The 55,659-nt window shown below is 61.8% G+C and carries 52 protein-coding genes and 3 pseudogenes (2 of these 55 cut by a window edge); 26 read left to right on the top strand and 29 right to left on the bottom strand.

All coding sequences use genetic code 11. The features are described 5' to 3' along the window. Positions 1 to 739, bottom strand: the 5' portion of a protein-coding gene (locus BM110_RS16140; RefSeq protein WP_093513811.1) for an MFS transporter. The gene continues 413 nt to the left of window position 1, outside the view; the window shows 739 of its 1,152 coding nt (coding positions 1-739); the start codon lies at positions 737 to 739; its stop codon lies off the left edge, out of view. Positions 740 to 1,093: 354 nt separating this feature from the next. Between BM110_RS16140 and BM110_RS16135 the strand changes: the two genes are divergently transcribed. From BM110_RS16135 to BM110_RS16115, 5 genes are all read left to right on the top strand, one after another. Further along, positions 1,094 to 2,080, top strand: a complete 987-nt coding sequence (locus tag BM110_RS16135; protein WP_093513810.1) for a diaminopimelate epimerase — start codon at positions 1,094 to 1,096, stop codon at positions 2,078 to 2,080. 306 nt (positions 2,081 to 2,386) lie between these two features. Then, positions 2,387 to 4,402, top strand: coding sequence for a type VI secretion system tip protein TssI/VgrG (gene tssI / locus BM110_RS16130; RefSeq protein ID WP_093513809.1), 2,016 nt, complete (start codon positions 2,387 to 2,389; stop codon positions 4,400 to 4,402). Then, on the top strand, positions 4,402 to 5,238 hold the full coding sequence (locus tag BM110_RS16125) for a DUF4123 domain-containing protein (RefSeq protein ID WP_093513808.1): 837 nt from the start codon (positions 4,402 to 4,404) through the stop codon (positions 5,236 to 5,238). Before tssI ends, BM110_RS16125 begins: the two co-directional genes overlap by 1 nt. Beyond that, positions 5,231 to 5,995 carry a hypothetical protein gene (locus BM110_RS16120; protein WP_175538850.1) on the top strand — a complete coding sequence of 255 codons (765 nt, stop codon included), beginning with the start codon at positions 5,231 to 5,233 and terminating at the stop codon, positions 5,993 to 5,995. The genes BM110_RS16125 and BM110_RS16120 overlap by 8 nt, the downstream gene beginning before the upstream one ends. Positions 5,996 to 6,009: 14 nt before the next feature. Continuing rightward, entirely contained in the window at positions 6,010 to 8,160 is a 2,151-nt protein-coding gene (locus tag BM110_RS16115; RefSeq protein WP_093127142.1) for a lipase family protein, read from the top strand. Between the two features lie 9 nt (positions 8,161 to 8,169). Here the strand turns inward: BM110_RS16115 and codA are convergent, their stop codons facing one another. The 6 genes from codA to BM110_RS29600 form a co-directional block, all read right to left on the bottom strand. Next, positions 8,170 to 9,405: a cytosine deaminase gene (gene codA / locus BM110_RS16110; protein ID WP_093513806.1), complete on the bottom strand. Its 1,236-nt coding sequence runs from the start codon at positions 9,403 to 9,405 to the stop codon at positions 8,170 to 8,172. 26 nt (positions 9,406 to 9,431) lie between these two features. Next, positions 9,432 to 10,637 (bottom strand): PucR family transcriptional regulator, encoded by a 1,206-nt coding sequence (locus BM110_RS16105; RefSeq protein ID WP_093127145.1) that lies wholly within the window; start codon positions 10,635 to 10,637, stop codon positions 9,432 to 9,434. Beyond that, the gene (codB, locus tag BM110_RS16100; RefSeq protein WP_093513805.1) at positions 10,634 to 11,902 is read right to left on the bottom strand and encodes a cytosine permease; all 1,269 of its coding nucleotides are present in this window, start codon (positions 11,900 to 11,902) and stop codon (positions 10,634 to 10,636) included. The genes BM110_RS16105 and codB overlap by 4 nt, the downstream gene beginning before the upstream one ends. 191 nt (positions 11,903 to 12,093) lie before the next feature. Next, positions 12,094 to 12,717 carry an NUDIX hydrolase gene (locus BM110_RS16095; RefSeq protein ID WP_092249634.1) on the bottom strand — a complete coding sequence of 208 codons (624 nt, stop codon included), beginning with the start codon at positions 12,715 to 12,717 and terminating at the stop codon, positions 12,094 to 12,096. 96 nt (positions 12,718 to 12,813) lie between these two features. Next, a complete protein-coding gene (gene queD / locus BM110_RS16090) occupies positions 12,814 to 13,170 on the bottom strand; it encodes a 6-carboxytetrahydropterin synthase QueD (protein WP_003190259.1) in 357 nt (118 codons plus the stop codon). A 310-nt stretch (positions 13,171 to 13,480) separates the two neighbouring features. Further along, the gene (locus tag BM110_RS29600) at positions 13,481 to 14,560 is read right to left on the bottom strand and encodes a patatin-like phospholipase domain-containing protein (protein ID WP_093513804.1); all 1,080 of its coding nucleotides are present in this window, start codon (positions 14,558 to 14,560) and stop codon (positions 13,481 to 13,483) included. Positions 14,561 to 14,718: 158 nt separating this feature from the next. On the opposite strand from BM110_RS29600, the gene BM110_RS16080 reads away from it, so the two are divergent. From BM110_RS16080 to BM110_RS16065, 4 genes are read left to right on the top strand one after another with little or no spacing between them, the layout of a single operon-like run. Next, on the top strand, positions 14,719 to 15,021 hold the full coding sequence (locus tag BM110_RS16080) for a PepSY domain-containing protein (RefSeq protein WP_093513803.1): 303 nt from the start codon (positions 14,719 to 14,721) through the stop codon (positions 15,019 to 15,021). Beyond that, the gene (locus tag BM110_RS16075; protein ID WP_071489688.1) at positions 15,021 to 15,332 is read left to right on the top strand and encodes a PepSY domain-containing protein; all 312 of its coding nucleotides are present in this window, start codon (positions 15,021 to 15,023) and stop codon (positions 15,330 to 15,332) included. Before BM110_RS16080 ends, BM110_RS16075 begins: the two co-directional genes overlap by 1 nt. Next, on the top strand, positions 15,332 to 16,000 hold the full coding sequence (locus BM110_RS16070) for a response regulator transcription factor (protein WP_071489687.1): 669 nt from the start codon (positions 15,332 to 15,334) through the stop codon (positions 15,998 to 16,000). The genes BM110_RS16075 and BM110_RS16070 overlap by 1 nt, the downstream gene beginning before the upstream one ends. Further along, a complete protein-coding gene (locus BM110_RS16065) occupies positions 15,997 to 17,358 on the top strand; it encodes a sensor histidine kinase (RefSeq protein WP_093513802.1) in 1,362 nt (453 codons plus the stop codon). The genes BM110_RS16070 and BM110_RS16065 overlap by 4 nt, the downstream gene beginning before the upstream one ends. A gap of 51 nt (positions 17,359 to 17,409) precedes the next feature. On the opposite strand, the pseudogene BM110_RS30180 reads toward BM110_RS16065, so the two are convergent. Beyond that, positions 17,410 to 18,003: pseudogene (locus BM110_RS30180) on the bottom strand (methyl-accepting chemotaxis protein); the annotation flags it as partial. A 264-nt stretch (positions 18,004 to 18,267) separates the two neighbouring features. Beyond that, positions 18,268 to 19,338, bottom strand: a pseudogene (locus BM110_RS30175) (HAMP domain-containing protein); the annotation flags it as partial. A 459-nt stretch (positions 19,339 to 19,797) separates the two neighbouring features. On the opposite strand from BM110_RS30175, the gene BM110_RS16055 reads away from it, so the two are divergent. From BM110_RS16055 to BM110_RS30165, 3 genes and pseudogenes are all read left to right on the top strand, one after another. Continuing rightward, positions 19,798 to 21,117 (top strand): Na+/H+ antiporter family protein, encoded by a 1,320-nt coding sequence (locus BM110_RS16055; RefSeq protein ID WP_170856121.1) that lies wholly within the window; start codon positions 19,798 to 19,800, stop codon positions 21,115 to 21,117. Between the two features lie 76 nt (positions 21,118 to 21,193). Further along, positions 21,194 to 22,015, top strand: a pseudogene (locus BM110_RS30170) (cache domain-containing protein); the annotation flags it as partial. A 36-nt stretch (positions 22,016 to 22,051) separates the two neighbouring features. Further along, positions 22,052 to 22,873, top strand: a complete 822-nt coding sequence (locus tag BM110_RS30165; protein WP_371914412.1) for a methyl-accepting chemotaxis protein — start codon at positions 22,052 to 22,054, stop codon at positions 22,871 to 22,873. 25 nt (positions 22,874 to 22,898) lie between these two features. Here BM110_RS30165 and yegQ read toward each other — a convergent pair whose 3' ends face one another. Then, complete coding sequence (gene yegQ, locus BM110_RS16045) at positions 22,899 to 24,212, bottom strand: prephenate-dependent tRNA uridine(34) hydroxylase TrhP (RefSeq protein ID WP_093513801.1); 1,314 nt, start codon at positions 24,210 to 24,212, stop codon at positions 22,899 to 22,901. Positions 24,213 to 24,413: 201 nt separating this feature from the next. Here yegQ and BM110_RS16040 point away from each other — a divergent pair, with 201 nt between their 5' ends. Next, on the top strand, positions 24,414 to 25,619 hold the full coding sequence (locus BM110_RS16040; protein ID WP_092249653.1) for a cytochrome c biogenesis protein DipZ: 1,206 nt from the start codon (positions 24,414 to 24,416) through the stop codon (positions 25,617 to 25,619). 103 nt (positions 25,620 to 25,722) lie between these two features. Then, positions 25,723 to 26,790: an AI-2E family transporter gene (locus BM110_RS16035; protein WP_093127166.1), complete on the top strand. Its 1,068-nt coding sequence runs from the start codon at positions 25,723 to 25,725 to the stop codon at positions 26,788 to 26,790. A gap of 2 nt (positions 26,791 to 26,792) precedes the next feature. Here the strand turns inward: BM110_RS16035 and BM110_RS16030 are convergent, their stop codons facing one another. The 3 genes from BM110_RS16030 to BM110_RS16020 all read right to left on the bottom strand — a co-directional run bounded on the left by BM110_RS16030 (position 26,793) and on the right by BM110_RS16020 (position 27,860). Beyond that, positions 26,793 to 26,975, bottom strand: coding sequence for a hypothetical protein (locus tag BM110_RS16030; protein ID WP_071489679.1), 183 nt, complete (start codon positions 26,973 to 26,975; stop codon positions 26,793 to 26,795). A gap of 91 nt (positions 26,976 to 27,066) precedes the next feature. Beyond that, positions 27,067 to 27,261 (bottom strand): hypothetical protein, encoded by a 195-nt coding sequence (locus BM110_RS16025; RefSeq protein WP_071489678.1) that lies wholly within the window; start codon positions 27,259 to 27,261, stop codon positions 27,067 to 27,069. A gap of 224 nt (positions 27,262 to 27,485) precedes the next feature. After that, positions 27,486 to 27,860: a hypothetical protein gene (locus tag BM110_RS16020; protein ID WP_016980060.1), complete on the bottom strand. Its 375-nt coding sequence runs from the start codon at positions 27,858 to 27,860 to the stop codon at positions 27,486 to 27,488. A 156-nt stretch (positions 27,861 to 28,016) separates the two neighbouring features. Between BM110_RS16020 and BM110_RS16015 the strand changes: the two genes are divergently transcribed. After that, positions 28,017 to 28,835, top strand: coding sequence for a shikimate 5-dehydrogenase (locus tag BM110_RS16015; RefSeq protein WP_092249658.1), 819 nt, complete (start codon positions 28,017 to 28,019; stop codon positions 28,833 to 28,835). A gap of 118 nt (positions 28,836 to 28,953) precedes the next feature. Here the strand turns inward: BM110_RS16015 and BM110_RS16010 are convergent, their stop codons facing one another. Continuing rightward, the gene (locus BM110_RS16010) at positions 28,954 to 29,607 is read right to left on the bottom strand and encodes a YceH family protein (RefSeq protein ID WP_093513800.1); all 654 of its coding nucleotides are present in this window, start codon (positions 29,605 to 29,607) and stop codon (positions 28,954 to 28,956) included. Positions 29,608 to 29,723: 116 nt separating this feature from the next. Between BM110_RS16010 and BM110_RS16005 the strand changes: the two genes are divergently transcribed. Next, complete coding sequence (locus BM110_RS16005) at positions 29,724 to 30,233, top strand: DUF1993 domain-containing protein (protein ID WP_058425596.1); 510 nt, start codon at positions 29,724 to 29,726, stop codon at positions 30,231 to 30,233. Between the two features lie 63 nt (positions 30,234 to 30,296). Here BM110_RS16005 and sstT read toward each other — a convergent pair whose 3' ends face one another. Next, positions 30,297 to 31,517: a serine/threonine transporter SstT gene (gene sstT / locus BM110_RS16000; RefSeq protein WP_092249665.1), complete on the bottom strand. Its 1,221-nt coding sequence runs from the start codon at positions 31,515 to 31,517 to the stop codon at positions 30,297 to 30,299. Positions 31,518 to 31,757: 240 nt separating this feature from the next. Between sstT and BM110_RS15995 the strand changes: the two genes are divergently transcribed. Then, positions 31,758 to 32,915 (top strand): MFS transporter, encoded by a 1,158-nt coding sequence (locus tag BM110_RS15995; RefSeq protein ID WP_092249667.1) that lies wholly within the window; start codon positions 31,758 to 31,760, stop codon positions 32,913 to 32,915. 4 nt (positions 32,916 to 32,919) lie between these two features. On the opposite strand, the gene nhaR is transcribed toward BM110_RS15995, so the two are convergent. Then, positions 32,920 to 33,822 carry a transcriptional activator NhaR gene (nhaR, locus tag BM110_RS15990; protein WP_092249669.1) on the bottom strand — a complete coding sequence of 301 codons (903 nt, stop codon included), beginning with the start codon at positions 33,820 to 33,822 and terminating at the stop codon, positions 32,920 to 32,922. A gap of 134 nt (positions 33,823 to 33,956) precedes the next feature. On the opposite strand from nhaR, the gene BM110_RS15985 reads away from it, so the two are divergent. The 4 genes from BM110_RS15985 to mnmH all read left to right on the top strand — a co-directional run bounded on the left by BM110_RS15985 (position 33,957) and on the right by mnmH (position 37,219). Then, entirely contained in the window at positions 33,957 to 34,208 is a 252-nt protein-coding gene (locus BM110_RS15985) for a hypothetical protein (RefSeq protein ID WP_071489671.1), read from the top strand. Between the two features lie 26 nt (positions 34,209 to 34,234). Then, on the top strand, positions 34,235 to 34,987 hold the full coding sequence (locus BM110_RS15980) for a TerC family protein (RefSeq protein WP_092249671.1): 753 nt from the start codon (positions 34,235 to 34,237) through the stop codon (positions 34,985 to 34,987). A 94-nt stretch (positions 34,988 to 35,081) separates the two neighbouring features. Continuing rightward, the gene (gene selD / locus BM110_RS15975) at positions 35,082 to 36,116 is read left to right on the top strand and encodes a selenide, water dikinase SelD (protein WP_071489670.1); all 1,035 of its coding nucleotides are present in this window, start codon (positions 35,082 to 35,084) and stop codon (positions 36,114 to 36,116) included. Next, the gene (mnmH, locus tag BM110_RS15970) at positions 36,116 to 37,219 is read left to right on the top strand and encodes a tRNA 2-selenouridine(34) synthase MnmH (protein WP_093513799.1); all 1,104 of its coding nucleotides are present in this window, start codon (positions 36,116 to 36,118) and stop codon (positions 37,217 to 37,219) included. Before selD ends, mnmH begins: the two co-directional genes overlap by 1 nt. Here mnmH and BM110_RS15965 read toward each other — a convergent pair. Together BM110_RS15965 and BM110_RS15960 are read right to left on the bottom strand one after the other, a co-directional pair. Continuing rightward, on the bottom strand, positions 37,209 to 38,264 hold the full coding sequence (locus BM110_RS15965) for a permease (RefSeq protein WP_093513833.1): 1,056 nt from the start codon (positions 38,262 to 38,264) through the stop codon (positions 37,209 to 37,211). The genes mnmH and BM110_RS15965 overlap by 11 nt on opposite strands. Positions 38,265 to 38,308: 44 nt before the next feature. Next, positions 38,309 to 39,010 (bottom strand): histidine phosphatase family protein, encoded by a 702-nt coding sequence (locus tag BM110_RS15960; RefSeq protein WP_071489668.1) that lies wholly within the window; start codon positions 39,008 to 39,010, stop codon positions 38,309 to 38,311. Positions 39,011 to 39,268: 258 nt separating this feature from the next. On the opposite strand from BM110_RS15960, the gene BM110_RS15955 reads away from it, so the two are divergent. The 4 genes from BM110_RS15955 (at position 39,269) to BM110_RS15940 (ending at position 43,074) form a co-directional block, all read left to right on the top strand. Then, positions 39,269 to 39,967, top strand: coding sequence for a glutathione S-transferase N-terminal domain-containing protein (locus tag BM110_RS15955; protein WP_093513832.1), 699 nt, complete (start codon positions 39,269 to 39,271; stop codon positions 39,965 to 39,967). 3 nt (positions 39,968 to 39,970) lie between these two features. After that, positions 39,971 to 40,813 (top strand): PhzF family phenazine biosynthesis protein, encoded by an 843-nt coding sequence (locus BM110_RS15950; protein WP_092249677.1) that lies wholly within the window; start codon positions 39,971 to 39,973, stop codon positions 40,811 to 40,813. A 117-nt stretch (positions 40,814 to 40,930) separates the two neighbouring features. Beyond that, positions 40,931 to 41,905, top strand: a complete 975-nt coding sequence (hemB, locus tag BM110_RS15945) for a porphobilinogen synthase (protein ID WP_092249679.1) — start codon at positions 40,931 to 40,933, stop codon at positions 41,903 to 41,905. Between the two features lie 83 nt (positions 41,906 to 41,988). Next, the gene (locus tag BM110_RS15940; RefSeq protein WP_092249681.1) at positions 41,989 to 43,074 is read left to right on the top strand and encodes a DUF1615 domain-containing protein; all 1,086 of its coding nucleotides are present in this window, start codon (positions 41,989 to 41,991) and stop codon (positions 43,072 to 43,074) included. 44 nt (positions 43,075 to 43,118) lie between these two features. On the opposite strand, the gene BM110_RS29870 is transcribed toward BM110_RS15940, so the two are convergent. The 4 genes from BM110_RS29870 to BM110_RS15925 all read right to left on the bottom strand — a co-directional run bounded on the left by BM110_RS29870 (position 43,119) and on the right by BM110_RS15925 (position 45,962). Continuing rightward, positions 43,119 to 43,250, bottom strand: a complete 132-nt coding sequence (locus BM110_RS29870) for a hypothetical protein (RefSeq protein ID WP_256575431.1) — start codon at positions 43,248 to 43,250, stop codon at positions 43,119 to 43,121. A 126-nt stretch (positions 43,251 to 43,376) separates the two neighbouring features. Continuing rightward, positions 43,377 to 44,558: an acetyl-CoA C-acetyltransferase gene (locus tag BM110_RS15935; protein WP_092249684.1), complete on the bottom strand. Its 1,182-nt coding sequence runs from the start codon at positions 44,556 to 44,558 to the stop codon at positions 43,377 to 43,379. A gap of 11 nt (positions 44,559 to 44,569) precedes the next feature. Continuing rightward, positions 44,570 to 45,229, bottom strand: coding sequence for a CoA transferase subunit B (locus tag BM110_RS15930; RefSeq protein WP_092249687.1), 660 nt, complete (start codon positions 45,227 to 45,229; stop codon positions 44,570 to 44,572). A 34-nt stretch (positions 45,230 to 45,263) separates the two neighbouring features. Next, positions 45,264 to 45,962 carry a CoA transferase subunit A gene (locus BM110_RS15925; protein ID WP_058425579.1) on the bottom strand — a complete coding sequence of 233 codons (699 nt, stop codon included), beginning with the start codon at positions 45,960 to 45,962 and terminating at the stop codon, positions 45,264 to 45,266. A gap of 133 nt (positions 45,963 to 46,095) precedes the next feature. On the opposite strand from BM110_RS15925, the gene BM110_RS15920 reads away from it, so the two are divergent. Then, on the top strand, positions 46,096 to 47,001 hold the full coding sequence (locus BM110_RS15920; RefSeq protein WP_071489662.1) for a LysR family transcriptional regulator: 906 nt from the start codon (positions 46,096 to 46,098) through the stop codon (positions 46,999 to 47,001). Between the two features lie 61 nt (positions 47,002 to 47,062). Here BM110_RS15920 and BM110_RS15915 read toward each other — a convergent pair whose 3' ends face one another. The 7 genes from BM110_RS15915 to BM110_RS15885 all read right to left on the bottom strand — a co-directional run. Then, entirely contained in the window at positions 47,063 to 47,392 is a 330-nt protein-coding gene (locus BM110_RS15915; protein ID WP_025854475.1) for a hypothetical protein, read from the bottom strand. 478 nt (positions 47,393 to 47,870) lie between these two features. Continuing rightward, positions 47,871 to 48,413 (bottom strand): isopentenyl-diphosphate Delta-isomerase, encoded by a 543-nt coding sequence (gene idi / locus BM110_RS15910; RefSeq protein ID WP_092249690.1) that lies wholly within the window; start codon positions 48,411 to 48,413, stop codon positions 47,871 to 47,873. A gap of 40 nt (positions 48,414 to 48,453) precedes the next feature. Further along, entirely contained in the window at positions 48,454 to 49,248 is a 795-nt protein-coding gene (locus tag BM110_RS15905) for a class I SAM-dependent methyltransferase (protein ID WP_093127207.1), read from the bottom strand. After that, positions 49,245 to 51,470: a cytochrome P450 gene (locus BM110_RS15900; protein ID WP_093513798.1), complete on the bottom strand. Its 2,226-nt coding sequence runs from the start codon at positions 51,468 to 51,470 to the stop codon at positions 49,245 to 49,247. The genes BM110_RS15905 and BM110_RS15900 overlap by 4 nt, the downstream gene beginning before the upstream one ends. Positions 51,471 to 51,894: 424 nt before the next feature. After that, positions 51,895 to 52,335, bottom strand: coding sequence for a CBS domain-containing protein (locus BM110_RS15895; RefSeq protein WP_071489660.1), 441 nt, complete (start codon positions 52,333 to 52,335; stop codon positions 51,895 to 51,897). Positions 52,336 to 52,466: 131 nt separating this feature from the next. Then, positions 52,467 to 54,416: a DNA topoisomerase III gene (locus tag BM110_RS15890; protein WP_093513797.1), complete on the bottom strand. Its 1,950-nt coding sequence runs from the start codon at positions 54,414 to 54,416 to the stop codon at positions 52,467 to 52,469. Between the two features lie 168 nt (positions 54,417 to 54,584). Continuing rightward, positions 54,585 to 55,659: the 3' portion of an MFS transporter gene (locus BM110_RS15885; RefSeq protein ID WP_093513796.1), read on the bottom strand. The gene runs 548 nt beyond the window's last position; the window shows 1,075 of its 1,623 coding nt (coding positions 549-1,623); its start codon lies off the right edge, out of view — the gene reads right to left on this strand; its stop codon occupies positions 54,585 to 54,587.

Below are 55,659 nucleotides of genomic sequence, written 5' to 3'. Positions count from 1 at the left end.
GACCTGCATAGGCTTCATCGAGGCCGCGCTCGGCACTGAGAAACACCGCGCTCCAGTCAAGTACCGCACCTTCTGCCAGGAACACGATAAAGCACAGGCAACCGATGAACAGCACCACACCGTGAGGTACGGCAAACGCCGGGCCCGAACTCTCACTGCCGTAAGGCAGCAGATGCGGCGCGGCCTTGAGCAGTGCTGCCAATGTGATGACAATCACCACCAGGGTCGCCTGCAACGGCGACAGGCCCAGCCCGAGCAGACCCGAGACACCCGCCGCACCGACGATCCCTCCCAGGCTGAACAGCCCATGAAAGCCCGACATCATGGCTTTGCCGCTGGCGCGTTCAACGATCACCGCCTGCAGGTTGACCGTGGAATCCACCGTGCCCAGGCCCGCACCGAACAGGAACAACCCAGCCATCAGCAGCGGAATCGAACTGACCGTCGCCAGCAGCGGCAATGCCAGGCAGATCATGATCGTCCCGGCGCTCAGTACGCGTCGGCAGCCGAAACGTGAGGCCAATGCACCCGCGGCGGGCATGGCGATGATCGAACCGACCCCCAGGCACAGCAGCAACAGCCCCAGCGTGCCCTCGCTCAGACCGGCGCGAGCCTTGGCATACGGTACCAGCGGCGCCCAGGCCGCGATGCCGAAGCCGGCAATGAAGAAGGCGATACGGGTCGACATTTGCTCCTGCCGCCCGGGAACCACGGGCGCTGAGGTGGGGATGGCAGTCATGAAAAATCCTTGGTTTTGCGTTCAACGAACGATGTCCGGCGCGACATCCTTGCACATCAGGCCTTGGTGTGCGAGCCGGGTTCCGTTGGGATTCGGGCTGCCTTGAATTTTATTTTTACAAGCTGGAACGCCAGGGCGGGTTGCAGCCACATACGTCGTATCGAGTTTGTAGGAGGCGGTCTGGAAGGTGTGTAATCCCTGCGGGAACGATTGAACCCCAGGGTTCTCGTGGTGGATTACCACCTTCCAGGCCGCTTCTGAAACTGCGTCAGGCGGGTGGTGTGCAACGGCGGGATCCCACACAATCGAGCAACTCCTTTTTTGCGCTCAACCCATGCCTCGGTGGATGACCTCATGACTCTGTTCTACGACGCTCGCGGCAATATCTATGGTGTGGTCAGCCCGGCTTCATTGAGCAGCAAGGGCATTGATGTACCCGAGAGCGCTGAGCGTGCCGCGGTTGTGCGTACCGCCTGGGCAGCGTCGGCTATCGCCTCGGAATGCAGCTGGGGCTCGGTGCCGCGCCCGGCTGGTGGCAAGGCCCACCGTTGTGATGGCCTGCTGGTGGGGCCGTTCCAGGACACGCCGCCGTTCGATCTGCTGATCGTAAACACCGACGGTTCTTTGGCCGAGCGCAGCGGTAATGGCTTGACGATTTTCGCCCAGGCCCTCACCGACCAGGGCCTGATGACCGAGGCTTGTGAGCTGCGGGTCCATCACGACAAATCGGATGCGCAATCACCGGTCGCCACTCGGGTGGAACCTGCCGTTCGTGACGATATTGCAGGGTTCTGGGTGGAGCTGGGGGTACCTGCCTTCGGGCCGGCGGCGGTGGGCGCGCAGGGGGTTGGGCAGGTGTTTTTGGAGGGTACTGAACTGAGCCAGGTCAGCGAGCTGGCGGCGATCAGTCCACAGTGGGCTGCCAGTCAATTCGTGCGGGTGGGCAACCCCCATTGTGTGACGCTGGTCCAGCAGCTCTCGACGTTGCCGGACAACGCACAGATGCTGCTGCCAAACCTGTTCCAGCCCTTGAAGGCCATCGCCTTCGCGCCCCCTGCGGGCGGTGGCCGGCCTTGTGAGGCGGGGGTCAACTTGCAATGGGCGGCGCGCCAGCCTGGCAACCAGGTCATAGCGCGGGTGTTCGAGCGCGGTGAGGGGCCGACCGCGTCTTCCGGCACCAGTGCCAGCGCCGTCGCCTGCGCGGCATGGCGTGCGGGCTGGGTCGAGAACGGTGACGTCGCGGTGGTGATGCCGGGTGGCGTTGCGCCGGTACGCTTGCACACCCAGGGCGAGACGCTGCTCGGCGTCAGTCTGTTCGGGACCGCACGGCTGCAGGCCTGAGGTTTTTTAACGGCTGACGCTGTGATTCAGTGTCGGCTGTTTCTGTGTCAGTTAGTTGTTATTAAGAAGTTTAGTGTAGGGCATTTCTTATTGTTAAGAAGTGGCACATTGACTCGTTTTATTGTTTTGTAAAAGACACTTCCAACTTCTTTGTACGAATCTTCTTTTTTATTTTAAAACAGCCGATTTTTTCCCGTAATCGCTAAGCTTTGAGGCGTTCAGGGGCTTTTTCTCGGCAGTTTATTCGCACACTTAACGAGGCAAAGCATTCCTGCGTGCTCATTCATTTATGGCGGGTAACAACGGATGGTTAACGCGTTTGTTTCGTCACGTTTCAAACTGATTCTTCCCTGCATGGATACCGACTTTCAGGTGCTGGCATTCAATGGCGGCGAGCGCCTTGACCAGCCTTTTTTCATCCAGGTGCAGGTGGTGAGTGAAAATCCTTCCCTTGACCTTGAGAGGTTGCTCCATCAACCCGCCTACCTGGATTTCGGAATGGGCGAAGGGCTGCATGGCCAGGTTTACGCAATCGGCCGGGACGACCCTGGCCGGCGCATCACGCTCTACCACCTGACCCTGGCACCGCGCCTGGCCTACCTTGCACACCGGCGCGACCAGCGGATCTTCCAGCAACGCAGCGTGCCGCAGATTATCGCGGCGGTGCTTGAGCGGCATGGCATCCTGGCGGACGCCTATGCATTCGAGCTTGGTCCCGTGGTGTATCCGCCACGCACGTTCTGTGTGCAGTATGCGGAGAGCGACCTGCACTTCATCCAGCGGCTGTGTGAAGAGGAGGGCATTCATTACCATTTTCGTCACAGCGCGGATGCCCATCTGCTGGTGTTCGGTGATGACCAGACGGTGTTTCGCCGTTTGCCCCAGCAACGCTACTGCCCTGCTGGCGGGCCGCAAGCCGCTACGCAGGTCGTCCAGCGTTTTGATGTGCGCCTGGCCACACGCACCCAGAAGACGGTGCGTCGCGATCATGACTTCGAACACCCTTCATTGCTGCTGCAGGACTGCGCGGGCTCGGCGCCGGCGCAACCTCTCGAGGATTATCGTTACCCAGCGGGATTCACGGGTCATGCCCGGGGCAAGCGCTTGGCGCGGCGGGGCTTGGAGCGTCACCAGCGCGACCGTCTTCGCGCATTGGGCCGCAGTGATCAACCGGCGCTGCGCAGCGGGCATTTCCTTGACTTGCGCGATCACCCCGATCCGTCCTGCAATGACTTGTGGCTGATCACCTCGGTGCGTCACGAAGGTCATCAGCCGCAGGTGCTGGAGGAGGCGACGCCCACGACTGATGGCTTCCAGGGGTATCGCAATCGCTTCACCGCGACGCCTTGGCAAGCGGTGCATCGGCCGCCCCTCAAACATCCCAAGCCGACCATCCATGGCAGCCAGACCGCAACGGTGACCGGGCCGCCGGGGGAAGACGTGCATTGTGACGCCTATGGCCGGGTGAAGGTGCGCTTCCACTGGGACCGCCTGGACAAGGCGGATGATAAAAGCAGTTGCTGGGTTCGGGTTGCATCCGGATGGGCCGGTGACGGGTTCGGTACAACGATGATCCCGCGTGTGGGCATGGAAGTGCTGGTGACCTTCCTTGAAGGGGACCCGGACCAGCCGTTGATCAACGGTTGCCTGCCCAACGCGTCGCACCGGCCGGCCTACCCCTTGCCGCAGCACAAGACCCGCAGCGTCTTGCGCACCCGCAGTACGCAGGAGGGCGAGGGCGCCAACGAGTTGTACCTGGAGGATCGTCGTGGCGAGGAGCTCATTTACCTTCGTGCACAGCGGGACCTGGAGCAGCAGGTCGGCCATGACAGTCGGTTGGAAGTGGCGGGGGAGCGACGGGAAGTCATTCATGGATTGAGTACGGCTCACCTGGCCAGCGAGGAGCATCGTCACATCACCGGCGATCGCAGGATCGTGCTCAAGGCGAGCGACTACCTCGATGTACTAGGTGACAGCCGTACCCATGTGGGGCAGACCCTTATCCTGGAGGCCGGGCAGCAGTTTCATCTCAAGTCCGGTGCCAGCCTGGTGATCGACGCCGGGGCGCAACTGAGCCTCAAGGCGGGGGGCGAGCATCTGGTCATCCAGGCCGGCGGCATCTTCAGCAGTCGCCCCATTACCCTGGGTGGGGCGCCGTCCGTCACCCTGGCGGCGAATGCCTCGGCAGCGATCGACACACCCAGGATCTCCCTGGTGCAAGGCAGACTCATGAACCTGGCCAGGCAATTGGGCGCCGATTACTGCCCGGTGTGCGAGCGCTGCCGCGAAGGACGGTGTGAACTGCCAGGGAGGGCCGCTTGATGCCAAGGATGCCAGGCCAGTGGATGGACCAACAGCAACAGCGGGGACGACGACTGTGCTTGATCCTTGAGGGGCAGAGCGACGCGCGCGCACCGCTGCTGGAGGTACGCGACTTGCCGGCGTACCGCAGTGTTTACGCCGAGACTGCCGTAGCGGAGTTGGCGGCAGAAGGCCCACTGATTGTGCTGCTGGGCCCGCTGAACGAGCACGCTTTGCTTGGCCTATTGCGGCAACCCGAGACGAACTGGGGCTGGCTGGGCAGTTTACCCGGCGAAGACCTGACGGCAGTGACTCGACACTGGCGTGACAGGCTGCTGGTGGGCCCTGAAGGCGCGCAATCGCTGTACCGCTTCCACGACAACCGTACCCTGGCGCGTGCCCTGGCCCATCTGGGCCAGGATCGCTGGCCGGTATTTTTCGGGCCATTGATCAGCGTGTGCTATTGGCACGAAAACCGCTGGCACACGGCTGACAACCGGGCCCCCGGTGAGTACCCGGTGCCGGATCCCGCGCCCTGGCTGGATGCACCCAACCCAAACGCAGCGGCCATCCTGCACGCCAATATCCTGCGTTACCTGTTGACTGAGCACAGTGAAGATCTGGCGACATTGGTGGAATTTCAAGACCCGCGAATCTGGCTGGCACAGGTACTGGAGCAGGCGCGTGCCTGGCAGTGGCAGGGGCCGGAGCAGCTGGAGTTTCTGGTGGTGCGAAGACTGGAGGAGGCGACTCGGAGCAGTGTTTTGCAGTGGCAGCCCAGGGTCGGTGAAGCGCCTGGGGAGCACTTTGAGCGAGTAGTGGCACAGTGGCGATTGATGGGGGGAAAGCATGAGTAGGCGAAGGTGGGGGGGGGTAATGGTGCTGGGGGTACTCGGGCTGACGGGGTGTGGGGGCAAGCCTGTGGATCGATTTACGTTGGAGGTGGATTTGCCGGCGGAGTTTGAACTCAAGACTGCCGCGAATTATCTGCCCGCTACCGGTGAGACCTGCGCTTTGCCGCGACGCCGAGGTAAGCGACCGGAGCGCAAAGTCTTTTTTACTGATTTCAAAGATGCTGCAAGCCGGGTGAGCTATGAACTGCCGCTGAGTGAAAAAATCGAGGGCTGCCCTTCGGTGCTGAGAAGCCTGGAGTTTGAGTTTTATGCGAAGTGGGGCAAACGGGATACGGACGTGGGTGGGAGTTTTGCCGCTATCTCCATTCGAGACCCCTCGGACGCCGACATACGCGGCATGCCAGTAACGGGAGTTCAGGAGCTGCATAAGCAATGTCGGTGGTTGTTCCGTACTGCGGGGCCGCAGCACGTGATCGTCAAGGTTCTTACATGCAGTTCATCCGGTGCAACAGTCCCGTTATCCAGACCTGTGCAACGAGATCAACTACCAGGGAAAACGCTCAGGATGGTGCTGACGATGACCGATGAGGAAGAACCCTATTTTGATAACAACTGGGTCGTTGTTCCCGGTGGATGGAAGCGTTGTAGAGGCAAAAATTTTGAAGATCTGGATGCGTTTTGCAACGGCAATACCACTGACTTCAAACCAATAAAAATGCCGGACGGTCGCATTTGTGATGTCTACCCATCCTGCAAGTAAGCAAGGAGAAGTTCATGAAGATGAATGCACGGAAGCAGGCTTTTTTCAGTGACAGCAAGCCGGCTTGCTCATGGCGAGGGCATTGGGTGAGTTTTTGTCTGGTCGATGAACTCGGCGTTGGGACGGCGTACGGTGGATTGCCTTACACAGTCCATGACAGTGCAGGGCAACAGTACAAGGGCAGGCTGAATGGAGAGGGCTTCGCCCAGTTAGCCAATATTTACTGCGGTCCTGTAATCCTCGTTTTTGACGATCCGTATTCAGGAACAGAACTGTTGTATCAGAGGCTGATGTCGCGCCAGACTTATAAACTTCCAATCACCGAGCTTCAGATTCGTGCTGAGCAAACCCGATTTTCTGCCTCGGATGGTCGGCGGACTGAAAGCAACCCCGCCCAGTTGAAAGCTGACCGTTTTTATCAGGTTGAAGTCCGTGATCTGGTTCGCCATGTCGCCCACTTGCCTCCGATTGCCCAGCGCACTCATCAACCTCGACGACACGCATTGAAAATGCTCGCCGACCTAGGTTTTGGGCCGCCCCAATCGATGCTGGTGGGGATCGTGTTGTTTCCCAACCACCATACCGCGCTGGAGGTTCGGCCGCTGCGAGCCTTGCGCCCGTTGTTTTCCAGCGAAGACAGCTTTTGTGCCTTGAACCTCTATCAATTGGCATTGATGGCAACCTTGAGCTACTGCAATTTCGGGCAAGAACCCGCTCAAGCACCGACTGAGGAGGTTCGATTTCCTTTCGATCCGAGTGTCGGCCATCTATTCGCTGAAAAACTCTCGGGTTTCCACGAGGCATGGCGGGTTGATTCCGAGCAGCAGCAACGCTTCTATCCCGTCTATGAAGACGTCCCTTACTCCCGGCGATTCGAGATCCTGCCCTTCGATCCTGAGTTGTACCCTCAGAACCATCCTGAGCGGGCAGAAGAACAAGAACATCCTGCGCGGTTGCATTTTTTCGACGACGAAAAATTTGGCACTGATACCCAGGCGTTCATCACTCATCACGAAGAGGTGATTCTGATTGCGGTGCGCGGAACAGCCAGCGCTGCTGACGGGCTACGGGACGCTAATGCTCATCAAGTGGCTTTTTTGGAGGGCGTTGGCAAGGCGCACGAAGGTTTCTATCAAGCCTATCAGGCAATGCGCAACTTCATACTCAGTTACCTCAGACAATTTCACACCAACCAAAGAATAATCATCTGCGGCCATAGCCTGGGCGGTGCAATTGCCTTGCTCTTGGCAGAAAGCCTGCGTCGGGCGCCGGGGACCAACTACAACATCCTCCTCTACACCTACGGCGCCCCCCGCGCCGCCGATTCCGAATTCACCGCAGGTGCCTCAACCCTGGTCCACCACCGCATCGTCAACCACAACGACCCCGTCCCCAGCGTCCCGGCCCCATGGATGAACACCACCGCCAAGCTCTGGGTCCCAGGTGCCGTCACGCTGTTCAGCGCCCCCGCGCCGGGTGGGTTGCTGTTCGCCGCCGGCCTGGTACGTTTCGGTGGCAACCCCTACGAGCACCATGGCGAACAATACCATTTCATGCCGATCACGCTCGCGGACGGCACGCATTCTTCGGTGTTGTGGCAACCCGGTTGTGAGTCCATCCAGGAGGCCGGCTGCAACCGGGCGCTGCAACTCAGCGGTGACATGCCTGAACGTGACAACCTGCTCAAGCAGCTGTTCCAGGCCAGCCAGCACTTCATGACCGCCAGCTACATTCCGGCCGCCTGGGCAACACTCCGGCGCTGGCAGCAAACCCAGGAAAGCAATGGGCCCTTGGTAACGCCGAGGGAATTCGAATTGCTTGACCGTGCGCTCGAGACCATGCGCGAGCAATTGCGCAACAAGCGTCGGGAATTGACCCGTCTAAGGGCGGCCAACGACCGGGGTTATGAGCATAACGAAGCCTTGAACGCCGAAATCGACCGTTTGCACACCAGTCGCGAGCGCCTTGCGACCCTGCGCTGGCGCCGTCTGGAAGCCCGTGATGTCTATGGTAGTCATGCCCATGGTGCCCACTTGGCAACCAGCCTCAAGCGCTGGTTCAGTCACCGTGAAAATCGCGAGCTGTCGCAGGTCGCCCGTATCCCTCCCGCTCTGGATAACGACAGGGGGAGGGCACATACGCTGGATATCGACTCGATTGTCTGACCGAGGTGTTTACGCAAACTCTACCTGGGCTGGCCGGCGTGTCATCAACACCTTACCGTTGCGGATCGAGTACAGCGGCAGGCCCTGACTGCGGATCACCTCGTAGTCGCTGTACGCCGAGAGGATCAACAGGTTGGCCGGGCGTCCCTGCTCCAGACCGTAGCGGTCACCCAGGGCCATGGCTTTGGCGCTGTTGTCGGTGACCAGGTCGAGGGCGCTTTGCAGGTTGCGATAGCCGAGCATGTGGCAGATGTGCAAACCGGCTTCGAGTACCCGCAGGATGTTGCCGTTGCCCAGTGGGTACCAGGGATCGACGATGGAGTCTTGGCCGAAGCACACATTCATGCCGGCCTCGAGCAGTTCGTTGACCCGGGTGACGCCACGGCGTTTTGGGAAGCTGTCGAAGCGACCTTGGAGGTGAATGCTCTCGGTGGGGCAGGAAACGAAGCTGATACCGGAATGTCCCAGCAGGCGAAAGAGCTTGGCGCAGTAGGCGTTGTCGTAGGAACCCATGGCGGTGGTGTGGCTGGCAGTGACGCGGGCGCCCATGTCGCGGCTGCGGGCCTCTTCGGCCAGTACTTCGAGAAAGCGCGAATGTGGGTCGTCGGTTTCGTCGCAGTGCACATCCACCAGGCAGCCGGTGCGTTCGGCCAGGTCCATCAGGAACTTCACCGAGCTCACGCCCTGGTCGCGGGTGTATTCAAAGTGCGGGATGCCGCCGATCACATCGGCGCCCAGGCGGATGGCCTCTTCCATCAGTTCGCGGCCATTGCGGTACGACTCGATGCCTTCCTGGGGGAACGCGACGATCTGCAGGTCTATCAGGTGTGTGCTTTCCTCGCGTACTTCCAGCATGGCCTTGAGCGCGGTGAGGTCCGGGTCAGTGACGTCGACGTGGGTACGTACATGCTGGATACCGTGGGCGGCCAGGGCCTGGATAGTCTTTTTGGCGCGGGTCTTGGTATCTTCCTGGGTGATGGTGGCCTTGCGTTCGCCCCAGCACTCGATGCCTTCGAACAGGGTGCCGCTCATGTTCCAGCGTGGTTCGCCGGCGGTCAGCGTGGCGTCGAGGTGGATATGCGGTTCGACAAAGGGCGGGATCACCAGGTTGCCGGCGGCGTCCAGGTCCCCCGCGCCCAGGTGCGGTACTGTCGATTGCGCGGTGATACTGGCGATCCGGCCATGTTCCAGGTGCAGATCATGCAGGCCTTCACGGTTGCGCAGGCGGGCGTTGATGATGTGCATGGGCAAGTTCCTCTTGGCTAAAACAATCAGGCAGACAGTCGCCAGATCATCAGCGCAATGCCGATGTCCAGGCGATCATATGAATTATCCAGCGTCAGCCCGCACAAGGCTTCGATGCGCTGGACACGGTGTGTCAGGGTGTTGCGGTGCACGGCGAGCCGCTGGGCGGCGGCCACCAGGTTACCATTCTCGTGAAACCAGGCTTCCAGGGTCGGCATCAGGTTGGGGCCATGCTGCGCGTCGTGGCGCAGCAAGGGGCCGAGGCGTTCATGGAGGAATTGATCGAGCAGGGCGCGATCACGCACGCCACTGAGTAACTTGAGTACGCCCAATTCGTCGTACACACACAGCCCGGCGCGCTCGCTGAAACGCCGCGCAGCCGCCAGTGCCTGGCGTGCTTCATCCTGCGCCTGGGCCAGGCGTGCCGGTGGATGCGCGGCGGCGCTGAGGCCGATAAACAATTTGAGCGGCGCCAGTCGCAGATTCAGCGGGTTGAGCCAGCTGGCCAGGTGCTGGCGGTTGACCAAGGCGGCGACGGCATCCGAGGCCGGCAGCAGCAGCGTCCATTGGCCGGCCCGCCCAAGTACCGGCAACCCCGCCGACACCTGGCGCAAGCGCCGGTTGATGGCGTCATGTTGCCGCGCCAGTTGTACCTCGACCGCCGCCGCGTCGCCTTGGGCAAACAGCAACTCACTGCCTTCCAGCTGCAGTTGCACCACCTGCCAATGCCCGGCCAACGACAGGCCTAACTGTCCGCCACGGTGCAGCAGCAAATCCAGGGACTGATAATCGCCCGTCAGCAAACGCTCCAGCACATCGTGCCGCGAGCGACCCAACTGCTCGGACTGGATCAGCGCCGAACCAATAGCCTGGGTCACCAGCACCATTTTCAGCGAGTAGGGCTGTTCGATCAGCGGCATGCCGGCGGCTTCGGCAGCCTCCAGCAAACGCTGGGGGATCGCCTGGATGTACGCAGGCCCCGTGAGGATCACCAACCCGGCCACCTGACGCTCGCAGGCTTCCTCCAGCAGTTGCATCAAGTTGCCTTCGTCGCGCGGGTGGTTGATCCCGGTGACGAATACCAGCTCGCCGCCCAATACCCACTCGGCAATCCCGCTGTTTTCCGCCACATAGGGCCAGCGTACGCCGTTCTCCAGGCCAGCGGTGCCGGCGCGCAGGCGCATGGATTCCAGGCCCGGCAGGGCCAGCACATCGGCGATGGTCAGGCTCATGCCTGGGCGTCAACCAAGGGTGCCCGCACGCGCAGCACGGCGGTGAGCGCGATGTAGGTCAGCGACGCGGCCACGATACCCACCAACGGCGCGACCCAGGGCGAGTTGAACGCCAGCACCGTGCCCACCGCGTAGGCCACCAGCCCTGGCCAGTTGAACGCTGGCAGGCGTGCGTCGGCCAGGCGTGGATAGTGGCCGCGATAGCGGTAGAAGAAGTCCGCCATGATCACCCCGCCAATCGGTGGGATCACCGTGCCCAGCAGAATCAGGTACGGCACCAGCATGTCGTACATGCCCAGCAACGCCAGCAGGGTGCCGATCACCGCACCGGCCAGGGTTACGGTCTTGCGGCGTTTGGTGCGCAGCAGATTGCAGCCGGCCACGGCGAAGTTGTAGATGGTGTTGTCCTGGGTGCTCCAGATATTGAGCAGCAACATGGCCATTGCCGCCATGGCAAAGCCTTGCAGCAGCAACACTTCGACCACGTCCGGTTGCTGATAGACGATGGCGCCGTAGGCACCGATCAGCACCATCAAGCCGTTGCCGATAAAAAAACCGATCAGGCTGGCCAGCACCGCCACCTTGGCCGAGCGCGAAAAGCGTGTCCAGTTGGTGGCCTGGGTCGCACCGCTGACAAAGGTGCCGAACACCAGGGTGATTGCCGTGGACAAGTCCAACTCACCGGTAGGCACCACCGCGAGCAGCCCATCCAGCCCGCCGACCTTTACCGTGGCTACCCACATCGACAGAAACAGCAGGATGCCCATGGCCGGCACCGCGACGTAGGACAGAATCTCCAGCCCGCGATAACCAATGTAGGCCGTGGCACAGAACACCAGGCCAAATACCACCATCAACGCCAGCACGCTGCCCTGGCTGAGTTCGAAATACTTGCCCAGCACCACTGCGGCGGTGGCCGTGCCCCAGGCGTACCAGCCGATCTGGGTGAAGCCGAGGATCAAATCGCTGAGCTTGCTGCCCACTTCGCCAAAGCAGAAACGCCCCATCAACACCGAGTTCAGCCCGCTCTTGAACGCGATGTAACCCAGGCCTGCGGCGTAGATGCCCAACAGCAGGTTACCCAGGGCCACGACGCCGAGCATGTCGGTGAAACTGAACGCCACTCCTAGCTTGCCGCCGGCAAACATGGTCGCGGTAAAAAACGTAAAGCCCAACAGCACCATGGCGGTCGACGCCAGGCCTTTGCGCGCATGCATCGGGACTTCGCTAAGGGGGTAATCGTTGCCCGGTTCTTGCTGCGTCATGTGCCTTGCTCCCTGAATGAGTGACGCAGGCCTATTGCACCGTGCGTGCCAAGGCGGCAGCAGTGGCGAGCGCACGATGGGCGCTGTGCACCGTGCACAGTATTTATAGCCAAACAGGGGGCAAATGCCTTGAGGAAAGGTCGCAGTGCCCAATCGGGCACGAAAGCGGTGCAGCAGTGATACAAATTGGATCAGTCGAACAGCGTGTGGGTGGTCTCGCCACGATGGAAGGCGAACGCTGCCTGCAAATCACTTTCGATGGTGCGCCCGCGGGACAGCGGCGGCAGCTCGTCCAGGCGGAAAAAACCCACCTCGGTGGTCTCGAAGCCTGCCATCGGTGCCGACTGATCCACGGGTTCGCACAGGAAATACAGCTTGTAGAAATCCCGTACGTCCGGCCGATACAAGCCCTTGGCCTTGTGCGTGACGCTGTACAACGCCCGGGCCGTCACCGTCAGCCCGGCTTCCTCGCGAATTTCCTTGACGATGTTTTCCGCCGCCGACAAGCCGATATCGGCGTAACCGCCTGGTAACGCCCAGCAGCCATCGGTCAATTCGCGCACCAGCAGAATCCGGTCACCCTCAATCACCGCGCCGCGCACGTCGATCATCGGCGTCGAGTAACGCTGGGCGAAGTCGCTGACCAACCCGGTGATACGCTCCAGGGGCACATTGCCCAGCTGCGCAAGCATGCTGTGGGCAATCTCGGCAATTTCCTCCAGGCGTTCACGCTCGAAATCATCGGTGCAGAAGTGCAGGCCCGTGGAGGCCAATGCCTGCAAGCGTTTGGCCTGGGCCAGCCAGGTGTTTTCCATACATTGCTCATCGGTGTGCGAAGGGCGGGCAGATCGAAGGGTGCAATACCAGGCATAAAAAAACCACCGCGAGGGTGGCTTTTTCCTACCGGAGGCTTATTCGCCGCGATAGATGCAACCGCTGGTGCAGGTCTCGTGGATACGAATCGCACTGAGCTCAGGCAGCAGGGGTTTCAACTCATTCCAGATCCACTTGGCCAGCACTTCGCTGGTGGGATTTTCCAGGCCGGGGATGTCATTGAGGTAGTTGTGGTCGAGGCGTTCGTAGAGCGGCTTGAAAATCGCCTTGATCTCCGAGAAGTCGCGAATCCAGCCGGTATGGGGATCCAGGTCGCCGCTCAGGTGGATCGCCACCTTGAACGAATGCCCATGCAGGCGCCCGCATTTGTGGCCTTCCGGTACGTGGGGCAGGCGGTGGGCGGATTCGAATGTAAATTCCTTGAAGATTTCCACAGTGTTTTCAGCTCGGTCGGTGTCTGGCAGCCGGCGAGTTTAACAGCTTGATCCCTCGCCGCGCATACCGTCCCTCTGTACACGCCGGCTTGCCGGCGAATAAAGATTGCCTGTGGCGAGCGGGCTTGCCCCGCGTTGGGCCGCGAAGCAGCCCCAAGACCAGCAGCCGAAGAGTGCCCGACTCACCGCATTCCTCCTTCCAGGGTCGCTTCGCAACCCAACGCGGGACAAGCCCGCTCGCCACAGTCGCAGTGTTCACACGTAATCGGGTGGTCACCCCCCCAAACCCCTGCCGGATTCCGGCCCGCGCCTACAGGACCTGCAGTCGCTCGCCCAATCCGCCGTTATCCGCCAGCTCCAGAAACTCATCGCCCAGCCTTCGGCTTTCACTCATCGCGGTCTGCCAGTACTGGTTGCGGCTCGCGTCGTCGCCCATGAAGCGCTTGAAGTCGCTGCGGTCCGGCAATTTGCCGTGGGGCAGGCGGGCCAGGTAGTCCCTGGAGGGAGCCAGCAGCAACACGTCCTGCAAGCCTTGCGGGTTACTGCGTCGCCACGGCAGGCCCTTGTCGAACCAGCCGGGGATGACCCGGTCGGTGAAGTGTGGGTACAGCACGATGTCATCGCCGTGGTAGGGCAGGTCGAGGTGGTAGTCCAGCAGGCCGCCGTCGCGGTAGGTGCCGGCGCCTGCGCCCGGCAGGTCGCGCACGCCTTGCATCACCATGGGGATCGACCCCGACGCCAGCAGTGCCTGGCGCAGGTTGCCCAGTTCCAGGGGCAGGAAGCGCGAGGGGAAGTCCTTCAGCGGATGCACCGGTGGCGCCTGGCGCGGGTCGTGGATGATCAGCCGTTCGAAGTGCCGCGACAGCCGTGCGCGGCCGCGCAGGTTATCGGCAATCACCGATGACAGCCCCAGCCCGAGCCGCCCGCGATGGTCGTCGGCCAGCAGGCCGTGGCTCTTGACCACCATGATGTTCAGGCGGTAATCCGGGTTGTCCAGCACCCGTGCATCGCGGCCGGCGAGCAAGTCGTCGAGCATGCGCTGGCAGCTCTGGGTGACTTCGGCCATGGTCACGCCTTTGGCAAAACGCTGTTCGTTATACAGGCGGCCCAGGTCCAGCAAGCCTTGCACCGGGTCGGGCAGGCAGGCGCTGGCAAACCGCCAGGAGCCAATCGAGGCCCCGATCAGCGCACGTTCCCGTGGTGCGCGGGGCAGCCAGTCGCCGAACAGCGCCAGGTCCAGGCCCTGGATGCCGAGTGCCTTCGGGCCGCCGGCCGCGCCGGGCAGGATGCCCACCTCGGCAGGCGCGAGGCCTTGTTCACGAATGCGCGCAAAGGCGCGTTTGCCGGCCTTGAGGGTCAAGGCGGGAAACTTGATGTGGATGGCTGTCATACCGGTCTCTGTCCGAGCGAGCGGGGCATTATAGAAAATCTCGTGGAATGTGGGGCAAAGGCCTGGGTGAGAATTGCCATGGTGGCAATTCAGTTTCAGTTAAGTTGCAGGGCGTACGGTGGCCGGCGTAGGAAAACATCCTGTAACGGAGACTTATCATGAAGCGCCTTACCGCGCTGTCCGCCGCCGGTATCATCGCCCTCACGGCGACCCAGGCCCGAGCCGTGGACCCCGACAAACCACTGAAAGTGCCGGCCACTGTTACTATTGTCGCTTTCGATCAACTGGAAGCCACGGCCCTGGCCCTGCACCCCGGTTCGACATTGCTGGACACCGACCTGGACGAGGCCTACGGCAAGTACGTGTATGAGGTCGAGTTGGAGGATGCCCACGGCATCGAATGGGACGTTGAATTGGACGCGCTCACCGGGCAGGTCCTCAAGAATCATCAGGATACGTAATGAAGGTAAATTTACGCGTCGGCAGTCGAGTGGCGCTGGTGCTCTTGGCATTCTGCTCCAGCCTGGCGGCCCGCGACCTCAACCAGGATGAAGCCTTGGCGCTGCGCCAGCAGGGGGTGATCCTGCCACTTGAGCAATTGTTGCAGCAGGCCATGGCGCGTTACCCCGGCTCGCGCCTGCTGGAGGCCGAGTTGGAGAAGAAACACGGCCAATATGCCTATGAAGTGGAACTGGTGACCACCGAAGGGGTGGTGCGCGAAATCAAGCTGGACGCACGCACCGGTGTGCTGATCAAAGACGAGGAAGACTGATGCGCCTGCTGCTGGTGGAAGACAACGTACCCTTGGCCGATGAACTGATGGCTGGCCTGCAGCGCCAGGGCTATGCGGTCGATTGGCTGGCCGATGGGCGCGATGCCGTGTATCAGGGCCGCAGCGAGCCCTACGACCTGATCATCCTCGACCTCGGCCTGCCGGGCCTGCCTGGGCTTGAGGTACTGGCCCAATGGCGAGCCGCCGCGTTGGCCGTTCCGGTACTGATTCTCACCGCCCGCGACTCCTGGGCCGAGCGCATCGAAGGGCTCAAGGCCGGCGCCGACGATTACCTGGCCAAACCCTTTCACCCCGAAGAGCTGCACCTGCGCATCCAGGCGCTGTTGCGCCGTTCCCACGGCCAGGCGAACCAACCGACGTTGCAGGCGGCCGGCCTGCATCTGGACGAAGGTCGCCAATGCGTGCTGCGTGATGGCGATGAGATCCAGCTGACCGCCGCCGAATTCCGCCTGTTGCGCTATTTCATGCTGCACCCCGAACAGATCCTGTCGAAAAGCCACCTGGCCGAGCACCTGTACGACGGTGAGACCGAACGCGACTCCAATGTGCTGGAAGTTCACGTCAACCATCTGCGTCGCAAATTGGGCCGCAGCGTGATCGAGACCCGGCGCGGCCAGGGTTACCGGTTTGGCGCCAGCCCTGCATGAGGTCGATCCAGCGGCGCCTGAGCCTGGGGCTGATCAGCGTGATGGTGATCGTCGGCGTGGTGCTGGCCCAGACCAGCCTGTGGTTGTTCGAGGCCGGCTTGCAGCGCTACCTGGAAGCCGGTTTGCGCAACGACGCCGAGAACCTGCTGGTGGCGCTGGTGCGTGGGCCGAACGGCGTGCAGCTGGATGAGCAACGCCTGTCGCCAGCCTATCAACGGCCTTTTTCCGGGCATTACTTCCGCATTGATTTCGCCGACGTCCACTGGCGCTCCCGCTCATTGTGGGACCAGGAACTGCCGCGCCTGCCCGAGGCGGGGCTGAAGGGCAACCTGCAACTCGGCCCGGAAGGCCAGCAACTGCTGGTGCTGCGTGCGGACTACAAGCGGTTTGGCCAATCGATTTCCATCAGCGTGGCCCAGGACTACACCCCGGTGCGCGAAAGCTTCCGGCTGATGCGCCAGATCGGCCTGGTGCTGGGCCTGGCAGCGCTGCTGCTGGTGCTGATCCTGCAACGGGTGACCGTGCGCCGCGCCTTGCGCCCGCTGGAAACCGCGCGCAACCAGATTGCCCAGCTGCAACAGGGGCAACGCTCGCAACTCGATACCCAGGTGCCCCTGGAACTGGAGCCGCTGGTGGCGCAGATCAACCACCTGCTGGCGCACACCGAAGACAGCCTCAAGCGTTCGCGCAATGCCCTGGGCAACCTCGGCCACGCCCTCAAGACGCCCTTGGCGGTGCTGTTGAGCGCGGCATCGAGCGAGACGCTCAAGCAACATCCTGAGCTGAGCAAACTGCTGCGTGATCACTTGGAGCAGGTACAGCAACGCCTCAACCGCGAACTCAATCGCGCCCGCCTGGCCGGGGAAACCTTGCCCGGCGCGTTGTTCGATTGTGATAAAGAACTGCCCGGCCTGCTTGCCACCCTGACCATGATCCACGGCGAACACCTGGACCTGAGCTACCGCGCCGCGCCAGGCCTGCAACTGCCCTGGGACCGCGAAGATCTATTGGAGCTGCTCGGCAACCTGTTGGATAACGCCTGCAAATGGGCGGATGCCGACGTGCGCCTGAGCGTCACCGAGACTGAGCACCATTACCTGCTGGCGGTGGAAGATGACGGCCCCGGCATTCCTGAAAGCCAGCGAGACCAGGTGTTCAGCCGTGGCGCACGCCTGGACGAACAGATCGATGGCCATGGCCTGGGGCTGGGGATCGTGCGGGACATTGTCGAAGTGTGGGGCGGGGTGTTGCAGTTGCAGGCGTCTGAATTGGGCGGCCTGAAAGTGTTGATCGAACTGCCCTGTGGCAGGGGGCTTGCCGCCGATGGCGGTATTCCAGTCAAAAAACAGATTGGCTGATACACCGCAATCGGGGGCAAGCCCCCTCCCACATTGGATAGCCTTGCATTTTCAGACGCGGAACTGATCCATCAACCCCTGCTGCTGATTCGCCAGGCTGTTCAACGCCTGGCTCACCCGCGCCGATTCGTTGGCCTGCTCGGACAGTGACTCGGTCACATCGCGAATGGTCGCCACGTTGCTGTTGATCTCCTCGGCCACCGCGCTTTGCTCTTCGGCGGCGCTGGCGATCTGCAGGTTCATGTCGCTGATCACCGTTACCGCATCGCCGATCTGGCGCAGGGCGGTCACCGCCTGTCCGACCTGTTCGACGCTGCCCTGGGCCTGGCGGTAGCTGTTGCCCATGGCGCCGACCACGTCGGTGGTGCCGCTTTGCAGGTGCTCGATGACCAGGCGGGTTTCTTCCACCGATTCCTGGGTCCGTCGCGCTAGGTTGCGCACTTCATCGGCCACTACCGCAAAGCCACGCCCGGCTTCACCGGCGCGGGCTGCTTCGATGGCGGCGTTGAGCGCCAACAGGTTGGTCTGCTCGGCAATGCCGCGGATCACTTCCAGCACCGAGCCGATTTTTTCACTGTTGGCCGCCAAACCTTCGACCTGGGACATGGCCGTGCTCATGTCCGCCGCCAACTCCCCGATGTTGCGGGTGGTTTGATCGATCACGGTGAGGCCGTCGCGGGTGGCCTGGTCGGCATCGCGTGCGGCCTGGGCCGCTTGCGCCGCACTGCGGGCCACGTCCTGGGCGGTGGCGCTCATTTCGTGGGAGGCGGTGGCCACCTGGTCGACCTGGCGGTACTGCTGCTCCATGCCGGCGCTGGTTTCAGTGGCAATTGCGGCGGACTGGTCGGCGGTGCCACGGGCGTCCTGCACCGAGCGTTTGACCTCGGCGATGATCGGTTGCAGCTTGTCGAGGAAGCGATTGAACCATCCAGCCAATTGGCCCAGCTCGTCCTGTTTGTCGTAGGCCAGGCGCCGGGTCAGGTCGCCTTCGCCGCTGGCGATGTCTTCGAGCATGTGCGCCACGCCGAGGATCGGCCGGGTCACGCTACGTGCCATCAACCACACCAGGATCAAGCCGACCACGGCGGCCAGCAGGCCCAGGCTCAGCTCCAGCAGGGTGCCCTTGGCATTGTCGGCATCCAGTCGGGTTTTCAGCGCTTCGGCGGGGGCCACCAGGACCTTCTCCGGCACATCCAGCAGCACGCCCCACGGCTTGCCGTCCGGGATCGGTGCGAACGGCGCGAGCACCTTGAGCTGGTGATCGGTGCGCAGGCTGCGGATCTGCGAGCTGCCGGCCAGGGCGCTGATCAACTGTGCGCCGCTGGCGGTGTCGACCTGGTCCAGGCGCTGGCTGAGTTTGCTGGCGTCGGGGCTGTAGCCGGCGAGCAAACCGGTCGGGCTGAGGATGCTGACCTGGGTCTGGCCGTCATACAGCTTGTGGCTGGCCTGCTGGCTCACGGCCTGCAGGCTGTTGAGGTTGATGTCCACCGACAGCGAGGCGATGACTTTGCCGTTGGCCATCAACGGGAAGACAATGCTGGTCATCAGCACGTTTTGCCCGTTGATCGTGTAGAAGTACGGTTCGATCACACATGGCTTGAGCGTGGTGCGCGGGCAGGTGAACCAGGCATTGGCCTTTTCGCCGCTGGGGCCGACGCGGGTGTCGGACATGTCGCTTTCCGGCAGTGCCATTGACTCCAGCTTGCCGGGTGTCGGCTGCGACCAGTACAGGGCGAAGCGCCCCTTGTCGTTACTGCCCAACTCTGCCTGGCCGGCGAACAGCTCATCCTTGCCGTCCAGCGCATTGGCTTCGAACACCAGGGACAGACCGAGCAGATCCGGGTTGGCCTGCAACGCGGCCTTGACCTGGCGGGTCAGGTCTTCGCGGGTGTCGAAGGCGTCGAGAAAGCGCTTCTCGGCCTGCTCGCGCAGGAACAGTACCTGGCGGGAAAAACCATGGCCGTACTGATAGGCGTCCATGAACTGGCGACGGATGCCCAGCGCCTGCACCTCACCCTGGGCTTCGATGCGCGCCTGGGCGGCTTCATCCAGCATCTGCATGCTCGAGGCCTTGACCTGCTGCGAGCTCTGCGCCATGCGATACAGCGACAGACCCACCAGCAGGGTCACGATTCCCAGCAGGCACAAGCCAGCGAGCAGGGTGATTTTCCATTGAATGGAGAGCTGCCTGAGCGACATCGGTACATCCTTACCTGAAAACACAGAGAGCCCCTGTATCGGCGGTTTCAGGTTTTTCTTTATTCAAACGATCGATTTAAACCTGAAAGCGGCGCCGTTTTTTGACATGCGCGCCCGCCTGCTGCAAAGTGCGCGCCCTCTAATAAGACCTCCTTCAAGCCTGCACGCCGGTTGCCGCCCAATGGCCGCCCGGGCGCGGGCATGCCTGTTTTTTTATGTTTTTTGCTTGAGGTAACCATGATTAACGCAGTCATTGCCGCGGTCGGTACCATGCTGGTGCTCAGCCTGTCCCGCGTGCATGTGGTCATCGCCATCATCCTCGGCGCCCTGGTGGGCGGCCTGACCGGTGGCCTGGGGATCGAGGCCACGCTCAAGGCCTTCAATGGCGGCTTGGGTGGAGGGGCGACGGTGGCGTTGTCCTACGCCTTGCTCGGCGCTTTCGCCGTGGCGATTGCCAAGTCCGGCCTGGCTCACGCGCTGGCCGACAAGGCCCTGCTGCTGGTAGACCGCCAGGAAGCCAGCGGTGGCAGCCACGTCAAATGGTTGCTGATCGGCCTGCTCTGGGTGGTGGCGATTGCCTCGCAGAACATCCTGCCGATCCACATCGCGTTCATTCCATTGCTGGTGCCGCCGCTGCTGTACGTGCTGACCAAGCTGCAACTGGACCGCCGCCTCATCGCCTGCGTGATGACCTTCGGCCTGATCACGCCGTACATGTTCCTGCCGGTAGGCTTCGGCAATATCTTCCTCAACCAGATCCTGCTGGCCAACGTGGCCAAGAGCGGCGTGGACATCAGCCAGGTCAACGTCACTCACGCCATGAGCCTGCCAGCGCTGGGCATGGTCGTCGGCCTGCTGGTGGCGGTGTTCATCAGCTACCGCAAGAAACGCGTGTACGACCTGGAGAAGATCGAGCGGGTCGAGCAGGTGGCGGTGCAGTACAACCCACTGACCCTGCTGGTAGCCGGACTGGCGATTGCCTCGGCGTTCATCATTCAGCTGTGGCTGGACTCGATGATCATTGGCGCCCTGGCCGGGTTCCTGATCTTCTCGGTGTCGGGCATCGTGCGCTGGCGCGACACCGACGACCTGTTCACCGAAGGCATGAAGATGATGGCGATGATCGGCTTCATCATGATCGCCGCCTCGGGCTTTGCCGAAGTGCTCAAGGCCACCGGCGATGTGCGTTCGCTGGTGGAAACCTCGGCAGCCTTCATCGGCCATAGCCGTGGGGTAGGGGCGTTGTTGATGCTGCTGGTGGGGCTGTTGGTGACGATGGGCATCGGCTCGTCGTTTTCCACCGTGCCGATCCTCGCGGCGATCTTTGTGCCGCTGTGCGTGCAACTGGGCTTCAGCCCCATGGCCATCGTGTGCATCGTCGGCACGGCAGGCGCCTTGGGTGATGCCGGATCGCCGGCCTCGGACTCGACCCTGGGGCCCACCTCCGGCCTGAACATCGACGGCCAGCATCACCACATCTGGGACACCGTGGTGCCGACCTTTCTGCACTACAACCTCCCGTTGCTGGCATTCGGCTGGCTGGCTGCCATGACCCTCTGACCGCAGCGGGCTTACTACAGAAACTTCCTACGCGGCCGTTAACCTCTCAAGTCGCCACTAATAAGAGAGAAAACCCATGCGTCTGAGCCTCAAGGCCAAAGTCCTGTCCCTCGCCGTAGTGCCGGTGCTGTTGTTTGCCGTGGTCATCAGCCTGACCACCGTATGGATCCTGCAGGGTCAGGCGCGCAATGAGGTGGAAGAGACCCGCCAGCGCCTGCTCAACGACGCCAAGGCCACCCTGCAAAGCTACGTCGAAGTGGCCATGACCACCATCAAGCCGCTCTACGACGCGGCAGCCCCCGGTGATACCGCGGCGCGCGCCGAGGTGGTCAAGCTGCTGTCCAACACCAGTTACGGCAAGGACGGCTATTTCTTCGGCTATGACTCCGAGACCATCCGCCTGTTCAAGGGCAACAGCCCCGACGGCGTGGGCAAGAGCTTCAAGGACAACCGCGACCCCAACGGGGTGTACGTCAACCGCGACCTGGTCAAGGTCGGCAAGGACGGCACCCATTACCTGCAATACAGCTCGACCCAACCGGGCCAGACCGAACTGGTGCCAAAGATGGGCTACACCGAATACCTGCCCAAGTGGGACATGGTCATCGGTACCTCGGTGAACCTGGACGGCATCGAAGCCCGGGTGGCGGTGGTCGAGGCCAAGGTCGAGAAACGCATGGAAGGCGTGCTGCTGAGCATCCTCGGCGTGGCCGTGGTGGTGCTGCTGGTGATCGCCGCCGTGGGCATGCTGCTGGCCAATACCATCCTGCGTCCGCTGCACCTGATGAAAGCCAACCTCGACGATATCGCGGCCGGTGAAGGCGACCTGACCCGCCGCCTGGCCATCACCAGCCAGGACGAGCTGGGCGATCTTGCGGGCGCGTTCAACCGGTTTGTCGACAAGATCCACGGCCTGGTGCGCCAGATCACCGAGATGACAGGCCAACTCACCGGCCTGGTCAGCCAGGTGTCAGAGCAGGCCCAGCGCTCCGAACAGGCCATGGAGCGCCAGCGCCATGAGACCGACCAGGTTGCCACGGCGATCAACCAGATGTCCTCGGCCGCCCAGGAAGTGGCGCGCAGTGCCCAGGGCGCGTCGGTCGCGGCCCAGCAGACCGACGCCGAAGGCCAGGCCGCCAAGCGCGTGGTGGATGGCAGCATCGCGCAGATCCATGCGCTGGTGAACGACATCCGCAGCAGCGGCGTGTCCCTCGACAGCCTGCAGCAGGACGTGGCCTCCATCGTCAGTGTGCTCAGCGTGATCCGCTCCATCGCCGAACAGACCAACCTGCTTGCGCTCAACGCCGCGATTGAAGCCGCGCGGGCCGGGGAGGCCGGGCGTGGGTTTGCGGTGGTGGCCGACGAAGTGCGCGCCCTGGCCAGCCGTACCCAGACCAGCACCCAGGAAATCCAGGGCATGATCGACCGCCTGCAAAAAGGCACCGAAGCCGCGGTGGACGCCATGCGCCGCTCCAGCGACGCTGGCGACGGCACCTCGGCCCAGGCCAACCAAGCCGGCGCGTCCCTGGACACCATGGCTCAGTTGATCGGCACCATCAATTCGATGAACGCCCAGATCGCCAGCGCCGCCGAAGAGCAGACTGCCGTCGCCGAAGAGATCAACCGCAGCGTGCATCAGATTGCCGTGGCGGTGGACAGCGTGGCCGACGAGACCCAGCTGGGCGCCCAGACCTCCCGCAGCCTCGCGGACCTGGGCCAGCGCCTGGGGCAGCTGGTCGGCCAGTTCAGGATCTAGCGCTGAGGGGCTGGGCGGCGATGCGCTAGAGGTCGCGCATCAGCAAGCCGAAGCGCAGGTCCATCGCCGCCGGAAGTGGCAGGTACACCGTGTGCCCATCTCCCGGCGCGACCTCGATGGCGTCGCCGTTGGCGTTGTGCAGGGTGGCCAGGTCGAAGTGGAAGTTGCCGGCGGGGGTCATCAATTCCAGGTGATTGCCCACGGCGAAGCGGTTCTTCACCTTGACCTCGGCCAGTTCGCCCCGGCGCTCGCCGGTCAGTTCGCCAACGAACTGCTGGCGCTCCGACACCGAGCTGCCGTTCTGGTAGTTCTGGTACTCATCGTGCACATGCCGGCGCAGGAACCCTTCGGTGTAGCCGCGCTGGGCCAGGGATTCGAGGTTGGTCATCAGGCTGCGGTCGAAGACACGACCGGCCACCGCATCGTCGATGGCCTGGCGATACACCTGGGTGGTGCGCGCGCAATAGAAGTGCGACTTGGTGCGGCCCTCGATCTTCAGCGAGTGCACGCCCATGTGGGTCAGGCGCTCCACGTGCTGCACCGCGCGCAGGTCCTTGGCGTTCATGATGTAGGTGCCGTGTTCGTCTTCGAAGGCCGGCATCTGTTCATCGGGGCGGTTGGCTTCCTGCAACAGAAACACCTGGTCGGTCGGTGCGCCAATGCCCAGGGTCGGCTCGCAGTGCTGGACGATATCGCCGGTGGCGTTTTCCACCGCCGGGGTCGCCTGGTATTTCCAGCGACACGCATTGGTGCAGGTGCCCTGGTTGGCATCACGCTTGTTCATGTAGCCCGAGAGCAAGCAGCGCCCGGAATAGGCCATGCACAGGGCGCCGTGCACAAACACTTCCAGCTCCGTGGCCGGCACCTGTTGGCGGATTTCATCGATTTCTTCCAGGGACAACTCCCGCGACAGGATCACCCGGCAGATCCCTTGCTGCTGCCAGAACTCGACGCTGGCCCAGTTCACCGTATTGGCCTGCACCGACAGGTGGATCGGCATCTGCGGGAAGTGCCGGCGCACCAGCATGATCAGCCCGGGATCAGACATGATCAACGCGTCCGGGCCCATGGCGATCACCGGGGCGAGGTCCTTGAGGAAGGTCTTCAACTTGGCGTTGTGCGGCGCAATGTTTACCACCACGTAGAAACGCTTGCCCAGGGCATGGGCTTCCTGGATGCCGAGGGCCAGGTTGGTGTGGTCGAACTCGTTGTTGCGTACCCGCAGGCTGTAGCGCGGTTGGCCGGCATACACCGCATCGGCGCCATAGGCGAAGGCGTAGCGCATGTTTTTCAGGGTGCCGGCAGGGGCGAGCAGTTCGGGGGCGAGGATGGGAGGCATGGGCACGGGTCGCAAAAGGTCGCGAAGGTAGCCGAGCGGCGAGGGCGGTTCATTGATCCAGATCGTGCTTTGCGCATTTTTGTATCGCTGTGTATCGACGGGGGCTGTGGATACGTATCGATTTATCCGCACGGTTTTCCGACACAGGCGCGATACCTCATCCGGTCTTAATGGGCTTCCCGTATCCATAAGGTGATCACCATGCTCTTCGTCGCATTCCTGGGCGGCATCCTGACCGTCCTCAGCCCTTGCATCCTGCCGGTGGTGCCGTTTCTGTTCGCCGGTGTCGACCGCAGTCGTCGTTCGATCCTGTTGACCCTCGGCGGCATGGTGCTGACCTTCGCGCTGGTTTCCAGCCTGGCGGTGGTCAGCTCGGAGTGGGTGATACAGGCCAATAACACCGGCCGCCATGTGGCGCTGATCGTCATGGGGCTGTTTGCGCTGTCGCTGATCTCGGCGCGGTTCGGTGGCTGGCTGGCGCGGCCGTTCGTGTTGTTGGGCAACCGTATCGATCCTGACAGCCGTGCGCTGTCCGGTCCGCTCAAGTCGCTCATGATCGGTGTCGCCACAGGCCTGCTGTGGGCACCGTGCGCCGGGCCGATCCTGGGTGTGATCCTGACCGGTGCGATGCTGCAAGGCGCCAATGCGCAGACCAGTCTGTTGCTGCTGGCCTACGGGCTGGGTAGTGCGCTGTCCCTGGGCACCCTGATCGTTGCCGGGCGCGGCCTGGTCAATCGACTCAAGGCCTCCATTCCGCTGACCGGTTGGCTGCGCCGTGGGGCAGGGGTAGCGGTACTGGCCGCGGCCGTGGTGATTTCTACCGGTGCTGACAAGACCCTGCTCGCCGGCACCTCGTCCGAAGGCGTCAGCCGCCTGGAAAAAGGGCTGCTGGAAAACGTGCCCAAGGTGGTGGATTACGTGGTGAGCAAGGTCAAGGCCGACCCGCAGGACAATGCACGGGGCGCCATGCCGTCGCTGGGCGGCGCGGTCGAGTGGCTCAATTCACCTGAACTGACCCGCGAATCCTTGAAAGGCAAGGTGGTGCTGGTGGATTTCTGGACCTACGACTGCATCAACTGCCAGCACACCCTGCCGTACGTGAAGGCCTGGGCGAAAAAGTACGCGCAGGACGGCCTGGTAGTGATCGGCGTGCATACCCCGGAATACGGCTACGAGCGCATCATCGGCAACGTCAAGGAGCAGGTGCGCAAGTTGGGTATTACGTACCCGGTGGCGATCGACAACAACTACGCGATCTGGCGCCGCTTCGATAACCAGTACTGGCCCGCCCATTACCTGATCGACGCCAACGGGCAGGTGCGCGACACGCATTTTGGTGAAGGCCGGTACGAGGCCCAGGAGCAGATGATCCAGACGTTGTTGAATGAGGCCAAGGCCACGCAGTGATAGGGTCTACGCTTGTTCGATAACCAACGGCACTCCCAGGAATCGCTGCGGACTAAGCAACAGGGCCTATACCGGCCCTGTGCTTTTCTGACATGGACCGGACATGAATCAAACCAACCTGCAATTCAAGACCCTGCTGTTGTTGCTGGGCCTGGTGACCGTCGCGTTTATCTGGATATTGCTGCCGTTCTACGGCGCCGTGTTCTGGGCGGTGATCCTCGGCATCATCTTTGCCCCGATGCAGCGCCGCCTGCAGCAGCGCTTTGGCTGGAACCGCAATTTCACTTCCCTGGCGACCTTGAGCGCCTGCCTGGTCATCGCGATCCTGCCGGTGATCATCACCAGTGCCTTGCTGGTGCAAGAGGGGGCGACGCTCTACAAGAACATCGAGAGCGGCAAGCTGGACGTGGCCGGGTATATCGAGCAGTTCAAGAACGTGTTGCCGCCGTACTTCCAGCACCTGCTGGACCGCTTCGGCATGGGCAACCTGGAGGCCCTGCGCGAGAAAATCGTCAAGAGCGCGATGCAGGGCAGCCAGTTCTTTGCGACCCAGGCGTTCAGCTTCGGCCAGGGCACGTTTGATTTCCTGGTGAGCTTTTTCATCATGCTGTACTTGCTGTTCTTCCTGCTGCGCGATGGCCCGGAGCTGGTGCGCAAGGTGCGCACGGCGGTGCCACTGGCCGAGCCGCAGAAGCGGCGGTTGCAGCTCAAATTCAACCGGGTGGTGCGCGCCACGGTCAAGGGCAATGTGCTGGTGGCGGTAACCCAGGGTGCGCTGGGCGGGCTGATTTTCTGGTTCCTGGACATTCCCAGTGCGTTGCTCTGGGCGGTGCTGATGGCGTTTCTGTCGTTGCTGCCGGCCGTGGGCGCCGGGATTGTGTGGGGCCCGGTGGCCGTTTACTTCCTGCTGAGCGGTGCGATCTGGCAGGGCGTGGTGCTGGGGCTGTTCGGCGTGTTTGTGATCGGCTTGGTGGACAATGTGCTGCGCCCGATCCTGGTGGGCAAGGACACCAAGATGCCGGACTACCTGATCCTGATCTCGACCCTGGGCGGTCTGTCGGTGTTTGGCCTCAATGGTTTTGTGATCGGGCCGCTGGTGGCGGCGCTGTTCATGTCCAGCTGGGCGTTGTTTGTGGAGAGCAAGCCGCGAGTCAAACTGCCATTGCCCTGACCTCAGGCGTGGAGCCTGAAGTTCGATACGTGTTGCAGTTGTTTTTCGGCATCCGACAGGGATGTCAGTGGGCCGCTGATGGCTTCACCATCGCGTACCAGGTACCAGCAGGCGAGAAGACCCGACTTGCGAAGCGGGGCGGGGACGGCGCTGCCGATGACGGACATGATTTGTACAGTGGGCATAAAGACCTCCAATCGCTATGGGGGTCACTTTACGGGGCGGGCTGGCGCAGGAAAAATCACCCGTCTCGATAGTCGACATCGACGCGAGGCGTCAGTCCACGACCTGATCGAGCATGTTCACCACTTCCTGCTCACTGAGCAGCCCCTTGCGCACCAGGTTTTCCGCGAGCAACGCGAGGAACTTGGCGCTGCGGTGGCCTTCCAGGTGCTTGAGTTCCGTGAGGGCGCTGTAGACCTTGCTCGACGTACAGAGGCCGGCGGCGCGGTGCGGGTTTTGCGTGGGCATGGTCAGTCGTCCTTGTTGTTATGGGTGGACAGTCTCGATAGTGGGAGTGTTTCGTGACACAAACATGACAGCGCAAGGCCTGTTCGGGCAAGTAGACATTGGTGTTGATGATGTGCGATTGCGCGCAGGGCATTGTCCTCAGAGCGACCTTGACGCCATGAATCCGGACTTTCCAGGCAAAAAAAGGCCCCGCAATCACGCGAGGCCTGTTTCCGACGATGCGGTTACCAGCCGCGACCGTAGTAACCGTGGGGAGGGCCGTAGTAGCCGCGTGGTGGCCCGTAATAGCCACGCGGTGGGCCGTAATAGACCGGCGCCGGGCGGTAGTAAACCTGTTGCTGCACATACACCGGCGGTGGCGGTGCGTAATAAACCGGCGGCGGAGCGGCATATACCGGCTGCGGTTGCACATACACCGGCTGCTGCACATAGACCTCACGCGGTTGGCTGGCAACCACGGAGCCCACGACTGCAGCGCCGACTAAAGCACCCAATACAGCCGGGCCACCCCAACCACCACCGTGGGCGGAGGCTTGGCCTGCCATCGCGAGTGCGCCAACCAGCAAGGCGATCTTGGGGATTGTACGAATCATGGTCATTCCTCGGTTAGCCCCAGCGCTTGTGGTCTGCAATCAATAGACTCAAGTAATGTCGCGGGGATACTTTTAAGACAACGTATTTCTGAAAAACAGCACAGCCGCTAGGTAAAGGTTGTGTAAGGTCTGTACCGATTTGCTTACTCAAAGGAGTTACCCATGCAGATGCACCCAAACAAGGACACCCAACTGTGCATGTCGCTGTCGGCACGCCCCGGGAATTTCGGCCTGCGTTTTCATAACCATCTGTACGAACAGCTGGGCCTGAACTTCTACTATAAAGCCTTCAGCAGCCGGGATTTGCCCGGCGCGATCGGTGGTATCCGGGCGCTGGGGGTACGCGGTTGCGGGGTTTCCATGCCGTTCAAGGAAGCCGCCATTGCCTTGGTGGACGAGCTCGACGATTCGGTTCAAGCCATCGACTCCCTGAACACCATCGTCAACACCGATGGGCACCTCAAGGCCTACAACACCGACTACATCGCCATCGAACAGTTACTCAAGAAGCACGCGGTGCCAAAGGACTCGACCTTCGCCCTGCGTGGCAGCGGCGGCATGGCCAAGGCCGTGGCCAGTGCCTTGCGCGATGGTGGCTACGCCAAGGGCGTGATCGTGGCGCGCAACGAGACTGCGGGCCGGGCGCTGGCGCAGAACCTGGGGTACGAATGGCAGGCCGAGTTGGGAGAACTGCGCCCGCAGATGCTGATCAACGTGACGCCCATCGGCATGGCGGGAGGGCCTGAGGCAGATGCGTTGGCCTTCGATGCCGAAGCGGTGGATGTTGCCGAGACGATCTTCGATGTGGTGGCGATCCCCGCTGAAACGCCGTTGATCGTGCGTGGACGTGCCAAGGGTAAACGCGTGATTACCGGGCTCGAAGTGATTGCGATCCAGGCGCTTGAGCAGTTTGTGCTCTATACCGGGGTGCGACCGACGCCGGAGCAGTTCGCCAAAGCCGTGGCGTTCGCCCGAACCTGAAGAACCCTGAATATCATATGTGGGAGGGGGCTTGCCCCCGATAGCGGTAGCTCAACAATGAAATTATTGACTGGCACACCGTCATCGGGGGCAAGCCCCCTCCCACATTTTTTCCGCGTTACAGCGGTTCCAATTTGGCCAGCCGTTCTTCCAACAGTGCAATCCGCGCTTCGAGTTCTTCGATGCGTTCGACAGACACGCCACCGACACCCCCGCGCTCCATCGGATTGCCTCGCGCCGCGATAATCGCCTCGATATCCTGCGGATCGCCCAATGCATGGGTATAACGATCTTCGCGCTGGCCGGCCTGGCGCGGCACCAGCAACGCCAGTCCCCGCGCAATCAGGCGTTCCAGCTGGTGCACGACCTGCTCGGCATCTTCGAAATCGTGCATGCGCCCGCTGCGGGTCAGCAACTCATTGACGGTCTGCGGCCCGCGTAGAAACAGCAGCCCGGTCAGGATCACCTGGGCCGGCACCAGTTCCAGCGCCTTGTCCACGCGGTGTTCCCAGCGGTCGGCGCGGCTGCCCATCACCAGGCGGGTGAAACCCTGGCCTTCGAGTGCGCGCAAGCTCTGGCCGACCTGGCCCGGGCTCAGGTTCATGACCGGCTCGCGGCTGGTCTTCTGGTTGCAGGCCAGCACCAGGGCGTTGAGGGTCAAGGGGTAGGTTTCCGGGTTGGTCGCCTGTTTTTCGATGAGGCAGCCCAGGATGCGGATTTCCGTGCTGTTCAGGCGCGGCTCAGGGGTGTCGGTGTCGTGCTCGGCGGTCATCGCGCGTTCCCTATGCAGTGGAGGTCCTTAGCCTAATCCTGAAAAATTAAAAGACAAGCGCCCGGCATGTCTATAATCGCCGCTTGTTCAAACCGTGCCATAACCATGAGACTGCCATGACTATTTCCCTGTACGCCGCCTCCATCCCGGTCTTCAAGCAAATGCTCACCGCCCTGAGCGGTGTGTTGACCAAGGCCGAAGCCCATGCCAGCGCCAAGAACATCGAACCGAACGCCTTGCTGCAAGCGCGCCTGTTCCCGGACATGTTCCAACTGGTGCGCCAGGTGCAGATCGCCGTCGACTTCGCCAAGGGGGTTTCCGCGCGCCTGGCCGAGATCGAAGTGCCTAAGTACGAAGACAGCGAAGTGACCTTCGCCGACCTGCAAGCGCTGATCGCCAAGGTTTTGGCCTTTGTCGACACCATCACCCCGGAGCAGATCGACGGCAAGGAAGGTATCGAGATCGTCACTCGCCCTGGCACGCCGAAAGAGAAGCGCTTCAGCGGCCAGTCCTACCTGCTGACCTACGGCCTGCCGCAGTTCTTCTTCCACGTCACCACCGCTTACGCGCTGCTGCGCCATAACGGCGTGGAAGTGGGCAAGCGCGATTACATGGGCGCTTTCTAAGCACGCACAAAAAAACCGGGACGATTCCTAAAGGAACCGTCCCGGTTTTTTTGTGCGCGACTGTTAAGCCGGCTGTTCTTCCTTGCCCAGGCAAGCGGCGGCGGTGAACAGCACATCGGTGGACGAATTGAGCGCGGTTTCCGCCGAATCCTGCAACACACCGATGATGAAACCGACGGCCACCACCTGCATCGCAATCTCACTGGGAATGCCGAACAGGCTGCACGCCAGCGGAATCAGCAACAACGAACCGCCGGCCACGCCGGAAGCGCCGCACGCACAGATGGCCGCGACCACGCTGAGCAGCACGGCAGTGGGCAGGTCGACGGCAATGCCCAGGGTGTGCACGGCGGCCAGGGTCAGCACGGTGATGGTGATCGCCGCGCCGGCCATGTTGATGGTGGCACCGAGCGGGATCGACACCGAGTAGGTGTCTTCATGCAGGCCCAGGCGTTTGCTCAATGCGAGGTTCACCGGGATATTCGCTGCCGAACTGCGGGTGAAGAATGCGGTGATGCCGCTTTCGCGCAGGCACATCAGCACCAGCGGGTAGGGGTTGCGGCGCAGTTTCCAGAACACGATGGCCGGGTTGATCACCAGCGCCACGAACAGCATGCAGCCGATCAGCACCACCAGCAGGTGGGCGTAGCCGAGCAGGGCGCCGAAGCCGGAAGTGGCCAGGGTCGAGGCAACCAGGCCGAAAATGCCCAGCGGCGCAAAGCGGATCACCACGCGCACGATCAGGGTCACGCCGTTGGACAGGTCTTCCAGCACCGCCCGCGTGGTCGGCGCCGCGTGGCGAATGGCAATGCCCATGCCGATGGCCCACGCCAGGATGCCGATGAAGTTGGCATTCATCAGCGCGCTGATCGGGTTGTCCACCACGCTCAGCAACAGGCTCTGCAACACTTCGCCGATGCCGCCGGGCGCGGTCACCGCTGCGTCATGGGTCGCCAGCACCAGCGAAGAGGGGAACCACATGCTCGCAACTACCGCCACCACCGCGGCGGCAAAGGTGCCCAGCAGGTACAGGAACAGAATCGGCTTGATATGGGTTTCCTGGCCATGTTTATGGTTGGCGATGGATGCCATCACCAGCACAAACACCAGGATCGGTGCGACGGCCTTGAGTGCCGCGACGAATACCTTGCCGATGAACCCGGTTGCCTTGGCCGCCTCGGGCAACAGCAAGGCCAACAGGATGCCGGCGATCAGGCCGATGACGATTTGCGTGACCAGGCTGACGCGGGCCAGTCGTTGCAGGAGAGAGGGGGCAGCAGTCATAAACACTTGTCTCTGGTTTTTTTTAGGGCGCAGCTACTGACTCGGAAAGGGCTGTAGGACGCGGATCGCGAAGTCTAGCATGCTGTGGGAAAAGTCCATGGCGGTGCGGCATTGCGTCAGCCGCTTGCCCAGGCCTTGGCCAAATCCGGACATACTCTGTTAAGATTCTGTCCTCTCATCTTTCCTCTCTGTCAGCGGGCCCTTCGGGCTGTCGTTGATGTCGTCGTTTCTGGAGTTTTCATGTTATTTCCCATCCTGCTGCTGTCGGCCGCCGGCTTTACCGTGCTGACCACAGAGTTCGTGATCGTCGGCCTGTTGCCGTCCATCGCCCGCGACTTGAACGTCACTGTGTCCCAGGCCGGGCTGCTGGTGACCCTGTTCGCATTTACCGTGGCGGCGTTTGGTCCGTTTCTGACGGCGTACTGCGCACGTTTCCCACGCAAGCGCCTGTTTATCAGCATCCTGATCCTGTTCGGTGTGGCCAATACCGTGGCGGCCCTGGCACCGAATATCTGGGTGATGGCGCTGGCACGGTTGATCCCGGCGCTGGGTTTGCCAGTGTTCTGGGCCCTGGCCAGTGAAACCGCCGTGGACATCGTCGGCCCTGAGTTCGCTGGCCGAGCGATTGAAAAAATCGGCTTCGGTATTGTCTGTGCCACGGTGTTCGGCATTCCGGTGGGCACGCTGATTTCGGATATGTTCGGCTGGCGCAGCGCGTTTGCCATCCTCGCGGTGATCGCGCTGGCCAAGGCTTTGCTGCTGTTTATCTACCTGCCGGTGACCCAACCGAAGAACGATGAAGTGACGTTGCGCTCGCAGTTCAAGATCCTGCGCAACCCGCTGATGCAGGGGCATATCCTGCTGTCGATCCTGGTGTTCAGCGGCATGTTCACCGCCTACACCTACCTGGCGGACATCCTCGAGCGCCTGGCCGGGTTCGACGGTACGCTGGTGGGCTGGTGCCTGATGGGCTTCGGTGCGGTCGGTCTGATCGGCAATTCGCTGGGCGGGCGTGCGGTGGATCGTCACCCGTTGATCGCCTCCATGGTGTTTTGCGGCTTCATGATCGCAGGCATGGTGGCGCTGGTCCCGGCGATTCATTCGACCATCGGCCTGGCGGCGGCGATGGCCGTGTGGGGCGTGACCCAGGCGGCGATGTTCCTGGTCAGCCATGTGCGCCTGATGAAGGCTGCGCCCCATGCGCCGGCGTTTGCCGCGTCGCTGAACATCGCCGGGGCCAACCTGGGCATCGGCCTGGGCGCCATGGTAGGCGGGCACGTGATCGATACCCTCGGCCTGGGCAGCCTGGGCTTTGCGGCGTCCGGGTTTATCCTGGTGTCGATCCTGCTGGCGTTGTGGCTGATGACCGCCAGGCACCCGCTCGACTCCGGCGCCTGAGCCGTCAGGGCAGGGTGGTGAACAGCTCCCGCCGGGCGCCTTCGGTAATCGCCACGATGCCGGGGTGCTTGACCTTGCGCTCCACCGAGATCGCGTAGAAAGACTCGGTCACGGCCACGGTCTGGCCAATCAGCGCCACGCCGTACTGGCGCACCACCTCGTCGGCAATCACGCTGGGGGCGATAAAGATCCCGCTGCCGGATTGGCCGAATGCCTGCATCAAGGCGCTGTCGTCGAACTCGCCGATGATCTTCGGTTGAATCTGTTGTTCGGCAAACCAGCGCTGCAAACGGCTGCGTACCACGGTTTCCGCGCCCGGAATCAACAGCGGCGCGCCGTGCAGGCACTGTGGGAAATCCCCCCGGTGTTCGTCAGCCAACGCCTGGGTGGCGAAAAAACTGATGCCGCATTCGCCCAACTTCTGGCTGTAGCCTTTGATGTCCAGGTGCGTGGGCATGGGGCTGTCGGAAATCACCAGGTCAAGGCGCTGGATCGCCAGGTCGGCGAGCAGGCGTTCGAGTTTGTCCTCACGGCAGGTGATGCGGATCGGCTCGCTCAACTCCATGGTCGGTGCGATCAGCCGGTAGACGATGGACTTGGGCACCACGTCCGCCACGCCGACGCGGAACAGGATCTGCTGTTCGTCGGGCTGCGCGCGCAGCATGGCCTCCAGTTCATTACCGGTCTGGAACATCTGCTCGGCATAGGGCAGGGCCTGGCGCCCGGCTTCGGTCAGTTCCAGTTGGCGGCCGACCCGCTGAAACAGCGCGATACCGAAGGTTTGCTCGAGCAGGCTGATCTGCCCGCTGATGGTCTGGGGCGTGAGGTTCAACTGCTCGCACGCACGCACGATGCTGCCGGTCTTTGCCACCACCCAGAAGTAGTGCAGTTGTCGGTAATTGAGCATGGCAGCCTTCACTTCGTAAAAAACGAAGTATACGCGAGAAAAATACGAATTTTCCTGAACTGTTTGCCTGCATAGAATGCGTCGCTATCGCGGGGCCACCATTTGGACCCAAGGGTTCTAACGAGGAAGACATCATGAAACTCAATTCCCTGGGCGCGGCATCCTTGCTTGCGCTTTCATTGGTAGTGATCAGCGGTTGCGATCAGGTCGAGAAAAGCGCGCAGCAGGTACTGGGCAAGGCCACCGAATCGGCCAAGCAAGCCATCGATGACACCCACAAGGCTGCCGAACAGGCATTGAGTGAAGCGACCAACGGCCTGATCAACCCGCAGAAAAAGGATGATCAGGAAGAGAACGAAACCGAATCGAACAGTAAAGAAGCCTAATTTCCGCTCAACGTCAGGACTGACCTATGGATTACCTTTTACAACTGGCCGCCAGCCCCACCGCCTGGATTGCCCTGGCAACCCTGATCGTGATGGAGATCGTGCTGGGCATCGATAACCTGATCTTCATCTCGATCCTCACCAACAAGTTGCCGGAGAAGCATCGGGCCAAGGCGCGACGCATCGGTATCAGCATGGCGTTGGTGTTGCGGTTGGGCCTGCTCAGCACCATCGCGTTCATCGTGCAGCTGACGGCGCCGGTGTTCGAAGTGTTCGGCCAGGCGTTCTCGTGGAAGGACATGATCCTGATCGCCGGTGGCCTGTTCCTGGTGTGGAAGGCCACCACCGAAATCCATCACAGCATGGACCCGGAGCCCGAAGAGAAGGAAACCAATGCTGGCAACGTTGTGGCTATCGGTTTTGCCGCGGCCATCGGGCAGATCCTGTTGCTCGACCTGGTGTTCTCCATCGACAGCATCATCACCGCCGTGGGCATGACCGAGCACTTGCCGATCATGATCATTGCCGTGGTGACCTCGGTGATCGTGATGCTGGTGGCGGCCGAACCGCTGGCCAAGTTCATCAACGACAACCCGACCGTGGTGATGCTGGCCCTGGGCTTCCTGATCATGATTGGCATGACCCTGATCGCCGAAGGCTTCGGCGCCCATGTACCGAAAGGCTACGTGTATGCGGCCATGGCGTTCTCGGCGGCCATCGAATGCTTGAACATTGCCCGGCGTAACCGCCACCAGCGTTTGCTCGCTGCCCGCCGGTAACCGCTGAAACCAAACGGCCGGCTGCGCTCAGATGAGCCCAGCCGGCTTTTTGCTGTCTGTTAGAATTCGCGCACTTGATAGCGTGAGGTCCTACATGAACGAGCCGATTCGTCTTACCCAGTACAGCCACGGCGCGGGGTGTGGCTGCAAGATATCGCCCCAGGTGCTGGAAGTGATCCTTGCCGGCAGCGGCGCACAGAACCTCGACCCCAAGCTGTGGGTGGGCAACGCTTCGCGTGACGATGCGGCGGTGTACGCCATCGACGACGAGCGCGGCGTGGTCTCCACCACCGACTTTTTCATGCCGATTGTCGATGATCCCTTCGATTTCGGCCGGATTGCTGCCACCAATGCCATCAGTGATATCTACGCCATGGGTGGCGATCCGCTGATGGCCATCGCCATTCTGGGCTGGCCGGTGAACGTACTGGCGCCGGAGATTGCCCGCGAAGTGATCCGCGGCGGCCGCTCGGTGTGCGACGCAGCCGGGATTCCTCTGGCGGGCGGGCATTCCATCGACGCCCCGGAGCCGATCTTCGGCCTGGCCGTGACCGGCATCGTGCAAAAGCGCCATATGAAGCGCAACGACACAGCCACCGCCGGTTGCCGGTTGTATCTCACCAAGCCCATCGGCATCGGCATCCTCACCACCGCCGAGAAGAAGGGCAAATTGCGCGAGGCGGATATCGGCCTGGCCCGGGACTGGATGTGCACCCTGAACAAGCCCGGCAGCCGTTTCGGCAAGTTGGCGGGGGTGACCGCAATGACCGATGTCACCGGTTTCGGCTTGTTGGGCCATCTGGTGGAAATGGCTGACGGCAGCGGCCTGACGGCGCGCATCGAGTACAACAAGGTCCCACGCCTGGCCGGGATCGAGGACTACCTGGACCAGGGGTGCATGCCCGGCGGCACCTTGCGCAACTTCGACAGCTATTCGAGCAAGCTCGGACGCCTGCAGGAACTGCACAAGCGCGTGCTGTGCGACCCGCAGACCAGCGGCGGCCTGTTGATCGCCGTCACGCCCGAGGGCGACGCCGAATTCCACCGCATGGCGGCTGAACTGGGCCTGGTCCTGGAACCTATCGGCGAGCTGCTCGAGCGACAGACCCACGCGGTTGAGGTGATTTGATGGCAACCGATATCACCGACTACCGCGATATTTTCCTCAATGATCGGCCAATGATGGATACCCGCGCGCCGATCGAGTTCACCAAGGGCGCGTTCCCGGGGGTGATCAACCTGCCGCTGATGACCGACGACGAACGCCAGCGCGTCGGCACCTGCTACAAGCAGCAGGGCCAGCAGGCCGCCATCGTGCTCGGGCATGAGCTGGTGTCCGGCGCTATCAAGGCCGAGCGTATCGAGCAGTGGGCGCGGTTCGCCCAGGCCAACCCCGAGGGTTACCTCTACTGTTTCCGTGGCGGGCTGCGTTCGCAGATCGTGCAGCAATGGCTCAAGACCGAAGCCGGCATCGCGTATCCCCGTGTCGGTGGCGGTTACAAGGCCATGCGCACCTTTTTGCTGGAGACCGTCGAGCACGCCGCCACGCAGTGTGACTTCGTGCTGCTGGGCGGTATGACTGGCACCGGCAAGACCGAGGTGCTCGGCCAGTTGCGCAATGCCCTGGACCTGGAAGGTCATGCCAACCATCGCGGCTCCAGCTTCGGCAAACGCGCCACGGCGCAGCCATCCAACATCGACTTCGAAAACCGCCTGGCCGTGGACCTGCTGAAAAAGCGTGCCGCGGGTATCGAGCAGTTCGTGGTCGAGGATGAGAGTCGCATGATCGGCAGTTGCGCGCTGCCGCTGGCGTTGCACAAGGGCATGCAGACGTTCCCGATGGTGTGGCTGCAGGACAGCGTAGAAGGGCGGGTCGAGCGCATCCTGCGCGACTATGTGGTGGACCTGTGCGCCGAATTTATCGAGGTGTTTGGCGACACCGGCCAGGCGCTGTTTGCCGAGCGCCTGACCCAGAGCCTGGGCAATATCCATAAACGCCTGGGCGGCGAACGCTTCCAGCGGTTGCAGGCGATCTTGCAGGCGGCCCTGGCGGAGCAGGCGCGCAGCGGTGATGTGGACCTGCATCGCGCCTGGATCGAAGGGCTTCTGCGCGAGTATTACGACCCGATGTACGCCTTCCAGCGCGAAAACAAAGGCGCACGGATCGAGTTCGTAGGGAAGCAGGGCGCCGTGGTGGAGTATTTGCGCGAGCGCGCCCTGATCAGAGGATAGCCGCGCCGATCAACCCACACAGTACCCCCACCAACATCGTCAACCCGGCCACCGTCACCAGCACCCGCGCATCGAAGTCCTTGCGCAGCATCAGCAGTGACGGCAGGCTCACACTCGGCAGGGTCATCAGCAAGGCCACGGCCGGGCCGGTGCCCATGCCCAGGGTCATCATGGTTTGTACGATGGGGATTTCGGCAGCGGTGGGAATCACGAACAACGTGCCGACAATCGCCAGAGGCACCAGCCATGCCAGGCTGTTGGCCATGGCGCCGTCGACATGGGGGAACAGCCACACCCGCGCGGCGCCCAGGATCAGCACGGCCAGGATGTACACCGGGATCGTGCTCCAGAACAACTGCCACAGGGTCCGCAGCCAACGGCCCAGGAACGGCTGGGACTCGACCACACTGACCTCGGCCACCGCGCCCAGAGCCGCTTCCGGCACCTGGTCCGGGCGGGCGATACGTTGCGCGATCAGGGACACGCCCACCACCAGCACAATGCCCGCCACCAGCCGCAATGCGGTGAAGCCCCAACCCAGCACGAAGCCCATGAACACCAGGGTCGCCGGGTTCAGCACGGGGTTGGCGATCCAGAACGCGAGTGCCGCGCCCACCGAGACCTGCTGCCGACGCATGCCCGCCGCGACCGGTGCCGCGCAGCAACTGCACATCATCCCCGGCAGGGCGAACAGCCCGCCCCGCAGGGTCGACCCCAGCCCGGCGCGGCCGAACAGGCGCAGCAGCCAGTCGCGGGGGATCAGCACTTGCAGGAGGGAGCCCAGGATCACCGCCAGCACAGCGGCTTTCCAGATCGCCAGGAAGTACACCTGGGCGTACGCCAGCGCGGCTGCCTGGGGCGAGCTTTGCTGATCGTTGAGAATCGAGGCGCCAATGCTGTGGTTATCGGCGGCGACGAAGGCCTTGAGGTAGTAAGGCGACCACTTCACGTAGTAGAGGCCGACGCAGGCGACCAGCAGGAACAGCGCTGGTTTCCACCAGAACGACCAGCCCCGGTTGGGCTGGGTGGAGGCGAGGTTGGGCATGGTGATGATCCGCAGGTGAGTCAATAGCGGCGCATCATACGCCCTCAGCTCTCGGCGCTCACCTGGGTAGGTTCAGGGCAGGTTTCTTCGCCGTTGTTCAGGCCCTGTTTATAGTTGCGGCTCAGCAACGAGGCCTTGCCGTTGTGCCAGGTCAGCGTCAGCACATACAGCGTGTCGTAGTCGCTGCCGGACCAGTCGTCGGTGATGGTGTGTTTTTCGCCGGACGCTTCGCTCGCCACCTTGTTGATCAGCTCCGGCAGATAGCCGTGGGACCAGGCGGTGTAGATGATGGAGTTGTGGTACTTGTCTTCCACCAGCTCGTCGGCGAGGGCACTGGTGTCATTCGCGGAAAACTTGATGTTCACCGGCAGGCCGAGCTTGATCGCGCTTGGGCTGATGGTCATCAGCGGGCGAATGTAGCTGTAGGAATTGTCCAGTTCGCCTTCCTCCACATTGCGTGTCGGGTTGGCGGCGAACACGAAATTGGCCTTGCCGAACTTCTCTGGCAAAACCGTGGCCAGGTTCATCGCCCGGTTGAGGCCCTGGCAATTGAGCTGGCCCAGGCCACCGGCGGGTTTTTCACCGTGGCGCAGGAACACCAGGGTTTGCACGCCGTCAACCTGGTCGGCGTTGCTGATCCGTGACTCCAGGCTAAGATCGATAGCGCCGCCAACCAACAAGAGCGGCAACAGGATGTATGAATAGCGTTTCAGTCGTTGCACAAGGCGCAGAGGCTTGATCGTCATTGTAAGTTCGAGTCTTCATGCGTCACGTTAAGGCAGACACGCCTGGCCACTATGACGCCGGGGGCGCCTGCGGTGTTCCCTGTCGAGATAGCGAGGTGCCTCCATTCACCGCTTGAGCTCATTTAAGAGTGCATGAGGGCGTATTGGTTCGCCCTCACGGCATAATAGCTGGCGGTTGTTGCGTATTGATGACCCATGCAGGACGCTCGCCGGATGACTATCATGGGGGCTTTCAGCACACACACACAGGGCTTCCCGATGAACCCACTCGCTGCTTTCCCGATCAACAGCAAATGGCCTGCCCAGCATCCAGAGCGCCTGCAACTGTATTCGCTGCCGACCCCCAACGGGGTAAAAGTGTCGATCATGCTCGAAGAGCTCTGCCTGCCTTATGAAGCGCACAAGGTCAGCTTCGAGACCCAGGACCAACTCTCTCCCGAGTTCCTGTCGCTGAACCCCAACAACAAGATCCCCGCGATCATCGACCCCAATGGCCCCAGCGGCCAGCCGCTGGCGTTGTTCGAGTCCGGCGCGATCCTGATCTACCTGGCGGAAAAAACCAGCCAGTTGCTCTCCGAGGACCCGGCGACACGTTATGAAATCATTCAATGGCTGATGTTCCAGATGGGCGGTATCGGCCCGATGTTCGGCCAGTTGGGCTTCTTCAACAAATTTGCCGGCAAGGCCTACGAAGACAAACGCCCGCGCGACCGTTACGCCGCCGAATCCCGGCGCCTGCTGGGCGTGCTGGAAAAACGCCTGCTGGGCCGTACGTGGATCATGGGCGACGAGTACAGCATCGCCGACATCGCCACCTTTCCGTGGATCCGCAACCTGATCGGCTTCTACGAGTCCGGTGACCTTGTAGGCATTGCCGACTTTCCCAATGTACTGCGCGCTCTGGACGGTTTCGTCGCACGGCCGGCGGTGATCCGTGGCCTTAATATTCCGAGTTGAAGCATGCCGACTTTCGATTTCAAACAGCTGGACGTGTTCAGCCGCGTGGCGCTCAAAGGCAACCCGCTGGCGGTGGTGTTTGGCGCCGACAGCCTGAGCGACCAACAGATGGCGGACTTCGCCAATTGGACCAACCTCAGTGAAACCACGTTTTTACTGACCCCGCGTGATCCTCGGGCTGACTACCGGGTGCGAATTTTCACCACCTTGAAGGAGCTGCCTTTTGCCGGGCACCCGACGCTCGGCAGTTGTTATGCCTGGCTGCAGGCAGGTGGTATTCCCAAGGGCGAGGAGATAATCCAGGAGTGCGAAATCGGCCTGGTGCGTATCCGTCGCCAAGGCGATGAACTGGCATTTATCGCGCCGCCGTTATTGCGCGCCGGTGCCGTGGACGCGCCGTTGCTGGAGCGCGTGCGCCTGGGCTTGGGCCTGGAGCCCGGGGCCATCGTGCGCAGCCAGTGGGTGGACAATGGCGCTGGCTGGCTCGCGGTAATGCTGGCAGACCGTGACCAGGTCCTGGCGTTGCAGCCGGACTATTCGCAACTGCTGGGGCTGGCCGTGGGCGTGATCGCCCCCTGTGACGGCGGGCGCGACGATGTGGACACGCAATTTGAGGTGCGTGCCTTTATCGCAGGCGATGGCGCGCAGGAAGACCCGGCCACCGGCAGCTTGAATGCGGGGCTTGCGCAATGGTTGCTCGGCGAGGGCCTGGCCCCCGAGCGCTATGTGGTCAGCCAGGGCACGGCAATTGGCCGGGCAGGGCGGATCTGCGTTGAGCGCCAGGGCACTGAAATATGGATGGGTGGCGCCGTGTCGGTGTGCATCGACGGGCGTGTACAGCTTTAGATCAATAAATTATTACCGCCCCCGCAATACACTATTGGCCCCTCGGCGTTTGTGCTGCCGGGGCCTGGGGGCATAAGCTTTCGCCCCAAAGATTTTCTGCCTTGCAATAGGACCACCATGACCAGCCAGTTCCCCCAAGCCCGCCCACGCCGCCTGCGCCGCTCCCCGGAGCTGCGTGGCCTGTTCCAGGAAAGCGAATTCACCCTCAACGACCTGGTGCTGCCGATCTTCGTCGAAGAAGAAATCGACGACTTCGTGCCAATCACCAGCATGCCGGGCGTGCAGCGCATCCCTGAGAAGAAACTGGCCGGCGAGATCGAGCGCTATGCCCGTGCCGGCATCAAGTCGGTGATGACCTTCGGCGTGTCCCACCACCTGGATGCCAGCGGCAGCGACACCTGGAAGGAACGCGGCCTGGTCTCGCGCATGTCGTCGATCATCAAGGACGCTGTGCCGGAAATGATCGTGATGTCCGACACCTGCTTCTGCGAATACACCGACCATGGCCACTGCGGTGTGATGCACGGCGCCCATGTCGACAACGACGCGACGCTGGTCAACCTCGGCAAGCAGGCCGTGGCCGCCGCGCGTGCCGGTGCCGATGTCATTGCCCCTTCGGCGGCGATGGACGGCCAGGTCCAGGCGATCCGCCGCGCCCTGGATGATGCGGGCTTCACCCATATCCCGATCATGGCTTACTCGACCAAATTCGCCTCGGCCCTCTACGGACCGTTCCGCGAAGCCGGCGGCAGTGCGCTCAAGGGCGACCGCAAGAGCTACCAGATGAACCCGATGAACCGCCGCGAAGCCGTACGCGAATCGCTGCTGGATGAACAGGAAGGCGCGGATGCGCTGATGGTCAAGCCGGCCGGTGCCTACCTCGACATCATCCGCGACATCCGCGAAGCCTCGCGCCTGCCGGTGGCGGCGTACCAGGTCAGCGGCGAGTACGCGATGATCAAGTTCGGCGCCCAGGCCGGGGCGATTGATGAGGACCGTGTGGTACGTGAAACCTTGGGCTCGATCAAGCGCGCGGGGGCAGACTTGATCTTCACCTACTTCGCGATGGACCTGGCGTTGGCGGGGATCTAGAACCACAACAGGTAAAATGTGGGAGGGGGCTTGCGCCCTCCCACATCAACAATGCCCGGCCCATCGTCGCCCAAGGAAGCCCCATGTATTCAAGCCGCCTGATCCTGTGCCTTGCCACTTTGCTGGTACTGGCCGGTTGCTCTACCACGCGCAACCCGCAACAGCCGCAGCGCAGCGAGGCCGAGGTGAAAGCGCAGATCGTGCGCCTGCTGCCGGCCAAGGTGGCTGACCGCGAGGGCTGGGCCCAGGACATCTACACGGCCTTTGACACCCAGAACATCTACCCCAGCACGGAAAATATCTGCGCCGTGCTGGCGGTGACCGAGCAGGAGTCGACCTATCAGGTCGACCCACCGGTGCCAGACATGGGCAAGATCGCCCAGGATGAAATCCTGCGGCGTGCCGGCAAAGTCCATGTGCCGGCGTTTGTCGTGCGCAGCGCCCTGCAACTGCGTTCGCCCAGCGGCAAGACCTACGCCGACCGCCTCAATGCTGCGCGCACGGAGAAGGACCTGAGTGGCATCTTCGATGACTTCATCAGCATGGTGCCCCTGGGCAACACGTTGTTTGGTGGTTTCAACCCGGTGCATACCGCAGGCCCGATGCAGGTGAGTATCGACTTTGCGCAGAAGCAGGCGCGGGGTTATCCCTACACGGTGGATGGCACAATTCGTCGCGAAGTCTTCACCCGTCGTGGCGGCATGTACTTCGGCATCGCGCACTTGCTGGGTTACCCGGTGAGCTACGATCGGCCGCTGTATCGCTTTGCCGATTTCAATGCCGGGTGGTACGCCAGCCGTAATGCCGCGTTCCAGGCTGCCGTCAGCCGTGCTTCGGGCACCGAGCTGGCCCTGGACGGAGATCTGATTCGCTACGGCTCGCTGCTGCCCGGCACCACCGAGCTGGCGGTGCGTTCATTGGGGGCCAGGCTGGACATGCGCAACCCCAGCATCCGCAGTCAGCTGGAGCAGGGCGAGCAATTGGATTTCGAGAACACCACCCTCTACAAGCGCGTATTTGCCCTGGCCGACAAGGCCGCCGGCAAGCCGATGCCACGGGCCATCCTGCCGGGCATCGTGCTCAAGAGCCCCAAGATCACCCGTAACCTGACCACGGCGTGGTTTGCCCAGCGGGTCGACGAGCGTTATCAGCGCTGCCTGAAGCGCTGATCAGCGTTGAGGTGAGCAAGCCCGCTCGCCACAGGTTCGCACCATCAGAGGAACGAGCTTTGTTCGCCGTTGATCGCCCGTGCGCGGGACTGATCCTTGGGTGAGCAGCCTGCCACGGCCAGGGCTGCCAGCAGGAACAGGAGATAGGATTTTGGCTTGCCGTCCAGATGGCGCATTGCGGTTCCTTGGGAGGTATGGGGGAATTTGACGGCGATTAAAGCGGTGCCGCAGACGCGAGGTTGAAGGGTAAAGAAAAGGCCTGGTTTTCGTGGAACCAGGCCCTTTCCATGTTGCTCTTTGAATCAGTTGCGTTCGAGCGCCAGGGCTACCCCCTGGCCGCCACCGATGCACAGCGTCGCCAGGCCTTTCTTGGCATCACGCTTGATCATTTCATGCAGCAGCGTCACCAGCACGCGGCAGCCCGAGGCGCCAATCGGGTGGCCGATGGCGATGGCGCCGCCGTTGACGTTGACCTTGTCGGCGTCCCATTCCAGCTCTTTGCCCACCGCCAGGGATTGCGCGGCGAAGGCTTCGTTGGCTTCGATCAGGTCCAGGTCGCCCAGGCTCCAACCGGCTTTGTCCAGGCAGCGGCGGGTGGCCGACACCGGGCCGATGCCCATGATCGCCGGGTCGACGCCGGCGTTGGCGTAGCTGGCAATGCGCGCCAGCACTGGCAGGCCGAGGGCCTTGGCCTTGTCGGCGTTCATCAGCAGCACCGCGGCGGCGCCGTCGTTGAGACTGGAGGCGTTGCCGGCGGTGACGCTGCCGTCTTTCTTGAACGCCGGTTTCAGCTTGCCCAGGGATTCGGCGGTGGTGCCGGCGCGGGGTTGTTCATCGACGGCGAAGGCCACCGGGTCGCCTTTGCGCTGGGGGATCAGGATCGGTGTGATCTCATCGACAAAGCGGCCCGCTTCAATAGCAGCGGCGGCTTTTTGCTGGGATGCGGCGGCGAACGCGTCCTGGGCTTCGCGGCTGATGCCGTACTTGTCCACCAGGTTCTCGGCGGTGATGCCCATGTGGTAGTCGTTGAACGCGTCCCACAGGCCATCGGTGATCATGCTGTCGATCATTTTGGCATGGCCCATGCGCAAACCGGTGCGCGCGGCGGGCAGTACGTACGGAGCCAGGCTCATGTTCTCCATGCCGCCGGCGATGATCACGTCGGCGTCACCGCAACGGATGGCTTGGGCGCCCAGGTGCAGGGCCTTGAGGCCCGAGCCGCAAACCTTGTTCAAGGTCAGGCTGGGCACCGCGTGGGGCAGGCCGGCCAGGATCGACGCCTGGCGCGCCGGGTTCTGGCCTGAGCCTGCGGTGAGGACCTGGCCGAGGATCACTTCATCCACTTCGGCCGGGTCCAGGCCGGTCTGCTCCAGCAGGCGACGGATCACGGCGGCGCCCAGTTCCGGTGCCGGAATGTTCGCCAGCGAACCCTGGAAGCTGCCCACGGCGGTACGGGTGGCAGCAACAATCACGACGTCTTGCATGGAATCTGTCCTCACTGGAAGTGCATTTCTGGAACGTGGTCCGGGACGATCAGTTTACCGGCGGTCTTGCGTACAATCTCTTCAACGCTGACGCCAGGTGCGCGTTCCTTGAGGACAAAAGCGCCATTTTCGATTTCCAGGTACGCCAGGTCCGTCAGTACACGCTTGATGCAGTTGGCGCCGGTCAGCGGCAGGCTGCATTGGCTGAGCAACTTGGACTCACCGTCCTTGGAGGCGTGGGTCATGATCACGATGATGTTTTCTGCACCGGCCACCAGGTCCATGGCGCCGCCCATGCCCTTGACCAGCTTGCCGGGGATCATCCACGAGGCGATGTTGCCTTGTACGTCGACTTCAAATGCGCCGAGTACAGTGAGGTCGACGTGGCCGCCGCGGATCATCGCGAAGGACTCGGCGGACGAGAAGATCGACGCGCCGATACGCGCGGTCACGGTCTGCTTGCCGGCGTTGATCATGTCGGCGTCGATGGTGTCTTCGGTCGGAAACGGGCCCATGCCGAGCAGGCCGTTTTCCGATTGCAGCATCACTTCCATGCCTTCCGGAATGTAGTTGGCCACCAGGGTCGGAATGCCGATGCCCAGGTTGACGTAGAAACCGTCCTGCATTTCGCGGGCGACGCGTTGAGCCATTTGTTCGCGGGTAAGAGCCATTTTATGTGTCCTTATTGTTCGGGCTGGGGGCGGATTATTTGCGTACGGTGCGCTGTTCGATGCGCTTCTCGAACGTGCCGCAGATGATCCGGTCGACGTAGATGCCAGGGGTGTGGATCTGCGCCGGGTCCAGCTCGCCCGGTTCGACGATTTCTTCGACTTCGACCACGGTGATTTTGCCGGCGGTGGCAGCCAGCGGGTTGAAGTTCTGGGCGGTGTGGCGGTAGATGACGTTGCCGAAGTGGTCGGCTTTCCAGCCTTTGACGATGGCGAAGTCGCCGGTGATGGACTCTTCCATCAGGTACGGACGACCATTGAACTCACGGGTTTCCTTGCCTTCGGCGACCGGAGTGCCAACACCGGTGGCGGTGAAGAAGGCCGGGATGCCGGCGCCGCCCGCGCGCATTTTTTCGGCCAGGGTGCCCTGGGGGGTCAGCACCACTTCGATTTCGCCGCTGAGCAACTGCTTCTCGAACAGGGCGTTTTCACCCACGTAGGAAGCGATCACCTTGCTGATCTGCTTCTGCTCCAGCAGCACGCCCAGGCCGAAGCCGTCGACGCCGCAGTTGTTGGATACCACGGTGAGGTCGCGGGTGCCTTTGCGCTTGATCTCGGCAATGAGGTTTTCCGGAATGCCGCACAGGCCAAAACCGCCGGAGAGTACGGTCATGCCGTCTTCCAGGCCCGCCAGTGCTTCCTCGTAGGACGCCACGCGTTTATCGAAACCTGCCATATGCACCTCTTTTATTGTTTGTGGGCCAGCCAATGAACCGAGTGTTGCTCCGACGGATTGATTTGTTAAGTTGTTTTTTAAGGTTGATTGATTTAAAAAACAGCATAGTCGCCTGGCCATTTGGAGTAGCGTCATGACAGTTAAACAGATGCGCGCGTTTCTCGCCGTGGCCCAGAGCCTGAGTTTCGCCGCCGCCTGCGAACGCCTGCACCTTTCCCAGTCGGCACTGAGCTTGACCATCAAGGGCCTGGAAGAAGGCCTGGGCGGGCGCCTGTTCAGCCGTAATACGCGCAACGTCGCGTTGACACCCGAGGGGGAATCCCTGCTGCCTTTGGCGCGCCGCTTGATTGCCGACTGGGACAACACCGAGGACGAACTACGTCAGCGCTTTACCCTGCAACGCGGGCGGGTCACGGTGGCGGCGATGCCATCGTTCGCGGGCAACTTGCTACCGCCGATCCTGAAGATATTCCGCGCGCGTTACCCTCAGGTGAATGTCACCGTGCACGACTTGATCAACGAGCAGGTGCTGGAAATGGTGCGCGACCGCCAGGTGGAGCTGGGCGTGGCGTTCGAGCCTTCAGACGGTTCGTCGCTGGCGTTCACGCCGTTGTACCTGGATCGCTTCATTGCCGTGGTGCCGGGGGATTCGCCGTTGGTCGAGCTTGATGAAATCGACTGGAAAACCTTGCTGGAGCAGCCGTTCATCACGTTGCAGCGACCTTCGACGGTGCGGGTGATGCTGGAGGAGCATCTGGGGGCGCGGCAGATGAAGTTGCCGGTGGCGCTGGAAAGCCATCAACTGGCGACTGTAGGCAAGATGGTAGCGACGGGGTTGGGTGTCAGCGCCGTCCCCGCACTGTGCGCGCGGCAGATGGAGGAGGCGGGGGCTCATTGCATCACCTTGACCGATCCTGTCATTGAACGACCGATTGGGGTGCTGACCAAACCCGGCCATGAACTCTCGGCGGCAGCGCAGGTGTTGTTTGATATCTTTTGCGACGAAGCGAAGAAGGGACGATTTCCCGCAGTGTTGTAGAGCCGAAATTAAAAAGCCCGCTCGAATCAACAAGCGGGCTTAAATGTTTAATGCGGTGTTATCAGCAGTATCTATCAATCACTTTAACTTGCGATTGGCCCTTGAGATTCTGCCATTCGGTATTAAGTGTGTGGAAGACCTGCTCGATAAAGTTGCGATCGGCGGCTGCTTTCTTGCCGACATAACCCTGGCCACGGCGGTACATCTTCAGGCGCGCCGCCAGTTCACGGTTATTGCGGTCGAACTCGGCTTCTTCGGTGTGGGGCGCCAGGCAGTCAATTTGCACTTCGCCCGATTTGCCAATCCACAGGATATGGTCGTCGAGTGTGTCTTTCTGCGCTGCGAACATCTCAGCCAATTCATCGATAGTTGGTTGGTTGTTCAGATTCATGTGTAAGCCCCTTGACCAGTTGGCGATCTATCAGTTGGTTCGTTAATACTTCGTAAGTTGTCTCCGGTTGCGAAAACCGGGCGTCAGCGACGGTCTGCCGAATACGGGCAGGGTCTTGAACCTGATGCATGTAGTCTTGCTGATGAACTGCTACGCAATGCATTCATAACGAAGACAAGCCGCATTTGAGCGCCTTGTACCGAGCCCTTAGGGCCGGTCAGCTTCATCAATCTGCCTTGTGGGCAGTGCACATCCGGAAAAAACAGCTCGGCGGTCAGACGAGCTTGTTCAGAACGCTTGTTGCCAACGCTCCCGATCCGGGAGACGTCTCGATAATGCAAGGACAAAATGGTTACGTCAACGCTTATGTAGTGATTATTTTTGATCACTACATAAATTGCCGTGGAGACGGGAGAATGCGGGAAAACGTGACTTGGGCGTCATTTTCTGGCGTGTCGGGTCGTTGAGCTTGCCCTCATCATTCCTGCACTGTAGGTGTATCGAACGAAGGGTGCTTTGACAGAAGATGAAGCCACTCCATTTGGAACCAGGGTGTGAATTGCGCTGGGGATTCTGAAAGCCGGGCGGAGATTTCAGCGCGAGTCCACCATTTGATCTCACTGATTTCTTCTGCATCCGGGATGACCGCCGCGTCAGACTGAGCAACCAGTACATGACAAAACTCGTGCTCCGCACCGATCGAACCATAGCGAGCATGATATTCAAAACTGTACAGAAACCGGCACGAGGCAGAAATGCCCAGTTCTTCGCGCAGACGACGAGATGCGGCATCCGTAACCGTTTCGCCGGGTGCCGGATGGCTGCAGCAGGCATTCGACCAGAAACCTGGCCAAAGCATTTTACCGGCAGCACGACGTTGAAGTAGATGACGCCCGGCGCTGTCGATCAGATGGACCGAAAAGGCGCGATGAAGCTGACCCGCTCCCAGGTGTGCGGCACGTTTGTCACACACACCGACTTGCACGTCTTGTGCGTCAACTAACACTACAAGATCGATCATTCTGAGTTTCCTCCGGTGCAATGTACGGCGCTCCGCCGTTCTACTCACGTTCAGGGGCTTGTCCCCAGGCGCTGACAAATGTCAATGCAGTGTCGGTGAATGTTGGATCGGCGCGCAGCTGGGTCATTGCTTCCAGGTCATCCTGGGTGAGTAACCCAAGTTTCAGCAGCGCCGGCCCAGCCTGTAGGGTAGTTGAGGCCCAGAATGTATCGGCGGGGCTGTTGTCGCCGATTCGGCCCTCAAAGAGGCGATGCTCTACGTTGGTGAGTCCCCTGTCACGCAATCGGGCAGGGAGCGTATCGGCCCAGAGCATGTCGGAACCAATGGACTTTGTCAGAAGTGTGATTCCGGCTTGGGCGACCTTTCGGAACAATGGGTGCGAGGTTTTCAAGCTCGGCTGCAGGCTCACGTCCTCGATCACCAACCAGCCACCAGGACGAAGCCAGGTGATGGCGCGCGTCAATATGTCTTCCCGTTGGGGGAGGTGGCACAGGAGCGCCCTGGCGTGTACCACATCAAAAGAGGCCACAGGAAAGTCATCGGTGACGGCATTGTGGGTAAGCACCTTTATGCCGGGAATATCGGTGAGGAATCGGGTATCGATATCGGTCGCCGTGACTGCCGCGTCAGGGTATCGCTGGGTCAGCCAGCCAGTGAACGAACCCGCACCGGCGCCGAGTTCAAGGATGTCAGGCTTGCACGGAAGGTTGAGCAGGTCGAAAACCGTTTGGCTTTGTGGGTCAAAGGCGCATTCGAGCGTGCGCAGGCGTACCAATTGGCCGGCGTGCTGGTCGCCGAGATAGCTGTCGGTGTAGCCGTCGGCGGCAGTGGTCATAGAACAACCTCCAGTCGGTCGGGGCAACGGTTCAGGAAACCTTGTTCCGAGGGCTGGAACCCTGGCGCCCAGCGCACGTCTGGAAAGGTCTGTAGCAGCATGCGAGCGCCGAGCGTGATTTCCATCCGCGCCAGCATGGATCCCAGGCAGAAGTGACGCCCTGCGCCAAACGCGAAATGATTTGTTGCCTGATCGGTGCGCGACAAGCTGAAGGTATCCGGGTCGGTGTATTGAGCCGGATCACGGTTGGCCGACCCGATCAGGCAGGCCAGGGCCGCACCAGAAGGAATCGTTCCCGACGGCAGCTCCAGCGCTTCGCGGGCCTCGCGGAGTACGAGTTGCAAAGGAGGATTGCGTCGCAAGGTTTCGGTGAGCGCAGTGTCCATCAAGTCGGGATCAGCCATCACGGCGTCTTTGACGCCGGGTTCGCTCAGCAGGTTGACAATGAGATTCGCCAGTGCGCCGTGACTGGTCTCGCTACCTGCAGTCATCAGAATTGCGCAGTAAGCCCGGACGAAGGTTTCGGGCAATGGTTGGCCGTCAATCTCTGCCGCTAGGAGCTGCGAGATCAAATCATCTGCAGGTTTAGCGCGGCGGGCGTCGATGTGTGGCTGGATGAAATCGTAGAAATCGTCTCGGTTGGACAACCCTCCGGTTAACTGGGCCGGGTCCTGTCGATAGTTGCCCATGTAAGCAAAGCCGATCGCGCACCAGCGCTTCAGCCGCGCTACCTCCTCGCTGGTGTCAGCCGGCAGGCCCAGTGCGTGAGCCATCACCCGCACTGGCAGTGCTGCGGTGAAGTCGGCGATAAGGTCCACCTGGGTACGGCCATGCATGCGTGCCAGCAGGTCAGAGGTGACCGAGATGATGGATGCTTCAAGCGAGGCAAGGGCTTGGCTGCGAAACGATGGGCTGAGCAGTGCACGGTGCTGAGCGTGTTCACAGCCGTCCATCGCCACGAGAGTGTGCCCCAGCAGCGGCCCAATCTGCCAGGTGTAGTTATTGTTGCTGGCTTGCGGATGCGTCAATGCAGCTTTGACATCCACATACCGGCTGACCAGCCATACGTCCGTGGGCTCGTCGTAGGTGATCGGTAGAGTGGTACGTAAACGTTCATACAAGGGATAGGGGTCGATTTCGAACTGCCTGGATTTCAGCGTTGGCGGCGTGAGTGTCAGGTCCACTGTCCGGTTGGCCTGCGTTGTAGTGCCGGTGGTGTGCAGGTGGTAGCGAGAAACGGTCTGGTGCCAGTCACCCGCTGCCCGTACAACCTGTCGCAGCCGGTCCGGCTCGGTTGCGGCGGATGGCAGGTGATTGGCTGGCCGAGCGGCGACAGCCGTGAACGCCGCGACCGCGTTGACCACCATCTGATGTGCAGATTCGATCGCGGCAGGCCATTCCATGCCAGCGGTGTCCGCCAGTATCGATACCAGGTTGAAGTGCTCACCACACACCACATCTTTGGCAATCGAATGGATATCGTTCGTCCAGGCGATGATATCGGCACTGTGTTCGCGCAGTGTGTTCCACCATTCGACGTCCGCTGAATGCTGGTAGGGATCGAGCGTTTCGGCGGCATCTATCAGATCAAAAAAGAACAGTGCGCCGAACGAATCTCGGCGCAATGGCAGATATTCGGCCAGCGCGAGCACCGCGTCGGTTTCGCGCATTCGCACTAGCGTCACCTGGGCGCGCAGATGTCGGATCAGGTGCTGCGTGAGCCGTTGCCGCCAACCGTCGCTACCCCAGTGTCTGGTTCGTGGCCACAGATCGTTGGCCAGGACAGCCAGCATCGGATCATCAAAACAACTCATTTCACTGAGGGGATGCGTGCCATCGTTCTCGGTCACTGCCTGCACTGCGGTGACGAATCGCTCCAATTCACCGTTTTCCGCCCATGGCCCGTCGTCAATCCGATCATCCAGCGTGAGCGCCCACAGGTACCAGCACACCAGCGTCTCGGCTCGGTGTGTGGGGGCTTTTCCGCACAACGCCATCCCCAACTCGAGCAGCGGCGTGGTGCTTAACCTATGCGCACCGCGTCGACCGATCACGCCATGTTGCTGTGCCCAAGCGAGAGCGTGCGCCTTTAACTGATCGTTGTCGGAACGTGGCGGCGGACCGGCAAAAGGAAGCCGAATCTCTGGAATGATCAGTGATGTCGGTGGTAAATGACGGCCGTGGCGGACACGGGGGCCGCCTTCGCGGTGTACCGTTGGCATGGTGCTCTACCTTGAATTAAGTTTTTATAAGGAACATTTGACGGCAACACCTGAGCGGTTCCGTTTTCTGCGAAATGGAAGGCTTGGAGGGTGTTTCTGAGCCACTGGAGCGGTCAGCGCGTGTTTGGAGGTTGGGGGATCGTTCGTTGGCGGGGGGGGGGTGTAAGGCGTTCGAGATTGAGCCATGGCCTGGAGTATCAGCCATAGAACGTCCCCGTGTTATATACGCAAAAAACTCCATTGTTCGGCCAGCCCGGCTATTCAGACCGCCTGACTTTACTGGAGGACGAAACGCTCAAGATGTAGGAGTTAACTGTGGTCAGCACAGGAAACGGCTCGCGTAGCGGGCATAAAACGCAACCACGGAGCTTTCGGTATGTATACCGCGTGTGCCGCCTCGTTGCGGCACACGCCTTCGCGGTCTCTACTCGCCGCGGATGTACTGCTCCAGCTGTTTGATCAGGTCAGCCTGGTCGGCGATGGCTTCCTTGACCAGGTCGCCGATGGACAGCAGCCCCAACAGCTTGCCGTCTTCGACCACGGGCAGGTGGCGCAGGTGACTGTCGGTCATGATGTTCATACACTCATCGACCTTTTTATGGGTGTCGACGGTGATCACCGGGGAGCTCATCACTTCATGGACCTTGGTGGTGACCGACGACAGCCCCTTGAGCATGATTTTGCGGGCGTAATCACGCTCGCTGATGATCCCGACCACTACGTCATCCTGGACCACCGGCAAGGCCCCGACGTTTTTCTCCGACATCCGCACCAAGGCTTCAAACACGGTGTGGTCGTGTTTGATGACATGCACTTCCTGGTTTTTCTGGTCCTTGGCTTTGAGCACTTCTGCAACGGTCTTCATGGCGGCCACTCCGGTGTTGTTGTTGGTTAGTCAGGGTCCCACTACAGAATCCTAGACCGGCCACCGCGCTGCAAGGTCCAAAGCGGCGCCAAACCCGTCGAAAAACGTCATTCGCCGGTTTTTTTTGGTGTTTAGCCGGCATTTGTCGGTTTTTTGGCCCGCTTGGGACTGGCCGTCGTCTTGCGTGGCGTGCTCTTGCGTTTCTTTTTCCATGGCGTGGCACCTCGGCCTGCCGGGCTGGCGGGACCGGTGATGGTCATGCGCATGCCATTGCAACGGGCGACCTGCTTGCTCATCCAGGCCGCCTGCTTGGCGACGAAGTCTTCCAGGCTCATTTCGCCGCTTTGCACCATGTCCAGGGCCTGCTCCCAGATGGCGGTGGTGCCTGGGTCGGCGATGGCCCGGGGCACGGCGTCGATCAGGCTGAATGCCGCGGGTGTAGCTGATAGCGCCTTGCCGTTCTTCACCAGGTAACCACGGTCCAACAGCCCCTGTATGATGCCGGCGCGGGTGGCCTCGGTGCCGATGCCGGTGGTGTCCTTGAGCTTTTGCTTGAGCAGCGGGTCTTCCACCAAATTGGCGACGTTTTTCATCGCCTTGATCAGGTCACCTTCGGTAAAGGGTTTGGGCGGTTGGGTCCACAGGTCCTTGAGGTTGACCTTGGCCACCCCATAATCCTGGCCCTGTACCAATGGCGGCAGGGCTTGCGGAGCCGGCGCTTCACGTCCCTTGGCTGGCGCCAGGGCTTCGGGCAGGGCGCGTTTCCAGCCCGGTTCGATCACTACTTTACCCACTGCACGCAACGCCTGATTCGCACAGTCGAAATCCGCCTGGGTGCGATCGTACTCATGGTTGGGCAGGAACTGCGCCAGGTAGCGTGCGCGGATCAGGGTATACACCGCACGATGCTTGCCGGTGAGTTGTCCCACATCCTTGCCCGCGCCGGTAGGGATGATGCCGTGGTGGGCGCTGACCTTGGCATCGTTCCACGCCCGCGAGCGTCGCTGGGCATCGATATGCGGCATCAGCTCGTTCACTGCGGTATCCGCACGTGCCAACGCAGCCAGGATCCTGGGCGCGTCGGGGTGCTGGCTCATCGGTAGATAGCCGCAGTCACTGCGCGGGTAGGTGATGACTTTATGGGTTTCATACAACGACTGGGCGATATCCAGGGTTTCCTGGGCGCCAAGGCCGAGCTTCCTGGAGCAGATTTCCTGCAGGGTGCCCAGGTCGAAGGGCAGGGGCGCCACTTCACGCATGCGCTCGGTGCGCAGTTTCACCAGCCGGGCGGTGGCGGCGTTGGTCATGGCGTCGGCCGCGTCCCGCGCCAACTGCGGGTTGAGGCAGCGGCCCTGGTCGTCACAGGCGTCCTCGGCCGCGCGCCATTGGGCGGTGAAGGTCATGCCCCCGTGGCGCAGGTCGACATCGATGGCCCAGTAAGCCACTGGCACAAAGTCGGCGATGCTGCGGTCGCGGTCCACCACCAGGCGCAGGGTTGGCGTCTGCACCCGACCTACGGGCAGCACGCCTTGATACCCGGATTGGCGCCCGAGCAAGGTAAACAGGCGGCTCATGTTCATGCCGATCAGCCAGTCGGCGCGGGAGCGGCCCAGGGCCGAGTGATACAGGCTGAACGTCTCGGCGCCCGGCTTGAGCGCCGCCAGGGCCTTGCGGATCGAGGCATCATCCAGCGCGGATAGCCACAACCGCTGGATCGGCCCGCGATAACGGCAATGCTCCACCAGCTCGCGGGCGATCATCTCGCCTTCACGGTCGGCGTCGGTGGCGATCACCAGCTCCTGGGCTTCCCCCAGCAGGCGCTTGACCGCCTTGAACTGGCTGGCGGTCTTGGGCTTGACGCGCATCTTCCATTTTTCCGGGACGATGGGCAGGTCGGCCAGTACCCAGCGCTTGTACTTTTCGTCGTAGGCATCCGGCGGGGCGGTTTCCAGCAGGTGGCCGATGCACCAGGTGACCGTGACCCCATTGCCCAGCCAGCACCCATCGCCACGGCGGCTGGCGCCGAGCACGGCCGCAATGTCCTTGGCCTGGGAGGGTTTTTCACAGAGGTACAGGCGCATGGTCGTCACACAGATCGGGTTGATGCTGTGCAGGATGCTCAGTCAGCGCGCATTGATCAACCATTATCTGTATGGATGTACAGCAATTTATGTGTAGGCGCCTGAAGGCAAATGTGGGAGGGGGCTTGCCCCCTCCCACAGCGGATCTTCTGTGCTCAGGAGATCGGGTCAGTTGTTATCGATATCCACGTGACGGGTCTCTTTAAGGCAGACCATCCCCACGATCAAACTCACCCCGGTCACCACCACCGGGTACCACAGGCCGTAGAAGATATCGCCGGTGTACACCACCAGGGCAAACGATACGGTCGGCAGGAACCCGCCAAACCAGCCGTTACCGATGTGGTAGGGCAGGGACATCGAAGTGTAGCGGATACGCGTCGGGAATAGCTCCACCATCAGCGCTGCCAGCGGGCCGTAGCACATCGCGGCAATCAGGATCAGCGCCACGATCAGCACCACCACCATGGTCTTGTTGACCTGGGCCACGTCCGCCGAAGACGGATAGCCGGCCAGGGTCACCGCGCCACGCAGGGCTTTTTCGTCAAAACCGTCGATACGCACTTCGCCCACGCTCACTTGCACGGGGCTGCCGGCGGGGGCGGCGACGCTGCTGTAGGGCAGGCCTTGCTTGACCAGGAAGGTCTTGACCTTGTCGCACGGGCTGTCAAATTTCGCCTTGCCCACCGGGTCGAACTGGAAGGTGCAGGTGGCCGGGTCGGCCATCACGGTGATCGGCGCCTGGGTGCTGGCCTGGTCCATCGCCGGGTTGGTGTAGTGCGCCAGGCTCTTGAAGATCGGGAAATACAGCACGGTGGCCAGCAGCAGGCCGAGCATCAGCACCGGCTTGCGCCCGATCTTGTCCGACAGCCAGCCGAAGAAGATAAAGAACGGTGCACCGATCACCACGCTGATGATCAACAGCATGTTGGCCAGGGCCGGGTCCATCTTCAGGAACTGCGTGAGGAAGAACAGCACGTAGAACTGCGCCGCGTAGAAGGTCACCGCTTGCCCGCCGTTGATGCTGAACAGCGCGATCAGCACCACCTTGAGGTTTTCCCATTTGCCGAAGGACTCACGGATCGGCGCCTTGCTGGCCTTGCCTTCCTCTTTCATTTTCAGGAACGCGGGCGATTCGTGCAGGCTCATGCGGATCCAGGTGGAAATGCCCAGCAGCACGATGGAGAACAGGAACGGAATGCGCCAGCCCCAGACTTCGAACTGGTCACCGGTGAAGTAACGG

Source organism: Pseudomonas sp. NFPP28 (assembly GCF_900115535.1).
GTDB classification, from domain to species: Bacteria; Pseudomonadota; Gammaproteobacteria; order Pseudomonadales; family Pseudomonadaceae; genus Aquipseudomonas; species Aquipseudomonas extremorientalis.
This window is presented reverse-complemented; position numbering and strand designations above follow the sequence as displayed.

Excerpts from the sequence above, each read along its gene's own strand:
- BM110_RS16135 (WP_093513810.1), top strand. The coding sequence starts at position 1,094 with ATGACTCTGTTCTACGACGCTCGCGGCAATATCTATGGTGTGGTCAGC.
- tssI (WP_093513809.1), top strand. The coding sequence starts at position 2,387 with ATGGTTAACGCGTTTGTTTCGTCACGTTTCAAACTGATTCTTCCCTGC.
- BM110_RS16125 (WP_093513808.1), top strand. The coding sequence starts at position 4,402 with ATGCCAAGGATGCCAGGCCAGTGGATGGACCAACAGCAACAGCGGGGA.
- BM110_RS16120 (WP_175538850.1), top strand. The coding sequence starts at position 5,231 with ATGAGTAGGCGAAGGTGGGGGGGGGTAATGGTGCTGGGGGTACTCGGG.
- BM110_RS16115 (WP_093127142.1), top strand. The coding sequence starts at position 6,010 with ATGAAGATGAATGCACGGAAGCAGGCTTTTTTCAGTGACAGCAAGCCG.
- codA (WP_093513806.1), bottom strand. The coding sequence starts at position 9,405 with ATGCACATCATCAACGCCCGCCTGCGCAACCGTGAAGGCCTGCATGAT.
- BM110_RS16105 (WP_093127145.1), bottom strand. The coding sequence starts at position 10,637 with ATGAGCCTGACCATCGCCGATGTGCTGGCCCTGCCGGGCCTGGAATCC.
- codB (WP_093513805.1), bottom strand. The coding sequence starts at position 11,902 with ATGACGCAGCAAGAACCGGGCAACGATTACCCCCTTAGCGAAGTCCCG.
- BM110_RS16095 (WP_092249634.1), bottom strand. The coding sequence starts at position 12,717 with ATGGAAAACACCTGGCTGGCCCAGGCCAAACGCTTGCAGGCATTGGCC.
- BM110_RS29600 (WP_093513804.1), bottom strand. The coding sequence starts at position 14,560 with ATGACAGCCATCCACATCAAGTTTCCCGCCTTGACCCTCAAGGCCGGC.
- BM110_RS16080 (WP_093513803.1), top strand. The coding sequence starts at position 14,719 with ATGAAGCGCCTTACCGCGCTGTCCGCCGCCGGTATCATCGCCCTCACG.
- BM110_RS16075 (WP_071489688.1), top strand. The coding sequence starts at position 15,021 with ATGAAGGTAAATTTACGCGTCGGCAGTCGAGTGGCGCTGGTGCTCTTG.
- BM110_RS16070 (WP_071489687.1), top strand. The coding sequence starts at position 15,332 with ATGCGCCTGCTGCTGGTGGAAGACAACGTACCCTTGGCCGATGAACTG.
- BM110_RS16065 (WP_093513802.1), top strand. The coding sequence starts at position 15,997 with ATGAGGTCGATCCAGCGGCGCCTGAGCCTGGGGCTGATCAGCGTGATG.
- BM110_RS30165 (WP_371914412.1), top strand. The coding sequence starts at position 22,052 with ATGACAGGCCAACTCACCGGCCTGGTCAGCCAGGTGTCAGAGCAGGCC.
- yegQ (WP_093513801.1), bottom strand. The coding sequence starts at position 24,212 with ATGCCTCCCATCCTCGCCCCCGAACTGCTCGCCCCTGCCGGCACCCTG.
- BM110_RS16040 (WP_092249653.1), top strand. The coding sequence starts at position 24,414 with ATGCTCTTCGTCGCATTCCTGGGCGGCATCCTGACCGTCCTCAGCCCT.
- BM110_RS16035 (WP_093127166.1), top strand. The coding sequence starts at position 25,723 with ATGAATCAAACCAACCTGCAATTCAAGACCCTGCTGTTGTTGCTGGGC.
- BM110_RS16030 (WP_071489679.1), bottom strand. The coding sequence starts at position 26,975 with ATGCCCACTGTACAAATCATGTCCGTCATCGGCAGCGCCGTCCCCGCC.
- BM110_RS16025 (WP_071489678.1), bottom strand. The coding sequence starts at position 27,261 with ATGCCCACGCAAAACCCGCACCGCGCCGCCGGCCTCTGTACGTCGAGC.
- BM110_RS16020 (WP_016980060.1), bottom strand. The coding sequence starts at position 27,860 with ATGACCATGATTCGTACAATCCCCAAGATCGCCTTGCTGGTTGGCGCA.
- BM110_RS16015 (WP_092249658.1), top strand. The coding sequence starts at position 28,017 with ATGCAGATGCACCCAAACAAGGACACCCAACTGTGCATGTCGCTGTCG.
- BM110_RS16010 (WP_093513800.1), bottom strand. The coding sequence starts at position 29,607 with ATGACCGCCGAGCACGACACCGACACCCCTGAGCCGCGCCTGAACAGC.
- BM110_RS16005 (WP_058425596.1), top strand. The coding sequence starts at position 29,724 with ATGACTATTTCCCTGTACGCCGCCTCCATCCCGGTCTTCAAGCAAATG.
- sstT (WP_092249665.1), bottom strand. The coding sequence starts at position 31,517 with ATGACTGCTGCCCCCTCTCTCCTGCAACGACTGGCCCGCGTCAGCCTG.
- BM110_RS15995 (WP_092249667.1), top strand. The coding sequence starts at position 31,758 with ATGTTATTTCCCATCCTGCTGCTGTCGGCCGCCGGCTTTACCGTGCTG.
- nhaR (WP_092249669.1), bottom strand. The coding sequence starts at position 33,822 with ATGCTCAATTACCGACAACTGCACTACTTCTGGGTGGTGGCAAAGACC.
- BM110_RS15985 (WP_071489671.1), top strand. The coding sequence starts at position 33,957 with ATGAAACTCAATTCCCTGGGCGCGGCATCCTTGCTTGCGCTTTCATTG.
- BM110_RS15980 (WP_092249671.1), top strand. The coding sequence starts at position 34,235 with ATGGATTACCTTTTACAACTGGCCGCCAGCCCCACCGCCTGGATTGCC.
- selD (WP_071489670.1), top strand. The coding sequence starts at position 35,082 with ATGAACGAGCCGATTCGTCTTACCCAGTACAGCCACGGCGCGGGGTGT.
- mnmH (WP_093513799.1), top strand. The coding sequence starts at position 36,116 with ATGGCAACCGATATCACCGACTACCGCGATATTTTCCTCAATGATCGG.
- BM110_RS15965 (WP_093513833.1), bottom strand. The coding sequence starts at position 38,264 with ATGCCCAACCTCGCCTCCACCCAGCCCAACCGGGGCTGGTCGTTCTGG.
- BM110_RS15960 (WP_071489668.1), bottom strand. The coding sequence starts at position 39,010 with ATGACGATCAAGCCTCTGCGCCTTGTGCAACGACTGAAACGCTATTCA.
- BM110_RS15955 (WP_093513832.1), top strand. The coding sequence starts at position 39,269 with ATGAACCCACTCGCTGCTTTCCCGATCAACAGCAAATGGCCTGCCCAG.
- BM110_RS15950 (WP_092249677.1), top strand. The coding sequence starts at position 39,971 with ATGCCGACTTTCGATTTCAAACAGCTGGACGTGTTCAGCCGCGTGGCG.
- hemB (WP_092249679.1), top strand. The coding sequence starts at position 40,931 with ATGACCAGCCAGTTCCCCCAAGCCCGCCCACGCCGCCTGCGCCGCTCC.
- BM110_RS15940 (WP_092249681.1), top strand. The coding sequence starts at position 41,989 with ATGTATTCAAGCCGCCTGATCCTGTGCCTTGCCACTTTGCTGGTACTG.
- BM110_RS29870 (WP_256575431.1), bottom strand. The coding sequence starts at position 43,250 with ATGCGCCATCTGGACGGCAAGCCAAAATCCTATCTCCTGTTCCTGCTG.
- BM110_RS15935 (WP_092249684.1), bottom strand. The coding sequence starts at position 44,558 with ATGCAAGACGTCGTGATTGTTGCTGCCACCCGTACCGCCGTGGGCAGC.
- BM110_RS15930 (WP_092249687.1), bottom strand. The coding sequence starts at position 45,229 with ATGGCTCTTACCCGCGAACAAATGGCTCAACGCGTCGCCCGCGAAATG.
- BM110_RS15925 (WP_058425579.1), bottom strand. The coding sequence starts at position 45,962 with ATGGCAGGTTTCGATAAACGCGTGGCGTCCTACGAGGAAGCACTGGCG.
- BM110_RS15920 (WP_071489662.1), top strand. The coding sequence starts at position 46,096 with ATGACAGTTAAACAGATGCGCGCGTTTCTCGCCGTGGCCCAGAGCCTG.
- BM110_RS15915 (WP_025854475.1), bottom strand. The coding sequence starts at position 47,392 with ATGAATCTGAACAACCAACCAACTATCGATGAATTGGCTGAGATGTTC.
- idi (WP_092249690.1), bottom strand. The coding sequence starts at position 48,413 with ATGATCGATCTTGTAGTGTTAGTTGACGCACAAGACGTGCAAGTCGGT.
- BM110_RS15905 (WP_093127207.1), bottom strand. The coding sequence starts at position 49,248 with ATGACCACTGCCGCCGACGGCTACACCGACAGCTATCTCGGCGACCAG.
- BM110_RS15900 (WP_093513798.1), bottom strand. The coding sequence starts at position 51,470 with ATGCCAACGGTACACCGCGAAGGCGGCCCCCGTGTCCGCCACGGCCGT.
- BM110_RS15895 (WP_071489660.1), bottom strand. The coding sequence starts at position 52,335 with ATGAAGACCGTTGCAGAAGTGCTCAAAGCCAAGGACCAGAAAAACCAG.
- BM110_RS15890 (WP_093513797.1), bottom strand. The coding sequence starts at position 54,416 with ATGCGCCTGTACCTCTGTGAAAAACCCTCCCAGGCCAAGGACATTGCG.